Source organism: Streptomyces asoensis (genome assembly GCF_016860545.1).
Taxonomy (GTDB): Bacteria; Actinomycetota; Actinomycetes; order Streptomycetales; family Streptomycetaceae; genus Streptomyces; species Streptomyces asoensis.
The window spans coordinates 1,833,084-1,890,754 of record NZ_BNEB01000002.1; the positions used below are offsets into that span (position 1 = coordinate 1,833,084).

At 72.4% G+C, this 57,671-nt stretch carries 42 protein-coding genes (2 of these 42 cut by a window edge); 25 read left to right on the forward strand and 17 right to left on the reverse strand.

Going from position 1 to position 57,671, the window contains the following annotated elements:
- From Saso_RS11090 to Saso_RS11125, 8 genes are all read left to right on the forward strand, one after another.
- Nucleotides 1–734, forward strand: partial view of an acyltransferase gene (locus tag Saso_RS11090; protein ID WP_189919026.1) — the end only. It extends 1,114 nt beyond the left edge of the window; 734 of the gene's 1,848 nt are visible here — the last part of the coding sequence; its start codon lies beyond the left edge, outside the window; the stop codon is at nucleotides 732–734.
- A gap of 489 nt (nucleotides 735–1,223) precedes the next feature.
- Complete coding sequence (locus tag Saso_RS11095) at nucleotides 1,224–2,687, forward strand: MFS transporter (RefSeq protein WP_229901120.1); 1,464 nt, start codon at nucleotides 1,224–1,226, stop codon at nucleotides 2,685–2,687.
- Nucleotides 2,688–3,014: 327 nt separating this feature from the next.
- Complete coding sequence (locus Saso_RS11100; RefSeq protein WP_189919027.1) at nucleotides 3,015–4,049, forward strand: LacI family DNA-binding transcriptional regulator; 1,035 nt, start codon at nucleotides 3,015–3,017, stop codon at nucleotides 4,047–4,049.
- Between the two features lie 795 nt (nucleotides 4,050–4,844).
- A complete protein-coding gene (locus Saso_RS11105) occupies nucleotides 4,845–5,939 on the forward strand; it encodes an ABC transporter substrate-binding protein (protein ID WP_189919028.1) in 1,095 nt (364 codons plus the stop codon).
- 79 nt (nucleotides 5,940–6,018) lie between these two features.
- Complete coding sequence (locus Saso_RS11110) at nucleotides 6,019–7,578, forward strand: sugar ABC transporter ATP-binding protein (protein WP_189919029.1); 1,560 nt, start codon at nucleotides 6,019–6,021, stop codon at nucleotides 7,576–7,578.
- The gene (locus tag Saso_RS11115) at nucleotides 7,571–8,533 is read left to right on the forward strand and encodes an ABC transporter permease (RefSeq protein ID WP_189919030.1); all 963 of its coding nucleotides are present in this window, start codon (nucleotides 7,571–7,573) and stop codon (nucleotides 8,531–8,533) included. The genes Saso_RS11110 and Saso_RS11115 overlap by 8 nt, the downstream gene beginning before the upstream one ends.
- A gap of 23 nt (nucleotides 8,534–8,556) precedes the next feature.
- Nucleotides 8,557–9,564 carry an ABC transporter permease gene (locus Saso_RS11120; RefSeq protein WP_229901154.1) on the forward strand — a complete coding sequence of 336 codons (1,008 nt, stop codon included), beginning with the start codon at nucleotides 8,557–8,559 and terminating at the stop codon, nucleotides 9,562–9,564.
- A gap of 136 nt (nucleotides 9,565–9,700) precedes the next feature.
- Complete coding sequence (locus Saso_RS11125) at nucleotides 9,701–12,064, forward strand: AbfB domain-containing protein (RefSeq protein WP_189919032.1); 2,364 nt, start codon at nucleotides 9,701–9,703, stop codon at nucleotides 12,062–12,064.
- A gap of 72 nt (nucleotides 12,065–12,136) precedes the next feature.
- Here Saso_RS11125 and Saso_RS11130 read toward each other — a convergent pair whose 3' ends face one another.
- The 7 genes from Saso_RS11130 to Saso_RS11160 all read right to left on the reverse strand — a co-directional run bounded on the left by Saso_RS11130 (nucleotide 12,137) and on the right by Saso_RS11160 (nucleotide 19,020).
- On the reverse strand, nucleotides 12,137–12,889 hold the full coding sequence (locus Saso_RS11130; protein WP_189919033.1) for an SDR family NAD(P)-dependent oxidoreductase: 753 nt from the start codon (nucleotides 12,887–12,889) through the stop codon (nucleotides 12,137–12,139).
- The gene (locus Saso_RS11135) at nucleotides 12,886–13,857 is read right to left on the reverse strand and encodes a fumarylacetoacetate hydrolase family protein (RefSeq protein WP_189919034.1); all 972 of its coding nucleotides are present in this window, start codon (nucleotides 13,855–13,857) and stop codon (nucleotides 12,886–12,888) included. Before Saso_RS11135 ends, Saso_RS11130 begins: the two co-directional genes overlap by 4 nt.
- A gap of 82 nt (nucleotides 13,858–13,939) precedes the next feature.
- Nucleotides 13,940–14,878: a VOC family protein gene (locus Saso_RS11140; RefSeq protein WP_189919036.1), complete on the reverse strand. Its 939-nt coding sequence runs from the start codon at nucleotides 14,876–14,878 to the stop codon at nucleotides 13,940–13,942.
- 13 nt (nucleotides 14,879–14,891) lie between these two features.
- Nucleotides 14,892–15,893 carry an amidohydrolase family protein gene (locus Saso_RS11145; protein WP_189919038.1) on the reverse strand — a complete coding sequence of 334 codons (1,002 nt, stop codon included), beginning with the start codon at nucleotides 15,891–15,893 and terminating at the stop codon, nucleotides 14,892–14,894.
- Nucleotides 15,890–17,023: an FAD-dependent oxidoreductase gene (locus tag Saso_RS11150; protein WP_189919040.1), complete on the reverse strand. Its 1,134-nt coding sequence runs from the start codon at nucleotides 17,021–17,023 to the stop codon at nucleotides 15,890–15,892. Before Saso_RS11150 ends, Saso_RS11145 begins: the two co-directional genes overlap by 4 nt.
- A 39-nt stretch (nucleotides 17,024–17,062) precedes the next feature.
- Entirely contained in the window at nucleotides 17,063–18,025 is a 963-nt protein-coding gene (locus Saso_RS11155) for a cyclase family protein (protein WP_189919042.1), read from the reverse strand.
- Nucleotides 18,022–19,020, reverse strand: coding sequence for a fumarylacetoacetate hydrolase family protein (locus Saso_RS11160; protein ID WP_189919044.1), 999 nt, complete (start codon nucleotides 19,018–19,020; stop codon nucleotides 18,022–18,024). The genes Saso_RS11155 and Saso_RS11160 overlap by 4 nt, the downstream gene beginning before the upstream one ends.
- Before the next feature lie 138 nt (nucleotides 19,021–19,158).
- Here Saso_RS11160 and Saso_RS11165 point away from each other — a divergent pair, with 138 nt between their 5' ends.
- From Saso_RS11165 to Saso_RS38920, 4 genes are all read left to right on the forward strand, one after another.
- On the forward strand, nucleotides 19,159–20,070 hold the full coding sequence (locus Saso_RS11165) for a LysR family transcriptional regulator (RefSeq protein ID WP_189919046.1): 912 nt from the start codon (nucleotides 19,159–19,161) through the stop codon (nucleotides 20,068–20,070).
- A 239-nt stretch (nucleotides 20,071–20,309) separates the two neighbouring features.
- A complete protein-coding gene (locus tag Saso_RS11170) occupies nucleotides 20,310–21,539 on the forward strand; it encodes an MFS transporter (RefSeq protein ID WP_189919047.1) in 1,230 nt (409 codons plus the stop codon).
- A gap of 127 nt (nucleotides 21,540–21,666) precedes the next feature.
- The gene (locus tag Saso_RS11175) at nucleotides 21,667–21,984 is read left to right on the forward strand and encodes a PadR family transcriptional regulator (RefSeq protein WP_189919049.1); all 318 of its coding nucleotides are present in this window, start codon (nucleotides 21,667–21,669) and stop codon (nucleotides 21,982–21,984) included.
- Entirely contained in the window at nucleotides 21,981–22,721 is a 741-nt protein-coding gene (locus Saso_RS38920) for a hypothetical protein (RefSeq protein WP_189919051.1), read from the forward strand. Before Saso_RS11175 ends, Saso_RS38920 begins: the two co-directional genes overlap by 4 nt.
- Nucleotides 22,722–22,772: 51 nt before the next feature.
- Here Saso_RS38920 and Saso_RS11185 read toward each other — a convergent pair whose 3' ends face one another.
- Entirely contained in the window at nucleotides 22,773–23,708 is a 936-nt protein-coding gene (locus Saso_RS11185) for an alpha/beta fold hydrolase (protein WP_189919053.1), read from the reverse strand.
- 108 nt (nucleotides 23,709–23,816) lie between these two features.
- Between Saso_RS11185 and Saso_RS11190 the strand changes: the two genes are divergently transcribed.
- Nucleotides 23,817–24,419: a TetR/AcrR family transcriptional regulator gene (locus Saso_RS11190; protein WP_189919054.1), complete on the forward strand. Its 603-nt coding sequence runs from the start codon at nucleotides 23,817–23,819 to the stop codon at nucleotides 24,417–24,419.
- 84 nt (nucleotides 24,420–24,503) lie between these two features.
- On the opposite strand, the gene Saso_RS11195 is transcribed toward Saso_RS11190, so the two are convergent.
- Nucleotides 24,504–27,797 carry a LamG-like jellyroll fold domain-containing protein gene (locus Saso_RS11195; protein ID WP_189919055.1) on the reverse strand — a complete coding sequence of 1,098 codons (3,294 nt, stop codon included), beginning with the start codon at nucleotides 27,795–27,797 and terminating at the stop codon, nucleotides 24,504–24,506.
- Nucleotides 27,798–28,383: 586 nt separating this feature from the next.
- Between Saso_RS11195 and Saso_RS11200 the strand changes: the two genes are divergently transcribed.
- Both Saso_RS11200 and Saso_RS11205 read left to right on the forward strand, forming a co-directional pair.
- Complete coding sequence (locus tag Saso_RS11200; RefSeq protein ID WP_189919056.1) at nucleotides 28,384–29,217, forward strand: class I SAM-dependent methyltransferase; 834 nt, start codon at nucleotides 28,384–28,386, stop codon at nucleotides 29,215–29,217.
- 228 nt (nucleotides 29,218–29,445) lie between these two features.
- Complete coding sequence (locus tag Saso_RS11205; RefSeq protein ID WP_189919057.1) at nucleotides 29,446–30,045, forward strand: DUF6058 family natural product biosynthesis protein; 600 nt, start codon at nucleotides 29,446–29,448, stop codon at nucleotides 30,043–30,045.
- 58 nt (nucleotides 30,046–30,103) lie between these two features.
- On the opposite strand, the gene Saso_RS11210 is transcribed toward Saso_RS11205, so the two are convergent.
- Complete coding sequence (locus Saso_RS11210; protein WP_189919058.1) at nucleotides 30,104–33,538, reverse strand: CARDB domain-containing protein; 3,435 nt, start codon at nucleotides 33,536–33,538, stop codon at nucleotides 30,104–30,106.
- Nucleotides 33,539–34,124: 586 nt separating this feature from the next.
- On the opposite strand from Saso_RS11210, the gene Saso_RS11215 reads away from it, so the two are divergent.
- The 6 genes from Saso_RS11215 to Saso_RS11240 all read left to right on the forward strand — a co-directional run bounded on the left by Saso_RS11215 (nucleotide 34,125) and on the right by Saso_RS11240 (nucleotide 42,295).
- A complete protein-coding gene (locus tag Saso_RS11215; protein WP_189919059.1) occupies nucleotides 34,125–35,564 on the forward strand; it encodes a discoidin domain-containing protein in 1,440 nt (479 codons plus the stop codon).
- A gap of 99 nt (nucleotides 35,565–35,663) precedes the next feature.
- The gene (locus Saso_RS11220) at nucleotides 35,664–36,674 is read left to right on the forward strand and encodes a LacI family DNA-binding transcriptional regulator (protein WP_189919060.1); all 1,011 of its coding nucleotides are present in this window, start codon (nucleotides 35,664–35,666) and stop codon (nucleotides 36,672–36,674) included.
- A 391-nt stretch (nucleotides 36,675–37,065) separates the two neighbouring features.
- Nucleotides 37,066–38,481 carry an ABC transporter substrate-binding protein gene (locus tag Saso_RS11225; protein ID WP_189919062.1) on the forward strand — a complete coding sequence of 472 codons (1,416 nt, stop codon included), beginning with the start codon at nucleotides 37,066–37,068 and terminating at the stop codon, nucleotides 38,479–38,481.
- A 150-nt stretch (nucleotides 38,482–38,631) separates the two neighbouring features.
- Nucleotides 38,632–39,594, forward strand: coding sequence for a carbohydrate ABC transporter permease (locus Saso_RS11230; protein ID WP_189919064.1), 963 nt, complete (start codon nucleotides 38,632–38,634; stop codon nucleotides 39,592–39,594).
- 19 nt (nucleotides 39,595–39,613) lie between these two features.
- Nucleotides 39,614–40,489, forward strand: a complete 876-nt coding sequence (locus Saso_RS11235) for a carbohydrate ABC transporter permease (RefSeq protein WP_189919066.1) — start codon at nucleotides 39,614–39,616, stop codon at nucleotides 40,487–40,489.
- A gap of 189 nt (nucleotides 40,490–40,678) precedes the next feature.
- On the forward strand, nucleotides 40,679–42,295 hold the full coding sequence (locus Saso_RS11240) for a glycoside hydrolase family 13 protein (protein WP_189919068.1): 1,617 nt from the start codon (nucleotides 40,679–40,681) through the stop codon (nucleotides 42,293–42,295).
- Between the two features lie 83 nt (nucleotides 42,296–42,378).
- Here Saso_RS11240 and Saso_RS11245 read toward each other — a convergent pair whose 3' ends face one another.
- Entirely contained in the window at nucleotides 42,379–43,887 is a 1,509-nt protein-coding gene (locus Saso_RS11245; protein ID WP_189919070.1) for an MFS transporter, read from the reverse strand.
- A 549-nt stretch (nucleotides 43,888–44,436) separates the two neighbouring features.
- Between Saso_RS11245 and Saso_RS11250 the strand changes: the two genes are divergently transcribed.
- Nucleotides 44,437–46,233, forward strand: a complete 1,797-nt coding sequence (locus Saso_RS11250; protein WP_189919072.1) for a chitinase — start codon at nucleotides 44,437–44,439, stop codon at nucleotides 46,231–46,233.
- A 55-nt stretch (nucleotides 46,234–46,288) separates the two neighbouring features.
- Here the strand turns inward: Saso_RS11250 and Saso_RS11255 are convergent, their stop codons facing one another.
- The 5 genes from Saso_RS11255 to Saso_RS11270 all read right to left on the reverse strand — a co-directional run bounded on the left by Saso_RS11255 (nucleotide 46,289) and on the right by Saso_RS11270 (nucleotide 52,515).
- Nucleotides 46,289–46,948 (reverse strand): DUF5825 family protein, encoded by a 660-nt coding sequence (locus tag Saso_RS11255; RefSeq protein WP_189919073.1) that lies wholly within the window; start codon nucleotides 46,946–46,948, stop codon nucleotides 46,289–46,291.
- Nucleotides 46,949–47,004: 56 nt separating this feature from the next.
- Complete coding sequence (locus tag Saso_RS11260) at nucleotides 47,005–48,993, reverse strand: RiPP maturation radical SAM C-methyltransferase (RefSeq protein WP_189919074.1); 1,989 nt, start codon at nucleotides 48,991–48,993, stop codon at nucleotides 47,005–47,007.
- Between the two features lie 105 nt (nucleotides 48,994–49,098).
- Entirely contained in the window at nucleotides 49,099–49,221 is a 123-nt protein-coding gene (locus Saso_RS38745) for a hypothetical protein (protein WP_267928680.1), read from the reverse strand.
- A 77-nt stretch (nucleotides 49,222–49,298) separates the two neighbouring features.
- Entirely contained in the window at nucleotides 49,299–51,110 is a 1,812-nt protein-coding gene (locus Saso_RS11265; RefSeq protein ID WP_229901121.1) for an alpha/beta hydrolase family protein, read from the reverse strand.
- A complete protein-coding gene (locus Saso_RS11270) occupies nucleotides 51,103–52,515 on the reverse strand; it encodes an MFS transporter (protein WP_229901122.1) in 1,413 nt (470 codons plus the stop codon). The genes Saso_RS11265 and Saso_RS11270 overlap by 8 nt, the downstream gene beginning before the upstream one ends.
- A 798-nt stretch (nucleotides 52,516–53,313) precedes the next feature.
- On the opposite strand from Saso_RS11270, the gene Saso_RS11275 reads away from it, so the two are divergent.
- On the forward strand, nucleotides 53,314–54,135 hold the full coding sequence (locus Saso_RS11275) for an MHYT domain-containing protein (RefSeq protein WP_189919075.1): 822 nt from the start codon (nucleotides 53,314–53,316) through the stop codon (nucleotides 54,133–54,135).
- A gap of 81 nt (nucleotides 54,136–54,216) precedes the next feature.
- Here Saso_RS11275 and Saso_RS11280 read toward each other — a convergent pair whose 3' ends face one another.
- The gene (locus tag Saso_RS11280; protein WP_189919076.1) at nucleotides 54,217–55,038 is read right to left on the reverse strand and encodes an IclR family transcriptional regulator domain-containing protein; all 822 of its coding nucleotides are present in this window, start codon (nucleotides 55,036–55,038) and stop codon (nucleotides 54,217–54,219) included.
- 579 nt (nucleotides 55,039–55,617) lie between these two features.
- Here Saso_RS11280 and Saso_RS11285 point away from each other — a divergent pair.
- Together Saso_RS11285 and Saso_RS11290 are read left to right on the forward strand one after the other, a co-directional pair.
- A complete protein-coding gene (locus Saso_RS11285; protein WP_189919077.1) occupies nucleotides 55,618–56,703 on the forward strand; it encodes a homoserine dehydrogenase in 1,086 nt (361 codons plus the stop codon).
- Nucleotides 56,696–57,671, forward strand: partial view of an aldehyde dehydrogenase family protein gene (locus Saso_RS11290; protein WP_229901123.1) — the 5' portion only. 509 nt of this gene lie beyond the right edge of the window; the window shows 976 of its 1,485 coding nt (coding positions 1–976); its start codon is at nucleotides 56,696–56,698; its stop codon lies off the right edge, out of view. The genes Saso_RS11285 and Saso_RS11290 overlap by 8 nt, the downstream gene beginning before the upstream one ends.

Here is a 57,671-nt window from a genome sequence, read left to right on the forward strand (position 1 = left end):
ATGCCGTGGATCGCATGACGGCCGGTCAGCTGGTGGCGCGGCTGGACGCACTGCCGTGGGGGACCAGGGCGTGGACGGCGGGCGCGTGGGTCGACTGCTGGGCGACCGGCGCGTATCGCAACCGCGAGCTGAAGAAGGGGACTTCCGGCGGGTCCGGCGCGCTCGAGGCGCTGTTCGGCTGGCTCGGTACGCGGGTGGACCCGTGGACGGGGATGTGGGGCACGGCGTCCGCCCCGTCCGAGGGGCGGCTCCAGCTCGTCAACGGCTACTACCGGCTCACCCGGGGTTCCTTCGCGCAGTTCGGGCTTCCCGTGCCCTGGCCGGACCGGGTGGTGGACACCGTGCTGGCGCACGCGCGCGACCCGCGCTGGTTCGCGGAGGGCCGTCAGAACGCGTGCAACGTCCTGGACGTGGCCCACCCCCTGTGGCTGGCCGGACGTCAGACCCGTCATCGTGAGGACGAGGTGCGGGCGTGGGCGGGGGAGCAACTGGTCTCGGTACTGCGGAAGTGGCACGACCTGGCGGGCTTCGGCTTCGGCCCGGCGGGGGAGGGCGGCTCGGGTCCGGGCCGGGAACCGGGGCTCCAGGGTACCGAGATGTGGCTCGCCGTCGTCTGGCTGCTGGCCGACCTGGTCGGGACGGCGGACCGGCTGGGATACCGGCCGAGGGGGGTGCACCGTCCGGAGCCGGGCGGCTCGCCGGCGTTTTCGAGGCCCGGACAGCGCCCGTCCTGAACGTCCGCGGCACGCGCGCGTGCCGAACCGGCGCCGGGGAGACATCGCCGACGCCTGCCGGGGGCGGGGCCCCGACGTCGTGCCGGGGGCCCGACGCCCTGCGCCATCCCCTCGCCTGTCTCGCGGGCCGCTCGCGTGAACCGCGTACCGCTCACTTGCGTCGCGGAAGGATGCGGGCGCACCGCCGGTCGTACGGCCGTCCCGGAGCCTGCGGCATGCCGCTGTTCCGCCGCTCGGGCTCGCCGCGCAAGGGCGTCCCCCAGGGCCGGTCGCCCGGGCGCAACGCGAGATGGGTCACAGCGTGACCTGTGAAAACGTCCCGCGCGAGGACCCGTCCGGCCTGCCCACGCCGCATTTACGTGCTACATGCATCGAAGTGTGTACAGCCCGTTATCGGCGCATGTCCCCCTATCGTCGTTCCCTGGCCTGCCGCCGGCGCCGTCGAGCAGCCCGAGTCCCTGTCCCCGATGAAAGGAGGCGGGCGAAGCGTTGCCGACTGCCGCAGTCGCACCTCCCCGTACGTCCCTGCCGACCGCTCCGGAGAACGCCACCGTCACCGACCCCGCACTCGTGAAGCGCGCCGTGAAGGCCGCCGCGCTGGGCAACGCGATGGAATGGTTCGACTTCGGCGTCTACAGCTACATCGCGGTCACGCTGGGCAAGGTCTTCTTCTCGTCCGGGAACCCGACCACCCAGCTGCTCTCCACCTTCGGCGCCTTCGCCGCGGCCTTCCTGGTCCGCCCGCTCGGCGGCATGGTCTTCGGGCCGCTCGGCGACCGGGTCGGGCGTCAGAAGGTCCTGGCCCTCACCATGATCCTGATGGCCGCCGGTACCTTCGCCATCGGCCTCATCCCGTCGTACGCCTCGATCGGGATGGGAGCCCCGCTGCTTCTGCTCGCCGCGCGTCTGGTGCAGGGCTTCTCCACCGGCGGCGAGTACGCCGGGGCCTCCACCTTCATCGCCGAGTACGCCCCCGACAAACGGCGCGGCTTCCTCGGCAGCTGGCTCGAGTTCGGCACGCTCGCCGGGTACATCGGCGGCGCCGGCCTGGTCACGCTGATGACGGCCCTGCTGTCCACCGAGGACCTGCTCAGCTGGGGCTGGCGGATCCCGTTCCTGATCGCGGGCCCGATGGGCATCGTCGGCCTCTACCTGCGGATGCGGCTGGAGGAGACCCCGGTGTTCGCGGCCGAGATCGCGAAGGCCGAGTCGAGCCGCCCGAAGGTGCCGCTGCGGCAGATGATCGTGGGTCAGTGGCGTGCGCTGCTGCTCTGCGTCGGCCTGGTGCTGGTCTTCAACGTCACCGACTACATGCTGCTGTCGTACATGCCGAGCTACCTGACCAGCGAACTCCACTACGACGACACGCACGGCCTGCTCGTCGTGCTGGGCGTGATGGCCGTGATGATGATCGTCCAGCCCTTCGCGGGCGCCCTGACCGACCGTGTCGGGCGGCGTCCGGTGATCGCCGCGGGCTGCGCGGGCTTCCTGCTGCTGTCCGTGCCCGCCCTGCTGCTCATCCGTCAGGGCAGCCTGCTCGCGGTCGCCCTCGGCATGGGCGCCCTCGGCATGCTGCTGGTCTGCTTCACGGCGGCGATGCCGGCCGCGCTGCCGGCCCTGTTCCCGACGAAGGTCCGCTACGGATCGCTGTCCATCGGCTTCAACGTCTCGGTCTCGGTCTTCGGCGGCACGACCCCGCTGGTCGTGACCGCGCTGATCGGCCTGACCGGGAACATGATGATGCCCGCCTACTACATGATGGCCGCCGCCGTGATCGGCGGGGTGGCCGTGTGGTTCATGGCCGAGTCGGCGGGACGTCCGCTGCCCGGTTCGGCGCCCGCGCTGGAGCCCGGCGACGTCCGCACCCGTCCCGGTACCCCCCGGCCGGGGCAGCGGGCGCGCGCCGCCGCAGTCGGCCCGGCCGCGAGCCGCCAGGGCGCGATGCACCCCTGACAGCCGGCATGTCCGCCTCCGTCCGGGACGCCACCGCGTCCCGGACGGAGGCGTTCGTGGATCTCCTGACCGGCGTGGCGGTGGACCGGCGGGCCGCGCACGGACGACACTTCTCCCGGTCCCGCCGAGGTGTGCGGATGCCCGGCCCTGCCCCGGCCGGACCGTCAGGACCCGTGCCCCGGGCGGGCGTCCCCCGCCTTGTCAGTACGGCGACGGCGCCTGTATAACGTTGTAAAATTCATGTATGGGGGTTCGGCGCTCGTCCAGGTGGCGACCCCGTGGCCGCACCGGCCGTCATCCGGCCGGGACGCTGCGAAAGGGAATGCCGTGCGGGTCAGCCTCAAGGACGTCGCCGCGCACGCGGGGGTCTCCATCAAGACCGTCTCCAACGTGGTGAACAACTACCAGCACGTCACGCCCGCCATGCGCGAACGCGTCCAGCGGTCGATCGACGTGCTCGGATACCGGCCCAACCTGGCCGCCCGGCACCTGCGCAAAGGGCGTACCGGCATCATCGCGCTGGCCCTGCCCGAACTCGGCAACCCCTACTTCGCCGAACTGGCGGCCGCCGTCATCGACGCCGCGGCCGCGCACGACTACATCGTGCTGCTGGACCACACCGGGGGCCATCGCGAGCAGGAGATCCTTGTCAGCCAGGGGTTCCGGGCGCGGGTCATCGACGGCCTCATCCTCAGCCCCATCGAGCTGGAGACCGAGGACCTCCGCGACCGCGCGGAGAACGTGCCGCTGGTGCTCCTCGGGGAACGTGACTACGACCTGCCGTACGACCACATCGCCATCGACAACGTGGCCGCCGCCCGCTGCGCAGTCCGGCATCTGCTCGGGCTGGGCCGGCGGGAGGTCGCCTTCATCGGCGCACGGCGGGGGCGCAGCGAACCCGCGCAACTACGCGTGCGCGGCTGGCGCGAGGAGCTCACCGAGGCCGGACTCCCGGCCGACGACGGGCTCGTGGCCGCCACCGACGGGTGGGGACACGCGGACGGGGCGGCCGCGATGAACCGCATCCTGGACTCCGGACGGCGCCCCGACGCGGTGTTCGCCTACAACGACCCGATGGCCATCGGGGCGATGCGCGTCCTGCACGAGAGGGGACTGCGCGTACCCGAGGACATCGCCGTCGTCGGTTTCGACGACGTGGTCGAAGGGCGGTTCGGCGCGGTGACGCTGACCTCCGTGTCGCCGGACAAGGAGGCCATCGGCCGGCTCGCGGTCGAATCGGTCCTGGCGCGGCTCGGCGGCGACGAGGGACCGCAGCCGCGCCGTGTCCGGGCGGACCATCGCCTCGTGGAGCGCGAGAGCACCCTCGGACGGGCTGCGACGGGCGGCACCGGCCGCGGATGACGACCGGGGGGGGAGAGAGAGAGGCGCCGGTAGCCTCGTCCACCGGACGCGTGCGGCTGTGCGTCACCTTCGCCGCCGCGCCGCTGGTCCGGAGGGAATCACCCCTGCCGTCGAAGCGGTGCGCAGGTGTCCGACCTCGGTCGGCCGAGCGGTGCGGGGGCGACATGCCCACGTCGGCGAAGCGGTGCGGCTGTGAATTGCCTCGGTGCCGATGATGTGCGGGTGCGCAGCACCGCGCGCTCGGCCCGCCGCACGGCCGGGGATGGATCCGTTCGGCGCCAAGTACCCACGCAGGCAGGCCACTTCGACGGCCATGGGTGATCCGCAGAGCGCCTTCCGGGCGCGCGACGCGTCCGGTCGCGTGCCGACTCCCGCTCGGCTCGGCGGCGTTGCTCTTTGCGGTTGCGGTGCCGCGCGGAGACGAGTCGGGCGCGGCGTCCGCGCGAGCCTGCCGCCGGTGCGGGGCCGCCGCCGGTGACGGCGCCCTCGCCGCGCGCGACGTGTTCGCCACGACCCTCGGTGTGACCGCAGAGGCGGCTGATGTCCGCCGACCGGGTTCCGCCCGGCCCCGCACAGTGCGTGCACAGGGGGTTTACAGCGCTCTTCCAACGATGTAAAAACCTCTGTGCGGCGGGTCGAACGACGTTTCCCGCCAGGGGAGCAGCTCGTTTTCTCGGCACGGCCCACGCTCGGCACCTGCTCGGCACCTGCTCGAACACGGCACGACCTGGCTCCACTTCAGCTCTGTCACCACCTCCCCAGTGTTCTTTCCGCGTCGCCCGGATCGGGGTCACCATGCAGCGCACCACTCACCGTCGTCGTCTTCTCGCCCGTCCCGTGGTCGTCTCCCTGGCCGCCGCAGTGGCGTTGACCGCCGGCTCCTGCGCCAAGTCGGAGGACGACACCGCGAGCGACGGCACGTCCTCCGCCGCCGCCGACGCCGCGCAGAAGGTCGCCTCGCCCGCCCCGGGCGGCAAGACCTGCACCGTCGACGCGTACGGCGGTGCGAAGTCGGATCTCAAGACCGCGACCGTCGGCTTCTCCCAGTCGGAGAAGGAGGCCAACCCGTTCCGCATCGCCGAGACGCAGTCCATCGAGGACGAGGCGGAGAAGCGGGGCGTCCGCCTGCTGACGGCCAACGCCCAGTCACAGTTCTCCAAGCAGATCAGCGACGTGCAGGACCTGCTGGCCAAGGGGGCCGACCTGCTGGTCATCGCGCCCCTCAACTCCGACGGCTGGGACCCCGTGCTCCAGGCCGCCGCGGCGAAGAAGGTCCCCATCGTCACGATCGACCGCAAGATCAACGCCACGGCCTGCAAGGACTATGTCTCCTTCATCGCCTCCGACTTCGTCGAGCAGGGCCGGCGCGCCGCCGACCAGATGATCGAGGCGACCGGCGGCAAGGGCGAGGCGGCGATCCTTCTCGGCTCGGCGGGCAACAATGTCACCACCGAGCGCACCAAGGGCTTCAAGGACCGGATCGCCGCGAAGGCGCCCGGGCTCGAGGTCGTGTTCGAGCAGACCGGCGACTTCGCCCGCGAGAAGGGCCAGCAGGTCACCGAGCAGCTCATCCAGTCGAAGCCCGGGATCAAGGGGATCTACGCCGAGAACGACGAGATGGGTCTGGGTGCGGTGGCCGCGCTGAAGGGCGCCGGCAAGAAGGCGGGAGACGTCGAGATCGTCACTGTCGACGGCACCCGTAACGCCGTGCAGGGCATCGTGGACGGCTGGATCAGCGGTGTGGTCGAGTCCAACCCGCGCTTCGGACCGCTGGCCTTCCAGACCCTGGACAGCTTCACCAAGGGCGAGAGCGTCGCGCAGGACATCGTCATCGAGGACAGCGCCTACACCGCGGCCAACGCCAAGGCGGGCATCGGCAGGGCCTACTGACGACACGTCAGGGGTCCGCTCCGCCGGGCGGCCCCCTCCCGCTCCCCGCCCTTTCCCGCACCGCACCCTGGAGGCACAGGTGGCACCTCCCGCCGAAGTGCTCGCCGTCCGCGGACTGAGCAAGACCTTCCCCGGCGTCCGTGCCCTGGACGACGTGGACCTGACCCTGCACGCCGGTGAGGTCCACGCCCTGATCGGCGAGAACGGCGCCGGCAAGTCGACCCTCATCAAACTGCTCACCGGCGTGTACCGGCCCGATGCCGGCGAGATCGTGTTCCAGGGCCGCCCGGTCGCCTTCGCCACGCCGCTTGAGGCACAGAAGGCAGGGATCTCGACCATCTACCAAGAGGTCAACCTGATCCCGCTGCTCAGCGTGGCCCGCAACCTGTTCCTCGGCCGCGAACCGCGCAACCGGTTCGGCGTCCTGGACGTGGGCCGCATGAACCGCGAGGCCGAGCGGACGCTGAGCACCTACGGCGTGCGGGTGGACGTGCGCAGGCCGCTGCGCACCCTGGGGGTCGGCGCGCAGCAGATGGTCGCCCTGGCCCGCGCCGTCGCCACCGAGGCGAGGGTCGTCGTCATGGACGAGCCGACCTCCTCCCTCGAACCGCGCGAGGTCGAGACCCTGTTCTCGGTGATCCGCGGTCTGCGGGACGCCGGTATCGCGGTCGTCTACGTCAGCCACCGCCTGGACGAGCTGTACGCCGTGTGCACCACCGTCACCGTGCTGCGCGACGGCCGGCGGGTCCACCGGGGCCGGCTCGCCGGCCTCGACCGGCTCTCCCTGGTGTCCACGATGCTCGGCAGGGACCTGGGCGAGGTCCGCGAGGAGGGACTCACCAAGTTCACCGGGGACCACGGCGCGGCCGCCGCCGAACCGGTGCTCGCCGCCACGGACCTGACCGTCCCGCACAAGCTGCACGGCGTGTCGCTGAGCATCCGCCCCGGCGAGGTCGTGGGCCTCGGCGGTCTGCTCGGCTCGGGACGCACCGAGACCGCGAAGGCCATGGCGGGCGCGTTGCCGACCCGCTCGGGCGGTGTCACGGTCGCCGGACTGCCGTTGCGGACCGGCTCGACCCCGGCGGCCATCCGGGCCGGCGTCAGCCTGCTGCCCGAGGACCGCAAGAGCGAGGGCATCGTCCCCGGCCTGTCGGTACGCGAGAACATCGCCCTGGCCGTGCTGCCGCGCCTGTCCCGCTTCGGGCTGGTCTCCGAGGCCCGCGTCGACGGCGTCGTCGCCACGTTCATCGAGCGGCTGCGCATCAAGGCCTCGTCGCCGCACCAGAAGGTGGGCGAACTCTCCGGCGGGAACCAGCAGAAGGTGCTGCTGGCCCGGTGGCTCGCGATGAACCCCAAGGTGCTGCTGCTCGACGAACCCACCCGGGGCATCGACGTCGGCGCCAAGGCCGAGGTGCAGAAACTCGTCGACGAACTGGCCGCCGACGGTCTGGGCGTCCTGCTGATCTCCTCCGACCTGGAGGAACTCGTCGAAGGGTCCGACCGCGTGGTCGTGCTCAAGGACGGCGCCGTCGTCGGCGAGCTGACCGGCGACGACGTCACGGAGGACACACTCATGCGCACCATCGCCGGGCACCGGCCCGCGCCGGGCAAGGGCGGGGAGGCGACCGCCGATGACTGACGTCACCCTGGGCCCCGCCGCCCTGGACAAGGCCCGCCTCCTCTCCTGGCTACAGACCTACGGCGTCTACGCGGGCGTGGCGGTGCTGCTCGTCGTCAACGCCGTCATCACCCCGCACTTCCTGACCGTGGAGAACTTCCGCACCCAGGCCGTCCAGGTCGCCCCCGTCATCATCGTCGCCCTGGGCATGGCCCTGGTCATCGGCACCGAGGGCGTGGACCTGTCCGTGGGCGCCGTCATGGCGCTGGCGGCCTCCGTGACCGCCCTCTACCTCGGCTACGGCCTGCTGCCCGCCCTGCTGGTGGTCGCGCTGTTCGCCGCCGTGGTCGGACTGGCCAACGGCGTGCTCGTCGCGTTCGTCGGCGTGCAGCCGATCGTCGCCACCCTGGCCCTCATGGTCGGCGGCCGCGGACTCGCCCTGGTGCTGCTGCCGCAGCTCAAGGACCTGCGCAACCCCGCGCTGGCCTCCCTGGGCTCCGGCGACGTCCTCGGCGTCCCGTACCTCATCCTCATCGCGACGGGCCTGGCGCTGCTGGTGGCCTTCGTGGTCCGCCGCACCACCTTCGGACGCCGGCTCCTCGCCATCGGCGACAGCCGCCCCGCGGCCCAGCTCGCCGGTCTGCCGGTGCGCCGCGTACTGATCGTCGTGTACGTCGTCTGCGCACTCCTCGCGGCCGTCGCGGGGGTGCTGGCCACCGCCCGCCTCCAGGCCGGCGACCCCACCTCGCTGGGCAACCTGATGGAACTGTCCGCCATCACCGCGGTCGTCGTCGGCGGCACCCCGCTGACCGGCGGCCGGGTGAGCATCGGCGGCACCGTGGGCGGAGCCGTCCTCATCCAGCTCCTCACCGCCACCCTCATCAAGCACGACCTGCCGCCCTCCTGGACCCAGATCGCCCAGGCCATCGTGATCGTCGCCGCGGTCTACGCGGCGCGGGGACGGGGGAAGCGTTGACCACCACGAACCCGGACGCACCCGTGACCCACGCCACGACCGGACCGCCCGAGGAGACCCGCCCGGTGGGCTCCGCCCGCTCCGACCGGCTGAGCGCCCTCGTCCAGCAGCACGGCGCGCTCGCCGTCCTCCTGCTCGTGTCGCTGGTGGCGTCGTTCTCCTTCGACTCCTTCGCCACCGGCGACAACATCGGCAACATGGCGACCGGTTCGGCCTTCCTGGCCATCGTCGCCCTCGGCATGACCTTCGTCATCGTCACGGGCGGGATCGACCTGTCCGTCGGCTCGCTGTTCGCCCTCGGCGGCGTCCTGGCGGCCTGGGGCTCACGGCACGGCACCCTCGTCGCCCTGCTGCTGCCGCTCTCGGTCTGCGCACTGATCGGCCTCGTCAACGGTCTGCTGATCGCCCGCTCCCGCCTCGCGCCCTTCATCGTCACCCTCGCCGCCATGCTCGGGGCGCGCGGACTGATGCTGGCGCTCACCGACGAGGGCGCCGACACCTACCTCGTCGGCAAGGACTCCTTCCTCGCCGAACTCGGGCAGGGCAGCACCCTCGGCCTCGCCAACCCCGTGTGGATCACCCTGGCGCTGTTCGTCGCCGGGGCCGTCGTCCTGCGCCGTACCCGCTTCGGACAGCACGTCTACGCGGTCGGCGGCAACGAGGACGCCGCTGCCCTGATGGGCGCCCCGGTGGCCCGCACCAAGATCCTCGTCTACGTCCTGTCGGGACTGCTCGCCGGACTCGCGGGGGCCCTGAACGCCGCCTGGCTCGCCTCGGGCGTGACCATCCTCGGCAACGGCATGGAACTGGAGGCCATCTCCGCCGTGGTCATCGGCGGCACCCTGCTGACCGGCGGGCTCGGCCACGTCAGCGGCTCACTGGTCGGCGTCCTGCTGCTCAAGGTGATCCAGAACGTCATCAACCAGATCGGCTCGCTCGACTCCTCCTACCAGCAGGTCGTCAGCGGCGCCTTCCTGGCGGTGGTCGTCGTCGCCCAGACCTGGCTGGGCCGCCGCCGGCACCTCATGTGACGGGGCCCCGCACCGGCCCCGGACGGCGGCGGAGCCCGTCCGGGCCCGCCGCACCGTCCGGACCCGGGCGGCCGGAGCTCCCCCCGGCCGCCCCCGCACGCGCACGTCTCCCCACCCCGCGAGTCAAGGAGGCACGATGCGTCGAACACCCGCAGACCGAGGGCCGTTCGCCCGGCTGAGACGGCGAGCGCGACGGGCCACCACCGCGCTCACCGTCCTCGTCCTGGCCGGCGCCGCGGCCCTCACGGCCACCGGTACCGCGACCGCCGCCGCCCGGGCCTGGACACCCGAGCCGGCGCCGATGACCACCCCGTGGACGAACCAGGTCCCCACCGACACCCCGCTCCCCGAGTACCCCCGCCCCCAGCTGACCCGCCCGGACTGGGCCAACCTCAACGGCATCTGGGACTTCGCGGTCACCCCGGCGGACGCCGCCCGGCCCGCCTCGTTCCCCGAACAGATCCGGGTCCCGTTCGCAGCCGAGTCCGCCCTCTCCGGGATCCAGCGCAAGATCACCCAGAACGACCGGCTCTGGTACAAGCGCACCTTCACCGTCCCCGTCGGCTGGAACGGCCGCCGCGTCCAGCTCCACTTCGGCGCCAGTGACTGGCGCACCACCGTCCAGGTCAACGGACAGCAGGCCGGCGCCGTCCACAGCGGCGGCTACGACGCCTTCTCCTACGACATCACCGGCCTGCTGAACGGCGGCACCAACACCCTGGTGGTCTCGGTCTGGGACCCCACCGAGACCGGCGGCCAGGCCATCGGCAAACAGCGCATCCGTGACGTCGCCCCGCACCCGGGCGGCGGCATCTTCTACACCGCCGCGTCCGGCATCTGGCAGACCGTGTGGCTGGAGCCGACCTCGGCGGCGTACGTCAGCCGCCTCGACCTGGTCCCGGATCCGGCGGGCGGCCGCCTCAAGGTGACCGTCCGCGGCACCGGGACCGACGGCCACCGGGCCCGCGTCACGGTCTCCACCGGCGGAACCGCCGTGGGCACGGCCACCGGAGCCGTCGGCACCGAGTTCACCGTGCCCGTCCCGAACCCCCACCTGTGGAACCCCGACGACCCGTTCCTCTACGACGTCCGGGCCGACCTGCTCTCCGGTACGACGACCGTCGACTCGGTGGGCAGCTACACCGGCATGCGCACCATCGGCCTGGGCAGTGTCGGCGGGATGCAACGCCCGCTCCTGAACGGGAAGTTCGTCTTCCAGACCGGCACTCTCGACCAGGGCTACTGGCCGGACGGCATCTACACCGCGCCCACCGACGCCGCCCTGAGGTACGACCTCCAGAAGCACAAGGACCTGGGCTTCAACATGGTCCGCAAGCACATCAAGGTCGAACCGCAGCGCTGGTTCTACTGGGCCGACCGGCTCGGACTGCTGGTCTGGCAGGACATGCCGGCCATGGATCTGCGCACCCCCGACACGGCGGCCCGCTCCCAGTGGGAGGCCGAGTACGACCGCATCATCGACCAGCACCGCAGCTCGCCGTCGCTGGTGATGTGGGTCGACCAGAACGAGGGCTGGGGCCAGTACGACCAGGCCCGGATCGCCGACGAGGTCAAGGCGTACGACCCGACACGTCTCGTGAACAACATGAGCGGCGTCAACTGCTGCGGTTCGGTCGACGGCGGCAACGGTGACGTCGTCGACCACCACGTCTACGTGGGCCCCGGCACCACCGTGCCCGGCGCCGTGCGGGCCGCCGTGCTCGGCGAGTTCGGCGGACTCGGATCCAGGGTCGCCGGACACGAGTGGTATCCCGGCGGCGGATTCAGCTACGAGGACCAGCCCGACCCCGCGCACCTGGACAACCGGTTCGTGGGCCTGCTGGACGCGATCCGCGAGGTGCGGATGCCGCGCGGCCTGTCGGCGTCGGTCTACACCGAGATCACGGACGTCGAGAACGAGGTCAACGGCCTGCTCACCTACGACCGTCAGGTGGTCAAGGTCGACGAGGCCCGGGTGCGGGCCGCCAACCGCGCGCTGATCGACGCCTCCCGGGCCCCGGCCGCGCCGGTCACCCTCCCGGCCGGCCAGTACCGGTCCCTGCGGGTGACGACCCCCGGTTACACCGACCGGTACCTGCGCCACCGGGACGGCGCGGCCTTCACCGACGTCGTCACTTCCGGCAGCGACGCGCTGCTGAGGAACGACGCCACCTGGAAGATCGTCCCCGGGCTGGCGAACGGCACCTGCTACAGCCTCGAGTCGCGCAATTATCCCGGTCAGTACCTCAGGCACCGCGACTACCGCGTCTACAAGGAGTCGGGCAGCACCGACCTGTTCCGGGCCGACGCCACCTTCTGCCCCGTCCGGGGCGCGAACGGCGCCGTGCGGCTGTCCGCGTACGACTTCCCCGAACAGTACCTGCGCCACTACAACGCCGAACTGTGGCTGGCCACCCCGGGCGGTACCCACACCTGGGACAACCCGGCACTCTTCACCGAGGACACGACATGGTCCGTGGAGGCTCCCTGGGCGCCCTGACGACGAACCGACCCCCGCGGGGACGCTCCGGCCCCGGGCACCGAAGTGGTCCGGAGCGGGCCCCGGCCGGTCTCATGCCGGGGGTTCCTGCAAGGCGTCGGAGACGGACTTCGCGCCTCCGTGGGCCGTCAGGCCGCCGTCGACGGGGATGTCGGCCCCGGTGAGGAACGACGACTCGTCCGAGAGGAGGAAGACGATCAGCGGGGTGACGTCGTCGACGGTCCCGGTGCGGCCCAGCGGGGTCTCCCGGACATTGGCCGCGCGGAACGCGGGGGCCGCGGAGGCCGTCATCCCGGTCTCGATGTAGCCGGGATGCACCGTGTTGACGCGGATGCCGCGCGGGCCGAGTTCCAGGGCGGCTACGCGCGACAGGCCCCGCAGGGCCCATTTGCTGGTGGTGTAGGCGACGGGGTAGTGGGCCGTCAGCGCCGCCGAGGAGCCGACGTTGACGATCGAGGCGCCCGGGGGCATGAGCGGCGCGAGATGCTGGATGCCGAGCAGCGGACCGGTGACGTTGACGGCGTGCACGCGCGCCATGTCCCGCGGGCCGACGTCGGCGAGGCGGGCCCGCCAGGTGACCCCCGCGTTGTTGACCAGGCCGTGGATGTGCCCGTACGTCCCGCGGAGTTCGGCGGCGAGGGCGGACCACTCCCGTTCGTCGGTGACGTCCAGACGCCCGCAGTGCTCGCCGGGTTCGAGGTCGACGGCGACGACACGAGCGCCGTGCCGTCTGAGCGCCTCCGCTTCGGCGGCCCCCTGGCCACGGGCCGCACCGGTGACCACGACGACCTTGCCCCGGAGTCTCCCGGGCGGCGGGCCGTTCATCGCGGCCGCTCCGGTGAGCGGCGCCGTCCCGTGGGGAGGGGGACGGGCTGTGCGCCCGGGACCACGGTGTTGGACACGGAGCCGATGCCCTCGACGGTGAGGGTGACGGTGTCGCCCGGGCGCAGGGCCGGCGGGGTGCGTTCGCCGCGCACACCCCACAGCTCCGCCAGACAGCCGCCGTTGCCGCAGGTGCCCGAACCGAGCACGTCGCCCGGGCGTACCCGGGTCCCGCGGGAGGCGTAGGCGGTCATCTCCTCGAAGGTCCAGGCCATGTGGGACAGCAGGTCCCTGCCGACGACCTCCTGGTTGACCTCGGCCGTCAACTCCAGCCGCAGGAAGCCCTCTTCGTCGCGGTAGGGCTCCAGTTCGTCCGCCGTGACGAGAAAGGGGCCGAGCGTCGTCGCGGTGTCCTTGCCCTTGCAGGGGCCGAGACCCACCGTCATCTCCGCGGACTGGAGGTCGCGGGCCGACCAGTCGTTGAGGACCGTGTAGCCGACGATGTGGTCACGGGCCTGTTCCGGGGTGAGGTCGCCGCCCTCGCGGCCGATGACCGCGGCCACTTCCAGTTCGAAGTCGAGCACCCGGGAGCCCGGCGGGACGGGGACGTCGTCATGGGCGCCGATGACGGCGGCCGGATTGCCGAAGTAGAAGGTGGGGGCGGCGTACCATTGCGGCGGCACTCCCGCGGCGCCGTCGACGGAACGGCGCACGCCGGCCACGTGCTCCTCGAAGGTGACGAAGTCCCTGAGGGAGACCGGCTCCACGGGCGGCAGCAGCCGCACCTCGCCGACGCGTGGCCCGGGAGGACCGTCGAGCGCGGCGGCGCCGAGGTCGAGCAGGGCGGCCAGGCTCCCCGCCGAGGCGATGAGCCCGGTGAGCGAGGAGGCTTCGGGTACCGGACGCAGCACGTCGTCGTCGACGACCGCGACACGGGTGCGGTGCTGGTGTTCGTAGGTGGCGAATCGCACGGGAACTCCTGGAGGGGCGGGCCGGGGGCGCGGGGCGCCGTGCGGTCCCGGCACGGCCGGACGCGCCCCCGGCGGGCGGGGATCAGACCGGCGGGGCGACGAACACGCCGCGGTCCACGTCGTTGAAGGACTCCTTGGCGACGAGTTCGTTCATGGCATTGGCGGTGCCCCACTGGTCGGTGACCTCGGGCCGGGAAAAGTCGTAGACGTGCGGGTGCCAGGTGTCCTCGTCGAGGCACTCCAACTCGGTCGTGTACTCGACGGTGTTGCCGTGCGGGTCCAGGAAGTAGGTGAAGGTGTTGTCGCCCGCCATGTGCCGGCCGGGGCCCCAGACCTTCTTGAAGCCGGCCCGCAGGACGCGTCCGGAGCCGCGCATGTACTCGTCGATGCCGCGCATCTCGAAGGACACGTGGTGCAGGGAGGTGTGCGGGCCCTTCGCGATGGCCATGGAGTGGTGCTGGTTGCTGATCCGCATGAAGTGCATGACCTCGCCCAGGTGCGGGGAGCTCAGGGTGTCGGAGAGCCGGAACCCGAGGTGCCGCTCGTACCAGGCCCGTGTGCGGTCCAGGTCCGGTGAGTTGAGCACGACGTGCGACAGCTTGACGGGGATGGCCTCCTTCGCCTCGATCTTGCGGTGGCGGCGCACCGCGACGTCGGCGGAGACCTCGACGGTGCGTCCGTCGACGTCGAAGAACCGGAAGGCGTAACCGCCCCCGGGCGTCGCGACCTCGTCCGGCCGGGAGATCAGCTGCACGCCCCCGGCGAGGAGTCGTTCGGCGAGGGTGTCGACGTCGGCGCGGGAGGCGGCTCCGTAGGAGACGAGGTCCAGACGCTTCTCGTCGGCCTTGCGCAGCCGGACCACGTACTGCTCGGGCGAGCCCTCGGCGGCCAGGAAGGAGATCCCGGAGTCCTCGGCGACCCGGGTCAGCCCCCAGACCCCGGCGTAGAAGTCGAGTTGCTTGTCGTAGTCGGGCACGGCGAGGTCGACGTGCCGCAGGTGGGTGAGCAGGCGGTCGCTCATGGTGGATGTCTCCTCAGGCGAGGTCGAGCAGGGCGGTGGCGTTGGCGCCGCGCACGGCGTGGAAGTCGGCGTCGGCGAGGCCGGCGGAGCGCAGCGTGCCGAGCGGGTCGTCGCTGCCCATGTCGAAGGGGAAGTCGGAGCCGAGCAGCACGCGGTCGGCGCCGGCGACGCGGACCAGTTCGCGCAGCACGTGCGGGTCGTGGACGAGGGAGTCGAACCACAGACGTCGCAGGTAGCTGCTGGGCGGGTGGGCGCAGTCGGCGCCCGCGTCGGGGCGGACGGACCAGGCGTGGTCGGAGCGTCCGATGTGGGTGGGCAGATAGCCGCCGCCGTGCGCGGCGAGGATCCTCAGTTCCGGGTGGCGGTCGAGCACGCCGGAGAAGATCAGATGCGAGAGCGCGACCGCGTTCTCCGTGGGCTGGCCCACGGTGTTGGACAGGTACCAGCGGTCCAGGCGCTCGTCCAGGGTGCAGCCGAAGGGGTGCAGGAAGACGAGGGCGCCGCTGTCCTCGGCGCGCGACCAGAAGGGCTCGTAGGCCGGGTCGGAGAGTTCCCGGCCGGGAGCATGGCTGGAGATCTCGACGCCCAGCAGGCCCTGCCCGAGCGCGTGGTCGAGGGCGGTGACGGCGAGGTCCGGATGCTGGAGCGGCGCCAGGCCGAGTCCTCGCAGCCGGTGCGGTGCGCCCGCGCAGTGCGCCGCCGTGGCCTCGTTGGCCAGCCGGTACACCTTCTCCGCGGTGTCCCGGGGCGCCCAGGAGTGGTAGTGCGACGGGGAGGGGCTCACCAGCTGGACGTCGACGCCCTGGGCGTCCATCGCGGCGATCCGGGCGGGGACGTCCGTCATCCTCGGTGCGCGGTCGCGGACCATCCGCCCGCTGACCGCGAGGGCCGCGGCGCCGTTGCGGCGGGCGTCCAGCGCCCTTGCCGCCGTCAGGCCGGGCCGGCCCGCGACCAGCGCCTCCACCTCGGGCAGCAGGACATGGGCGTGGACGTCGACGGTGGGGGCGGCGGTCACGGCAGCTCCCGCAGCCCGGTCATGACGCGGCCCATCAGGCCGGGTACGTCCGCGTCGCGGGCGCCCTCCAGCTGCCAGCGGCCGATCTGCACCGACGCCTCCACTACGGGCCGTACCCGGGCGATCCGTCGTTCGTAGTACGCCTGGAGGAGTGCGTCGTCCCACACGTCGGCGCCGGCCAGCAGCCCGGCGAGCACCCAGGAGTCCTCCAGCGACAGCGCGGCGCCCTGGGCGAGGGTGGGCGGGCAGCAGTGTGCGGCGTCACCGGCCAGGACGACCCGGCCGCGGTGCCAGGAGCCCTCGACCAGCATCCGGTCGAACCACGTGTAGTTGACCGCGGCCGGGTCGGTGATGTGGGAGGTGATCTCCGGCCAGAAGCCGCCGTAGGCGCAGGTCAGCCTGCGCATCTCGTCGGCGAAGTCGGCGGCGGGGATGGAGGCCCGGTCCCGGTTGGCTTCGACGACGTACGCGTAGATGGTGTTCTCGCCGGTCGGGCAGTAACCGGCGATGTACGCGGGGCCGCCGTAGGCGAGGTCGGTGCGGGTGAGGCCGTCGGGGCGGGGCGCCGCGACCCGCCAGATGGCCATGCCCGTCGGCTCGGGGCGGGCGGCGATGCCGAGGGCGGCGCGGGTGGCGGAGCCGACGCCGTCGGCCGCGATCACCAGGTCGTAGCGGCCTTCGGTGCCGTCGGTGAAGCGGACGTCGACTCCGTCGCCGTCCTGGTCGAAGGACGACGGCCGGGTGCCGAGGCGGACCCGGGCGCCGCCGGCGCGCACGGCGTCGACGAGGATCCGTTGCAGCACCGGGCGTTGCATCCCGACGGTGGCGGGGAGGTCGTCGCCGCCGGTCCGGACGTCGTGGGCGACGTGCAGGACGGTGCCGTCGGGGGCGGTGATGCCCACGGAGTCGAAACCGTGGCCGGATGCGCGCACCTGTTCCCAGACCCCGAGTTCGCGCAGGACGCGCAGGGCGTTGCCCTGGAGCGTGATGCCGGAGCCGGCTGTGGCGTTCCAGTCGTGCCTGGCCTCGACGAGGTCCACGTCGATTCCTGCGCGGCGCAGCAGGATCGTCGCGGCGCTGCCGGCCGCGCCGCCGCCGATCACCAGGACGGTGCGGGATGAGCTGCTCATGGGGAACTCCTTCGTTCCTCTGTTCCTCGTGACGGACCGCTACTTGACGGCGATCGGATTGACGGGCGATCCGACGGCCCCGGTGATGGGCAGCGGGGCGGCGGTGAGCCAGAACGCGTACACGCCGTCGGCCGCGCAGTCGGCCGCGAGCGCGTCGGGGTCCCACATCTCGCCGATGAGCAGTCCGATGTGGGGGATGGCGACCTGGTGCAGGGGCTGGAAGGCGTGCTCGAACTCGTTGGGCCGGACCTCGAAGCCCCAGGTGTCGGTGGCGATCGCGGCGATCTCGGTGCGGTGCAGCCAGCCGGCCGTGGTGAACGACAGGCCGGGCGCGGGACCGCCCGCGTAGTCGCCCCAGCCCTCCCGCCGGGCCCGGGTGAGCTGCCCGGTGCGGACGAGGACGAGGTCGCCGCGCCCCACCGCCACGCCGTGGGCCTCGGCGGTCGCGACGAGGTGCTCCTCGGTGACGGCGAAGCCGTCGGGGAGCTCTCCCGCGGTGCCCAGCACCCGCCCGACATCGAGGAGGACGCCCCGTCCGGCGACGAACGGCGCCATGTGCTCGATGCCGGTGACGAGGTCGCCCTCGGAGGTGACGACCTCGTCGGCACGGCGCCCGTTCCACGCCCTGCCGTGGTCGAAGATGTGGCCGAGGCCGTCCCACTGGGTGGAGCACTGGAGGGGCATCGCGATCACGTCGTCGGCGCCCCCGATCCCGTGCGGGAAGCCCTGGTTGCCGAGGGCGGCGTCGGTACCGGTGTCCAGCATGGTGTGCACGGGATTGGTGCGGCGCCGCCAGCCCTTCTGGGGGCCGTTCATGTCGAAGGACTGCGAGAGCGAGAAGCTGACGCCCCGCCGGACGAGCGCGGCGCCCTCCCGGCGTTTGGCCTCGTCGAGGAAGTTCAGGGTGCCCAGACGGTCGTCGTCGCCCCAGCGTCCCCAGTTGGAGCATGCCGTCGAGGCGCGGGCTATGGCGCCCGCGGGGTCGGCGCGGTCGAGACTCATTTCGCCTCCGCGACGCAGCGGGTGCGCTGGGCGCCGAGCCCGGTGATCGAGCCGTCCATGACGTCGCCCCCGCGCAGCAGCCGGCCCCAGTGCATGCCGTTGCCCGCGGGGCTTCCGGTCAGGACCAGATCGCCCGGCAGCAGCCGCGCCGTGTGGGAGACGTACGAGACCAGGCGGGCGACGCCGAAGAGCATGTCCTCCGTGGACTCGTCCTGCATGGTCTCGCCGTTCAGCTTCAGGGTGACCCGCAGGGCGCCCGGGTCGGCGATCGACGAGGCCGGCACGATCCAGGGGCCGAGGGGGGTGAAGCCGGGCGCGTTCTTGCTGCGCAGCCAGTCCGTGCCGATGGCCTTCATGTCCCGGCGGAAGACCGTGGCGCGGTCGGTGAGGTCGTTGGCGATGGTGTACCCGGCGACGTGCGCCAGGGCTTCGTGGACGGACACCCGGTGGGCGGGCCGGCCGATGACGGCCGCCAGTTCCAGTTCCCAGTCGGGCTGTTCGGCCCAGGAGGGCAGGACGACGTCGTCGTCGGGGCCGGTGATCGAGCTCGGCAGGCCGATGAAGACGTAGGGCTGGTCCTCGGCCGCCCGCCGGTCCATGATCCGTGCCGCTTCCGCGCGGCGGACGTCGTCGGAGCGGTCGTCGTCCGCGGCGCGGTGGGCGACGTGCAGGTCGATGACGTGCTGCCGGTAGTTGGCGCCCGACTGGAACACCTGCCGGGGCGTGACGGGAGCGTGCCGGCGCAGTCCGGCGAGCGGTGTGCGGGCCGCGTCCGGGTCGGCCGCCAGCGCACGCAGTCGCGGCAGGAAGGCCTCCCAGTCGTCCAGCACACCCAGCACGGTCAGCCGGTCGTCACCGAGGGCGGCGCGGAGATCGAGGGCCCGGCCGTCGGGTGTGACGAGGGCCGGAAAAGCGTCCCCGGGCGGGGCGGAGAGAGTGGCGAGGGCGAACGGTCCGGCGAAGAGGGCGGACGCGGGTTCAGGTTTCACGGACATGTCCTCCTGATGGCGGTGTGACTAATCTGGACCGCGCACCCGTGATCCTGGAAATCGATTCTTTGGATGCCTTTCATCCATCAAGCTGATGGATGCGCGCTTATGCTTTCTGTGCCGCCGCACCGCAAAGGGAAGACCGTGAACCTCGCCCGCCTGGATTTGAACCTCGTCGTCGCCCTGCGCGTCCTGCTGGAGGAGCGCAACGTCACCAGGGCCGGCCGGCGCATCGGGCTGAGCCAGCCGGCCATGAGCGCAGCACTCGCCCGCCTGCGACGGCACTTCGACGACGACCTGCTCTCCCGCGTCGGCGGCCACTACGAACTCACCGCCCTCGGCCAGGTACTCCTCGACCGGACCGCCACCGCCTACGACGTCCTCGAACGCCTCTTCGCCAGTCAGGCGGACTTCGAACCCGCCACGGAGAGCCGTGAGTTCAGGCTCGTCGCCTCCGACTACGCCGTCGCGGTCTTCGGCGTGGAGCTGGCCCGCGTGGTGCACGCGGAGGCCCCCGGCATCCGGCTGCGCTTCACCCAGACCCCGGCGACCGTCGTCGAGGACACCGCCCCCCTGCTGAGCGCCACGGACGGCCTGTTCATGCCGCACGGCGTCATCAGCGGCTTCCCCGCCACCGATCTCCACGACGACCGCTGGGTGTTCCTCGTCGCCGACGACCACCCGAGCGTCGGCGACCGGCTCACCCGGCGCGACGTGGCCCGCCTGCCCTGGGTGACCTACCAGCGCACCTACGACGCGCCCGCGGTGCGCCAACTCGGCATGCTCGGCATCGAACCGCAGGTCGAGGTGTCCGTGGACAGCTTCCACCTGCTGCCCCTGCTGGTGGCCGGCACCCGCCGGATCGCCCTGATCCAGGCACGCCTGGCGCGGATGCTGGCGCCCGTCGCCGCCGTGCGCGTGATGGACCCGCCCTACGAGGCCGTCCCGCTGCGCGAAGCGCTGTGGTGGCATCCGGTCCACACCCACGACGCCGCCCACATCTGGCTGCGGGAGACGGCCGCCCGCGTGGGAGCGAAACTGCTCCGGGCGCCTTGACCGCCGCGGTCGGCCCGCACCACGCCCGGGCCCGGGACGGGAGCCCGCCTCCGGCGGTCCCCGCACCATCCACCCACCTGATCACCGCCATCGGCACATCGGATCACGCGGGGACTGGGCAGGCCGACCCGCGCACCGCATAGTCGTGGCACACCGCCGAGCCGCGCCACGACGGCCGCCCCTGCGCAGGCCGGACTCGCGATGCGGTGCCCGCATCCCGCCGCGCCAGGAGTGTCGCCATGCCCGCTTCTTCCGCCCCGCCCGCCTACGGCCCCGAAGGACAGGCGTCCGTCACCGGCCGGCTGCCCGCGGCGCTGCTGATGGCGGGCAGCTGTCTGCCGGTCCTCGGCGCCGTCCTGATCGCCCCCGTTCTGCCCCGGATGCAGGACCACTTCGCCGGCACCGCCCACAGCGCGGCCCTGGTCCCCCTGGTCCTGGCCGTGCCCGCCCTGTCCCTCGCGCTGCTCGCCCCGTTCGCCGGGGTCCTCGTCGACCGCCTCGGTCGCAAGCGGCTGCTGGTCGCCGCCACGGCGCTGTACGCCCTGTTCGGCACCGCGCCGCTGTGGCTGACCACCCTCCACGCCATCGTGATCAGCCGCGTCCTGGTCGGGGTCGCCGAGGCGGCCGTCATGACCTGCTGCACGACGTTGATCGGCGACTATTACACCGGCCGGGTCCGCGAACGCCTTCTCGCACTCCAGACCATGTGCGCGTCGGCCTCCGCCACCCTCTTCCTCGTCCTCGGCGGAGCCCTGGGATCGGCCGGCTGGCGGGCCCCCTTCTGGCTGTACGCGGTCGGCCTGCTGCTCGCTCCGGCCATGGCCCGCACCCTTCCGGTGCCCCGCGCGGTGCCCCGTGAACAGGCGCCGGACGACCCCCGGCCGTTCCCCGTACGGCAATTGGCGGGCGTCTGCGCGCTGACCGTCTTCGGCGCGGTCGTCTTCTACACCGTGCCCGTGGAGATGGCCTACCTCCTGGACGATCTGGACGTCACGTCGACGGCCGCGGTCGGCGCGGTCACCGCCCTGGCCAGCGCGGCCACCGTCGCCGGATCGGTGCTCTTCGCACGGCTGAGGCCCGGCCCGCGCCGACGCCTGCCCGCCACCTTCGTGCTGTGCGCCGCCGGGTTCCTGCTGATGGCCTCCACCGACCACGTCGTGCTGCTCGCGGCGGGAGCGGTCCTGAACTGCGTGGGGACCGGGATCCTGCTGCCGACCCTGCTGACGTCGGCGCTGGCCCGGCTCGACTTCGCGGACCGGGGCCGTGGGACCGGCCTGTGGACCGCCGCGTTCTTCCTCGGCGAGTTCCTCTGCCCGCTCGTCCTGCTGGCGGCCAGGAACGCCCTCGGCTCCATGGCGGCCGCCGTCGGACTGCTCGGCCTGCTGACCGCGCTGCTCGCGGCCCTGCTCCTGCCCCTGACCCGCCGCGGCACCGAGCCGGTGGGCCCGGGCGTGCCCGAGAGGACGTGACGGACGTGCCCCACGGCTTCGGCGAACGCCCGGCCGGCACGCGGGCGTCAGAGCCGTGGTGCCCGCGGGTCAGGGCGACGCGATTGTCGTACTCGACACATGGTCCGTGCGCTGCTTCACTTGTGACATGGCATCAATTCGACTCACCAGGACGACACTTGAGGTGATCAAGGTCCTGCTGGCGTCCACTGCCGACGATCCCGCGTGGGGCCTGAAGATCTGCGAGGAAGCCGACCTCGGATCCGGAACCGTCTACCCCATCCTCGAGCGACTGGTCGACGCGGGCTGGGCCACCCGGTACGAGGAGACGGGTGAACACCCCGGGCGGCCGAAGCGGTACTACTACGAACTCACCGCCACCGGCCGGTGCGCGGCCCGCGAGGCCCGGGAGCGCAAACCCCGCCTCTTCGGACTGCGGGCAGCGGACGAAGGGAGCACGGCGTGAGCTCCGAACGTCCTGACGAACACGCGGACGCCGGCGCGTTCGCCGTCGCCGCCGTGCTGGGGCCGGTGCTGGCCGGCACGGCGACCGCGATCTTCCTGGTCGTCGGCTACCCGTTGAAGATGATCGACTCCCGGTCCGCCTTCACCCAGCCTCTCCTCGATGCCGGTTACGTCTTCGGCGCGATCACGGCGGCCATGATCCTGGCCTCCGCCGCAGGCCTCCTGGTCAGGGCCCTGCGGTCCTCCCGCCGGACGACCCCCGGGGAACCCGGGGCCCCCACCGGTGAGGCCCCTGTCCGCAGGGCGGGTCTGCGCACCCTGGACCTCGCCTCCTTCGTCGCCGGGGAACGCAGGGCGCATCTGCGGGAGGAGTGGGCCGCGATCCTGGCGGGCGACCCCGGCAACGGCGTCGTCCTCTCGTCGCGCCGCAGGCTGCGCTACGCCGTCGGCTTCCTCCTGGCGGCGCTCCGCATGCGCCTGAGGGACCTCGCCGCTCCCCTGTGGATGCCCGTGGACTGGCTGCTCTCGGCGGAGTCCCGCACACGCGGGTGCATCGCGTCGGTCGTCGGCGCGCAGATCCTCTACATCCAGCACGAGGACGGACTGCACGCCCTGGTCACCGAGGGCTGGGGGTGGTGCGGCGGGTGCGCGATCGCGCTCCGGCTGTTCGCCGGCTGGCTCCGCAGGCTGCGCGGCATCGAACTCGCCCCGGCGGGCGGCGAATCCGCGGACGAGTAGCGGGGATCCGGGAGCGGCGTTCCGGTACCGCCCGTGACCTGCCGGACGGTCTCAGCGTGCCGTCGGCAGGCCGAGATCGGCGGCGTCCATGAAGTCGAGCACCTTCCGGTTGATCTGCTCCGCGTGGTCGATCTGCGGGCCGTGGCCGGTCCGCGCGACGATCTCGGCCCGCGCGCCGGGGATCAGCCGGGGTACGCGCTCGACCTGCCGGCGAGGATGGACCAGGAGGCTGCGCTCGCCCAGAACCAGGTACAACGGCGTGCGGACGGTGCCCAGTTCGGCTTCGGTGAGCGGCTGCGGCGCCGGCCGGCGGATGCGGTGGGCGCGGACGCCGGTCCGGATCATGGCGCGCAGCTCCGGCACGACGAGGACGGGCTGTGCCAGCCAGGACGCGAGCCGTGGCCGCAGCGACCGGGGGGCGAAGGTCGCGAACAGGCTGACGAAGATCCACACGAAGAAGCGCAGTCCCACCTTCTCCAGGCCCCCGGGATCGAGCAGCGTGACCGAGGCGAGGCGGTCCGGCGCGCGGTGCGCCTGGTTCAGGACGAGCCAGCCGCCGTACGACGAGCCGAGCAGGTGCACCCGGTCGAGCCCGAGGCCCGCGAGCGTCTCGTCCAGCCACCGCGCGGCGTGCTCGGGCTCGTGGAGGGGCGCGCGCTGCACGCTGCGGCCCGGGTCGCCCGGGGTGTCGACGGCGTAGACGGGCCGTTCGGCGCTGAGGGCCCGTGTGTTCGGGTACCACATGGCGGAGCAGGAGCCGGCTCCGTGGACGAGGACGAGCGGGGTGCGTTCGCGGGCGGCCGGGTCCAGCGGGTCGTAGCGGTAGACGTGCGTGGTCCCGTAGGAGGTCTCCACGTCCTCCTCCCGGGACGCGGGCGCGCCGAGCGCGTAGACAGCGTCGCAGGCCGTGAAATAGCGCTCGCGCCAGGCCTCGCTGACGAAGCGTCCGACGTCGGGCTGGGAACGGGCTTGCGCGGACTCGGGCACGGCCACCTCCGGGGGCAGTCGGTCTTGGCGATACGAACGTACCACGAACGTGATACGGCTGTATCATAAAAATCCGGTGGTGCAGTCGAAGGAGCGGAGAACCGAACGATGCCGAGGCGCGTGGATCACGCAGAGCGGCGTACCGAGATCGCGCAGGCCCTGGTCCGGGCCGCGGGGAGGGTCGGCCTGCACGCGGTGGGCATGCGCGACGTGGCGGCCGAGGCGGGCGTCTCCCTGCGGCTGGTGCAGTACTACTTCGAGTCGAAGGAGAAGCTCCTCCTCTTCGGACTCCGGCATCTGGCCGCCGGGTTCGGGGAACGGGTGATCGCGCGGGTCCGCGCCGCGGGCGACGATCCCGGGCCGCGGGCGGTGATCGAGGCGCTGCTGACGGCGGCCCTGCCGGTCGACGAGGAGAGCCGCCTGTTCCACCACCTCTACACCTCGTACGCCGTGCTGTCGGTGACCGACGAGGCCCTCGCGGCCCAGCCCTTCATCAAGGACCCGGACGCCGCCGAGTCCACCCTCACCGGGCTGCTGCGGCAGGCGGCGGATGCCGGACTGCTCCGCGCCGGTACGGACCCCCACGCCGAAGCGGTCGGCCTGCTGGCCATGTCCGCCGGGCTCGGCACCGGCGTCCTGGTGGGCCAGCGCGACGCCCGGTCCGCCACGGTCGTGCTCCGCTACCACCTGGACCGGATCTTCCTGGACTGAGGAACTCCGGGCACGGGCGTGGCCGAGCCGGGCGGAAGGGGCGTGCCGGGGATCCGCCCGGCACGCCCCTTCTCGGTGGGCCGCTCAGCGCCTCACCTCCGTGTAGAGGGCGCTCACCTCCTCGGGGCCGAGCGCCCGGTCGACGGCGTGGACCTCGTCGACCGCGCCGTTCCAGAAGTCGACGTCCGCGCCGCCCCAGTGGGCGCGTCCCAGGGTCAGCGGACCCGTGCTCGGGAGGGCGGCGCCGCCCGTGGCCGTCGCGGCGAGCTTCCCGTCGACGTACAGACGGATCTGGTCGCCGGTGGCGTCGCGTACGCCGACCAGGTGGTACCAGCGGCCCGTCTCCGCGGCGACGGCGACCTGGGCGCGGTGCTCGCCGGGCGTGCTGAAGGCGAACGTGCCGTGTCCGTACTGGAGGTAGAAGGAGTTGGCGGTGGCGCGCGAGTCCTGGCTGACGGCGGTGGCGTAGTTGCCGGGGAGCGCGTCGAGTCGCACCCAGGCGGACACCGAGTAGCTGCCGCCGGTGTCCAGCACGGGCCCGGCGGTCTCGGCGTACTGCTTCTGGCCGTCGAACTTCAGGGCGCTTCCGCTGATGCCCGGGGTCCATGAGGCACCCTCGCGCAGGGTGAGGGTCCTGGCGGCCGGGCCCCGGTCCTTCGCGGTGGTACCGCTGCCCTCGTCCAGGTTCCAGCTCCCGCCGTTCCTGAGCGGTCCCGCACGGCCCGCGGCGGCACCGGCGGCGATCACCTCGCGGTTGACCCGGCGCACCTGGACGGGATCGACCTTGATCACGCGCCGGTCGTAGGTGTACAGGCCGTTGAGCTCGTTCTCCAGGTCGGTGATCTGTGTGTACACCGAGCCCGACAGCTCGGCGCCGGCCTGCTCGACGTAGAACTGCCGGGTGTTCTCGACGTACTTGCGGGTCAGCTCCTCCTTGGTGTCGACGCCGCTGTAGATCACCGTCGGGGCGCCCGGCCACATGTGGCCCGGGGTGCGCAGGACGAACCCGCCGTGCTCGCCGTCCATCGCGGCCCGCATCTCGTCGGGGAAGGCGGGGTCGGTGTTGTTGTAGTCGTGGTGGTCGATGATGTCGCCCTTGCCCGAATCGCCCTTGGAGTTGCAGCAGTTGACACCGCTGTGGGCGTTGACGACACGGGACGGGTCGGCGGCCCGGACGGACTCGGCGATGCGGCCGGTCTCCTCGCGGCTCCACTCGCCCCAGCCCTCGTTGAAGACGATCCAGCCGACGACCGAGGGCGCGTTGTGGTGCTGGCGCACGCTCTCCATGCCCTGGTCGACGAACGCCTTCTGGCCCGTGCCGCCGGTGATGTCGCCCGAGACGAAGTCCTGCCAGACCAGCAGACCGAGCCGGTCGGCGTGGTAGAACCACCGCTGCGGTTCGACCTTGATGTGCTTGCGCACGGCGTTGAAGCCGAGCTTCTTGTGCGCTTCGAGGTCGAAGGCGAGGGCCTCGTCGCTGGGCGCGGTGTACAGGCCGTCGGGCCAGAACCCCTGGTCGAGCGTGGCGAGGGAGAAAATCGGCTTGCCGTTGAGGACGAGTTTGCGGAAGCCGCCCACCTTCTCGACGCCGATCTCGCGCATCCCGAAGTAGCTGCCGACCTTGTCGGTCGAGCCGGCGTCGGTGAGCGTGACGTCCAGGTCGTAGAGGTAGGGGTCGTCGGGGCTCCACAGGTGCCGACCGGCGATCGGCAGCCGCAGTTCCTCACCGGCGGGGCCGGTGACCTTTCCGACGACCCTGCCGTGGGTGTCGCGTGCGACGGCCCGCACCCGGGCGCCGGGGGAGGCGTGCGCCGCCTCGACCTTCACCGCGAGTGTGCCGGTGTCGATGTCGGGCGTGGTGACGACGGCGTCGATCGAGGCGGGTGCGACGGGTTCCATCCACACCGTCTGCCAGATGCCGGACGTCTGCGTGTAGAAGATGCCGCCCGGGTTGCGGGACTGCTTGCCCATGGGCTGGTCGGCGCCGCCGGTGTCGGTGACGGCGACGATGATCTCCTGCGGGCCGCCGGCCTTCAGCGCGTCGGTGATGTCGACGCCGAACGCGTTGTAGCCGCCGGTGTGTTCGGCGACCATCGTGCCGTTGACGTAGACGGTCGCGCGGTAGTCGACTGCGCCGAAGTTCAGCCTGAGCCGGTCGGCCTTCCCGCTGCCGCCGACCTTCCAGCTCCGGGGGACGTCGACCAGCCTGCGGTAGAACATGTGGTCCTCGTGCCGCTCCAAGCCGGACAGCTGCGACTCGACCGGGAACGGTACGACGATCTTCTCGCCGAGGTTCCTGCCGAAGACCGGCTGCTCTCCCGCCTTCGCCGCGCCGAACTGCCAAGGGCCGTTCAGGTTCAGCCACTTCGACCGCACCAGCTGCGGCCTCGGGTACTCCGGCAACGGGTGCTTCTCGTCGAGCCGGTCGCCCCACTCGGTGGTGAGACGGTGGGTGGAGGCGTTGTCGGCGTAGCGGATGAGTTTCGGCACGCTCGCGCCGCCGGCCGTCAGGCCGCCTTCACCGTCGTAGGAGACCCGGACCAGCTGGTTGCGCTGGACCGGTTGCGCGAGGTCGATGGAGAGCGACGAGGGGTCGCCGGGCACGGCCTTCACCGACCTGACCGGCAGGGCGGTGGTGTCCGCCTCGACCTTCAGATGGTCCGTGAGCCCCTGGAGCCGGCCCACGCCGCCCTCGAACCGGGCGCGCAGCCGCCGTCCGCTCTCGGCGACGGACAGCTCCACCGGGAAGACCTCGAAGCCGTCCGGCGGGGTGAAGGCCGACATCGGCACGATCTGCTTGGCCAGCGCCGGCGTGGACCAGCGCAGGAACATGTTGGCGCCGCCGGTGTCCTGGAACAGTTCGAGGCGGAAGTCGTGCTGCTCGCCCGCGGTCAGCCGGACGGCGGCGCCGGTCTGCTCCCGGTCCCAGTCGCCCACCCAGTGGTCGATGACGGGCCGCCCGTCGATGAACAGCCGGAAACCGTTGTCACCGATGGCGTAGAACGTGTAGTCGCCGGTGGCCGGAGCCGCGATCCGGCCGGTCCAGCGCGCGGTGGTGTGCTCGGTCCTGCCGGTCAGCTCCTGGAAGGTGCCGGTCAGCCCGGAGAAGTTGATCTGCGGGTCGAGCAGCGTTCCGCCGAGCCGGTCGAAGTCCCGGGCGCCGGGAGCGGACATGCTGAAGTACTCGCCCTTCAGGCCGTGCGTCTCGACGGCCGCCGGTCCGGCGGTGGGGGAGGACGCGCTGCTCGTCCCCCCGGCGGTGGAGGCGGAGGCGGAGGCGGTGGGAAGCAGTCCGCTCGGGGGCAGGAGCAGGGCCGCGGCTGCGAGCAGCGCCCACACTCGGGCTCTGACTCGGGGGCGGGTGGCGTGTCGTGTCATCGAACCCTTCCTCGTGCTCAGACCATGACCGGGCCCGCGGTCGGCGGGCGGCGGCGACGCGGGGAGGGCTGCTGAGCCGCAGCCCCTGAAGGACGGCCGCAGACGGGACCGCGTGATTCGGTCGGGCGGTCTTTTCAACGTTGGAAATCCTGTGACAGCGGTATGACAGCACGCTCACAGAGGAGTGTCCAGACCTCACGCAGCACTCGGCCCGTCCGCCGCCACGGCAGACCGCCGCCACTCCAGGCCGTCACAAGGGCCCCTCCTGGGGCGGCACTTGGTGCAGAAGGGTGCGCCGGGGCGGCAGGGGCGACCGGTGCCTCCGGCGCCTCGCGAGGTTCGGGCTCAGGTGCTTGCGCCCCTCCTCACCAGGCACGTCGTGGCACGGTGGAGCCCTGCCGCCGACGCCCGGCGGCACGGTCCGTGAGCGAGCGGAGTACGACCGCCGCCGAGACCCTGCCCGGCGGGTCGAACCGTGAGACAGTCGTATGAGGCGCCGGAGTCGGCGTGGCTCCGGAGCAGCGGTCCGGGGCGGTGGCCCCCGCCCGGAACGCACGGATACGGTGCCGCAGCGGAGGGATCCGTCATGTCCGAGGCGAGTGAGGCGACGCAGGCCGACCGGGCGCTGAAGGCCAAGCATCGTGCCATGTGGGCGCTGGGCGACTACCCCCTCGTGGCCACCGATGTCATCCCGGACCTCGGTCCGGAACTCGTGCGGGAGAGCGGCGTCCGGCCGGGCACACGCGTGCTCGACGTCGCGGCCGGTTCGGGGAACGCCGCCATCCCCGCGGCCCTCACCGGAGCCGATGTCGTGGCCGTCGACCTGACCCCGGAGCTGCTGGAAGCCGGCCGGCAGCTCGCCGGCGAACGCGACGCCAAGCTGGCGTGGCAGGAGGGCGACGCCGAGCAACTGCCCTTCGAAGACGCGGAGTTCGACATCGTACTGTCCTGTGTCGGTGTCATGTTCGCCCCGCACCACCAGCAGGCGGCCGACGAACTGGTCCGGGTGTGCCGGCCCGGCGGGCGGATCGCCCTCGTGAACTGGACCCCGGAAGGGTTCGTCGGGCAGATGTTCGCCGCGATGCGCCCGTACGCGCCCCCGCCGCCGCCCGGTGCGCAGCCGCCCCCGCTGTGGGGCGACGAGAGCCATGTGCGGTCGCTGCTCGGCGACCGCGTGAGCGGCGTCGACGCCCGCCGCCGGTCGCTGCGCGTCGAGGCGTTCTCCGGCCCGGAGGAGTTCCGGGAGTTCTTCAAGCGCTGCTACGGCCCCACCGTCGCCGTGTACGCCGCCATCGCAGACGACCCCGGGAAGGTCGCCGCCCTCGACACGGCCCTCGCGGACCTGGCCGCCGGACAGCTGGCGGACGGGGTCATGGAGTGGGAGTACCTGCTGTTCACGGCCGACAGGTCCTCGCGCTGAAGGGTGCGCGCGCACCCTTCAGCGCGAGGAGCCGGACGGGGCGGGCGTCGACCCGGACGGGGCGGTGACGGGCGCAGAGCGGGCGTGGGGAGGGCTTGGGGTGAGGGGCCCGGGGGCCGGCGTGACCTGCGGCGACGGTTCGGCGGGTACCGAAGCGTCCGGCCGGTAGCGTGCCCGGTTCCGCGCGGGGAACACCCGTGCCGCCGAGCACCCCCGGAGGGGAAACCGATGCCGAAGACAGACCTCGAGCGACAGCTCGCCGAGAGATTCCGCGAAGTCAACGGCGTCCACCCCATGACCGAGGACGACGACGCCTACGTCAGCTCGCAGTTCGTCCCCCTGGAGGAGGTGTGCGCACGGCACGGCCGTGATCCCGAAGCGGTCCGCCGGCTGATGCTGGAACAACGCCTGCCGCTTCCCGGGTATCTGCGCTCCGACGGGGCCGAGATGGTCCCGGCCGACCTGTTCGCACTCGCCGACGAGGCCGGAGGTGTGGAACGGCTCGAAGCGTGGTTCACCGCGCACTGGGACGACCCCGCCACGGGGAGCGAGGAGTGGGACGCGTATCTCAGCGGGCGGTACGTCTGCCTGCACTCGGTCACCCCCGCCACCATCCGGCGCAAGGACGACCTGACGAGCGCGATCAGCGCCGCGACGGACGAACCGGACACCGGTTCGGCGCGCTGGTCGGAGCGGCTGCACGCGCTGGTCGACGAACTCGACGCGCTGGAACCGGCGTTCACCGCCTACGACCGTCTCCGGTTCGGCGGCCCCACGTCCCGGGACATCTGTATCGACGCCCCGCGCGACCGCTTCCCGCGCCCCTGACCGAGGGTGGAACGAGCGGGCGGTGGGCCCCCGTTCGCGGGAGCCCACCGCCGGGTGCTCAGTGGGTGTCGCGTCGCACCGCCGCTCCGTTCGGGGTGCCGGTGATGGTGAACTGTGAACCCGGTTCGATCAGGACGTCGCCCTGGGCCGAGCCGGTGATCGTCACGCCGGACAGGGTGGCGCTGCCCCGGGCGCCGCTCATGGCGAGGATGCCGGAGCCGTTGACGGACCGGTCGATGCGTACGTTCGTGATCTTCACGCCCGGCATCGCACCGCCGCCGGTCTTGAACTGGATGCCGTCGTAGGTCGAGTCGTGGATCTCGGTGTCCCGGACGGTGACGCCCGGGATGTCCTGACCCTGCGCGAACAGGGTGATCGCGCCGAACTCCTGGTCCTCGTTCCAGAACGCGCCGCCGGTGCGGTAGAGGGCGTTGCCCGCGATCAGGGTCTCACCCGTGAAGGGCAGCGGGTCGTGATCGGTGGCCAGCATGATCCCCGGGTAGTTCATCGTGTCGGAGACGACGTTGTTCTCGATGGTATTGCCGTGACCGCCGTACACCGCGATGCCGTTGGCCCGCCAGGGCAGCTGGACCGTGTTGTTGCGGAAGTGGTTGTCGTGGCCGACGTCCACGGAGGTGTCCTTCACGTACTTGCTGGCCCACACCGCGAGCGCGTCGTCGCCGGTGTTGCGGAAGGAGGAGTTGTAGACGGTGGAGTTGCGGGTGCCGTTGGCGAAGTTGATGCCGTCGGCGTAGGTGTCGCGGACGCGGACGCCGGAGAACTCCAGTCCGTCGCCGGGGCCCCACAGCTCGGGGATGTTGGAATAGTCGCGGCCCACCCAGACGCCGACGTTGGCGTGCTCGATCCACACGTCGGTGATCTTCGTGCCCTTGCCGAAGCGGCCGTTGAGACCGACGCCGCCCTCGGCGTTGCCGTCGCCGCCGCGGATGGTGCCCGAACCGAAGATCGCGATGCCGGAGATCTGGGTGTTGGAGTCGATGTCGAAGCCGAAGTTGCCCTCGTGGGGGTGGTTGATGCCGCCCGCGTCCTGCGGCGGGGTCAGGGTGTACAGCTGGGAGTACCACATGCCCGCGCCGCGGACGGTGACGTCCCGGATGCCCACCTGGTTGTACTGGCCCCGGTTCAGCGGGTCGTCGGTGAGGATCTTCTGCTCCTGGCGCCACTGCCCGGCCGGGATCCACACGCAGGAGATCTGGCCGTTCTGGTCGGCGGTGACGGCCCGCTGGAGGGCGTCGGTGTCGTCGAGGCCGTCGTTGGGCACGGCGCCGTACTCGGTGATCGACGTGCACCCGTCCGGCCTGGACGCGGCAGGGGCCACCTGCTCGAGGTCGACCAGGTCGATCACCTGGAAGGCGGCGGAGTCGCCCGCGTCGCGCTGGATCCGGAACACGGTGCCCGCGGGGTAGCTCCTGGCGAGCAGCGCGTGGGATTCGTCGAAGAGGCGACGCGCGTCACCGCCGGGCCGGTTGGTGAGCCCCTCCGGGTCGTCCGTGGTGCCGTACAGCCAGCTGTGCTTGGACGACAGGGTCAGCTTCTGCACGAAGGCGCCGTCCGCGTACAGGCTGACGGTGGCGTCCGCGCCGCCGCCCGACGCCGCGTCGGGGACGGAGTTGCGCACCACGACGGAGTTGGCCGCGCCGGTGGAGGTGAACTCCACGTACTGGCCGGTCGAGGTGAGCCGGACCGACTTGCGTCCGGAGGACTCGGTGGCGAAATCGGTGTGCCCGAAGGTCCGCTTCGCGTCGGCGGTGAGGAGCGTTCCGGTGTATCGCCCGTCCTCCGCCTCGTACTCGGTGTAGGGCAGGGCCGCGCCGCGTCCGACGACCAGGGACCTGGTGAGGACGTTGTTGTTCTCGTTCGTCTCGACGACGGTGCCGGTGGCGTCGGCGGTCGCGGTGAGGGTCGCCCCGCCCGCGGTGGCCGTCCAGGTCCCGCCGACGGCCACGTTCACCGTCGCGTCGGGGGCCACCTGGCCGGTGGTGCCGTTCAGGGTGGTCGAGCCGGCCTGGAGCCGGGTCACCGAACCGGCCGGGGCGGTGCTGGTCCCGCGGTTGTGCACGGCGACGGTGAAGGAGACCGCCTGGCCGACGGCCGGGTTCGGCGGGCTCGTGGTGATCGACCCGATCTCCAGATCCGGGCCCGGCGCCTGTGTGACGACCAGTCTGTTCGTGGCGGTGCGGCTGTTGTTGGAGTCGTCCAGCTCGGGTACGGTGCCGCGGGGGTCGACCACGGCCGACACGCCGTAACTGCCCGCGGGCCGGGTGCCGGTGGCGACGTCGACTGTCGCCGAGGCGCCCGGGTCCAGTGCCGGGACGGCGGCGCTGCCCGCGACCGTGCCCTCCACGCTGACCTCGACGGTGGTGGCGGCGGAGCGGGCGGTGCCCGCGTTGCGCACGGCGGCCCTGACGGTGACCGCGTCCCGTTCGCTCGGGGCTGCCGGTGTCCAGTCGAGGGTGGTGACGCTCAGGTCGGGGGCGGGCGCGGCGGTGCCCAGGACCTGGAACTCGGCGACCTGACCGCCCGGGGCGCCGGAGTTGGCGGTGAAGTGCAGCCGTACGTCGGACCAGCGGCCGCTGACCGGCACCGTCACCGTGTTGCCGCCGGCCGGGGCGAAGGAGTACGACTTGGCGGCGGCCAGGGAGGTGAAGGCGCTGCCCGAGCGCTCCTTGCCGAGCACCTGGAAGGTCTGGGTGCGGGCCGCCCACACCGGGGCCGGGTCGAGCTTGACGACCACGCCGCTCAGGTCGGCGTCGGCGCCCAGCGCGACGGTCAGGTCGGAGGGGTGACCGGCCGCCTCCCAGTAGGTGGAGACGGAGTCGTCGGTGGCGTTGGCGGCCACGTAGTTCTGCGTGGAGGACGTCGCCTCGGCGGGTTTGTTGCGGGCCAGGTTGGTGCCGGCCGGGGGCGGATCGCCCGGGTCGGTGCCGCCGTCCTCGCCGTAGACCTCCAGCTCCGAGAGCTGCGCGGCGTTCCAGCCGGTGTTGCCGGAGACGTCGACGCGGAGGTACCGCACGTCCGCCGGGGCGGCGAGGTCGACCGAGACCGTGTTGGCCCGGTCGGGGTCGAACGACCGGGCCGCCGAGGCCGCGACGGTGCGGAAGGCGGTGCCGTCGCCGCTGCCGAGCAGCGAGAGGGTCTCGTTGCGGCTGCCCCAGCCGGTGGGGAGCTTGAGCACCACCCGGTTCACCTCGCGGGCGGCCCCGAGGTCGACCTGCGCCCACTGCGGGAACGAACCGGCGGGGCCCTCCCAGTAGGAGGCCTGGACGCCGTCGGTGAGGTTGCGTGCGGGGTACTCGGCGTGCGCGCCGCCCGCCGTCGCGGGGCGGCCCAGGGCGAGGTTGACGTCGGCCGCGGCCACGGACGGCGCCGAGTGGGCGGGGGAGGCGAGGGCCAGCGGAAGCAGGCCGGTCGACAGGAGCCCGGCGACGACCGCGCCGGTGACGGGCCGACGGCCCGGTGGTCTCCAACTCATGAAGTCCTCTGTTCGGTCGGTGAGCACGGGGATGGGGGGCACGGTCGGTCGGCCCCGCAGGGCCCGGTCGGCCTCGTACGACCGGTGGACGCGAGGAGGCGCGGGACGGTGCTGCGAGGAAGTGCGGGGAGGGGGGATTGCGTGGGGCGCGGGAACGACCGGGAGAAGCGGGCCGAGGTGGGGGAGGCCGACTGTGCCTGTAAATTGAGTTGAACCGTCGATTCTTTGCGGAAAGTACGCCCACAGGCTTCTAGGGCGTCTCCGGTTTGTCAACGGTCCCGGCAGTACCGGCAGTTGGCGACGCAAGCGACTTGCGTGCGGTGCGGATCCGCTTGCGTCCAGGTGAAAGCCCGTACGAAAGCCGCTGACCCGCGGCTCTGCGGCGTCGACGGGAAGGCGGCGCAGGGGCAGCGCTCTCTGTCGCGACGGTGGACGAACGGCGGGCGTTCTGCAACTCTCTGATCGATTCGCGCAAAAGCGGTGTTCTGGCCCGCACATCGATGCGCGTCCGGTCACCGCCGAGCCACCCGTGCACCAACCGCGTCCCCCCGCGCACCGCGACGGCCGGGACGGAGATCGGGGAGAGATGAGAGCGAGACGCAGGGGACGGCGGGCCATGGCCGCCGTCCTCACGACCACCCTGCTGATGCTGGGCGTGTCGTCACTGACCGCCGACGCCTCGGCGGCCGGCGGCCCCGACCTGGCCGCCGGCCGGCCCGCGACGGCGAGCAGCGCCCACGTCGAGTACGCGGCCCGCAACATCACCGACGGCGACCAGGGCACCTACTGGCAGAGCGCGGGCGGCGGTCTGCCGCAGTGGGTGCAGGCCGACCTCGGCGCCACCGCTCGCGTGGACGAGGTCGTCCTGAAACTGCCCGCGTCCTGGGAGAGCCGGAGCCAGACCCTGTCCGTCCAGGGCAGCGCCGACGGCACCGCCTTCAGCACGCTGAAGGCGTCCGCCGCCTACACCTTCGCTCCCGGCTCGGCCAACACCGTCACGGTCGCCTTCCCGGCCGGACAGGCCCGCTTCGTACGCGTCGAGATCACCGCCAACACCGGCTGGCAGGCCGCCCAGCTCTCGGAACTCCAGGTGCACGCCGCGGGCGAGTCCTCCACCGACCTCGCCCATGGCCGCCCCTTCACCGCGAGCAGCCACACCGAGACGTACGTACCGGCCGACGCGGCGGACGGCGACAAGGCCAGCCACTGGGAGAGCCGCAACAACGAGCACATGGTGTGCCTGTACTGGGGCGCCGACACCGACCGGATCACCCTCAGCAACGCCCGGATCCGCGACACGTTCGCCGACGGCGTCAACATGACCAACGGGTCGACGGACAACCACGTCGTGAACAACGAGTCCCGGTCCACCGGCGACGACAGCTTCGCGCTGTTCTCGGCGATCGACGCGTGCGGCGCCGACATGAAGGACAACCTCTACGAGAACCTGACCTCGCTGCTGACCTGGCGGGCCGCGGGCATCGCCGTGTACGGCGGCCACGACAACACCTTCCGCAACATCCACATCGCCGACACCCTGGTCTACTCTGGCATCACCATCAGCTCGCTGGACTTCGGCTACCCGATGAACGGTTTCGGCACCGCCCCGACGACGGTGCAGAACGTCTCCGTGGTCCGGTCCGGCGGGCATTTCTGGGGCGCGCAGACCTTCCCCGGCATCTGGCTGTTCTCCGCGTCCAAGGTGTTCCAGGGCATCCGGGTCGACGACGTCGACATCGTCGACCCGACCTACTCCGGGATCATGTTCCAGACGCAGTACGTGGACGGGCGGCCGGTGAACCCGATCAAGGACACCGTCCTCACCGACATCTCGGTCACCGGCGCCCGAAGGAGCGGGGACGCGTTCGACGCCAGGTCGGGCTTCGGGCTGTGGGCCAACGAGCTGCCCGAGCCCGGCCAGGGGCCGGCGGTCGGCGAGGTCACCTTCAACGGGCTGCGGCTGAACGGCAACGCCGTGGACATCCGGAACACCACCTCCACCTTCAAGATCAACATCAATCCCTGACCGACGGCCCGCAAGAGAGCCATCGATCCTGACGGAAACCGAACATCGGAGCCCTGGTGGGCGCAAGCCGTTTGCGCGGCTTGCGCTAGCCTTGCGCCCATGACGCGACGACTTGCTCAGGTTGCCAAGAAGGTAGGGGTCAGCGAGGCCACGGTCAGCCGGGTCCTCAACGGCAAGCCGGGGGTCTCCGAGACCACCCGTCAGTCGGTGCTGACCGCCCTCGACGTGCTCGGCTACGAGCGCCCCACCCAGCTGCGCGGCGAACGCGCCCGCCTGGTGGGACTCGTCCTGCCGGAGCTCCAGAACCCGATCTTCCCGCTGCTCGCCGAGGTCATCGGCGGCGCGCTGGCCCAGCAGGGGCTGACCCCCGTGCTGTGCACCCAGACCAAGGGCGGCGTCTCCGAGGCCGACTACGTCGATCTCCTCCTCCAGCAGCACGTGTCCGGCGTGGTCTTCGCCGGAGGGCTCTTCGCGCAGGCCGACGCCCCGCACGACCACTACCGGCAGCTCGCCGAACGCAGCATCCCGGTGGTCCTGATCAACGCGCCGGTGGAGGACCTGGACTTCCCGTGTGTCTCCTGCGACGACGCCGTCGCCGTGGAACAGGCCTGGCGTCACCTCTCCCTGCTGGGCCACGAGCGCATCGGGCTGGTCCTCGGCCCCCGGGACCACATGCCCTCGCGGCGCAAGCTCGCCGCCGCCCGGGCGGCGGCCGAGGCGGCCGGCGCCGCGCTGCCCGACGAGCGGGTGGAGCGCTCGATGTTCTCCCTGGAAGGGGGCCAGGCCGCCACCTCGCGCCTGCTGGAACGCGGGGTCACCGGCATCATCTGCGCCAGCGACCCGCTCGCCCTCGGGGCCATCAGGGCCGCCCGGCGGCGCGGCCTGGCGGTGCCCGAGCAGGTGTCCGTAGTCGGCTTCGACGACTCCGCCTTCATGAACTGCACCGAGCCCCCGCTGTCCACCGTGCGCCAGCCCATCGAGGCCATGGGCCGCGCCGCCGTGGACCTGCTGTGCACCCAGATCCAGGGCGGCGAAGTGCCGCCCGGCGAGCTGCTGTTCGAGCCCGAGCTGGTCGTGCGCGGCTCCACCGCCCAGGCGCCGCGCGACTGACGCGGCACCCCTCCCCGCCGGGCAGGCTCCCGCCTGCCGCCTGCCGCCTGCCGCCTGCCGAACCCGTCGTCCCCCGGGGCCTTCCGCACCCCTCGCATCCGTCGCGTCATCGGCCGGTCCACGTCCCGCGTGGGCCGGCCGCGTCATGTCCGCCGCCCGTCCGGCGTGTCCAGGGAGTGCCGGGCGGGAAGCGGTACGCGATGTTCCGCGCCCGGCAGCGGCTTGCAGCGAATGCCGGACGGAGCCCGCGTCATCTACGTTTCTCTGTCAAACAATTACGAAATCAGCGCGCAATATTGCGTCGCCTTGTCGGCGGTGATTGAGTGTGCGGCGCCCCACCTCGTACCGGCGAGGGGGCGCCTTCCACGTTCATGCCCGAAGGGGACCACCCATGAGAAGAGCTCGGTTCCGCCGCACCCGCCGCGCCGGCGCGGTCACCCTCGTCTCCGCGCTCACACTGACGGCGCTCGCCGCCTGCGGCACGAGCAGCAGCGACGACGGCGACGACGGGGACGGGAACAGCGCGAACGCCAACCCCGCCGCACCGCTGGACCCCGGCACCAAGGTGACCATCACCATCGACTGCATGCCGCCGGCGGCCAAGAAGGCCGAGCTCAAGGAGTGGAACGAGGACGTCGAGGAGTTCAACAAGAAGTACCCGAACGTCACCGTCGAGGGCCGCTCCACCCCGGGCCAGTGCCTGGAGCCGCCGCGGTTCACCGCGATGCTCAAGGCCAAGTCCCAGCCCGACGTCTTCTACACCTACTTCACCGACCTCGACCAGGTCCTCGACAACGACGGCGCCCAGGACATCAGCGCCTACGTCAACGACAGGACCGTGCCGCTGCTCAAGGACATCGACCCCGACGTCCTCGGCTCGCTCAAGAAGGACGGCAAGCTCTACGGCCTGCCCACCAGCAACTACCGCATGGGCCTGCTCATCAACCGCACGCTCTTCGAGAAGGCGGGACTCGACCCCGACACCCCGCCCGCCACCTGGGAGGACGTCCGGGCCGCGGCCAAGAGGATCGCCGGACTCGGCGGCGGAGTCGCCGGCTTCGGCGAGTACAGCGCCGGCAACACCGGCGGCTGGCACTTCACCGCGCAGATGTACAGCCTCGGCGGTGAGGTCGTCGACGCCTCCGGTACCAAGGCCGCGTTCAACGACGCGACCGGCAGACAGGTCGCGCAGAACCTCCACGCCATGCGCTGGGAGGACGATGCCATGGGCAAGACCCAGCTGCTGAAGTGGGGCGACCTCCAGAAGCAGATCGCCACCGACAAGCTCGGCATGTTCCTCGCCGCGCCCGACGACATCGCCTACATGGTCCAGCAACTCGGCGCCAAGTACGAGAACTTCGGCATGGGCCCGATCCCGGGCGGCAAGAACACCCTGTCCGGAGGCAACAACTACATGATCAAGAAGGGGATCTCCTCCGACAAGATCAAGGCCGCGATCGCATGGCTCGACTTCAAGAACCTCAGCGTCGGCAAGGGCCAGTTCGACTGGGAGCGCACCAAGGCCGACGGTCTGCCGGTCGGTGTCCCGCAGCCCAACTTCTGGCTGAACGACAGCAAGAGCAAGGACGACGCCGCACGCACCCGGTACGCCACCATGCCGGTGCAGAACTTCAAGGCCTTCATGGACAACCCCGTCCCCGGCAAGGCCGAGCCCCCGAAGGCGCAGGAGATCTACAAGGTCCTCGACAACGTCATGTCGGGCATCCTCACCGACAAGGACGCCGACATCGACAAGCTGCTGTCGACAGCCGAGACCCAGGTCGACCAGGTCCTCGCCAACCGGTGACTCCCGCGGGGCCGGGCGGTCTCCCACCGCCCGGCCCGCGAGCGCGCCCCCGGACCTTGCCCTGTCCGGCGGACCCGGTGCGCGTCGACTTCCGTCACGCGCCCCGACCACTCCCGTCCGGCGACACCGCAGCCCGACCGAGGAGCACCCATGTCGGCCCCCACCCTCACCCACGACCCGGCGGCCGGGGAACGCCGTCCCCGCAGGCCGCGCACCCGCACCGTCCGGACCCCGTCCGCGGGCGCGGGCAAGGCGCTGCGCCGCAACGTCACCGCCCACGGATTCCTCATCGGCGCGGTGCTCTGCTTCGCCTTCTTCTCCTGGTACCCGATCGTCCGCGAGTTCCTGCTCGCCTTCCAGAAGACCGAGGACGGCCGGGTCGGCTGGACCGGCTGGGACAACTTCGTCACCATCTGGAACGACCCCGCCTTCGGCCAGGCCTGGCGCAACACCCTCTGGTTCACGGCCCTGGCCCTCGTCCTGGGCTTCGCGGTCCCCTTCGTCACGGCCCTCGTCATCAACGAGTTCCGGCACGGGCAGGGCTATCTGCGCCTCCTGGTCTACCTGCCCGTCATGCTGCCGCCCACCGCCTCGGTGCTGCTCTTCAAGTACCTCTACGACCCCGGGTACGGCATGTTCAACGAGGTGCTGGACGTCTTCGGCATCCCCGCCCGGCAGTGGCTCCAGGACCCCGACACCGCCATGCTCTCCGTCGTCGTCGCCTCCACCTGGATGAACATGGGCGGCGCGACCCTCATCTACCTGGCCGCGCTCCAGAGCGTCCCCGGCGAACTGTACGAGGCCGCCGAACTCGACGGGGCCGGCCTGCTGCGCAAGGTGTGGCACGTGACGATCCCGCAGACCCGGCTGATCCTCGCGCTGATGCTCCTCATGCAGATCATCGCCACCATGCAGGTCTTCATCGAGCCCTTCCTGCTGACCGGCGGCGCCGGACCCGAGGGTTCGACGACCACCGTCGTCTACCTGATCTACCAGTACGCCTTCAACTTCAACGACTACGGTGCCGCCGCGGCGCTCGGCCTGATGCTGCTCGTACTGCTGGCCGCCTTCTCGGCCGTGTACGCCAGGCTCAACCGCGCCACGGAAGCGTAGGACCGGGGGAGACACGGACATGTCCACACGCACGCTCATCTCGCCCGCGGCCCTCGCCCGCCCCCGCGGCCGGCTGCTCTACCGGCTGTGCTTCGCGGTCGTCGTCGTCCTGTTCACGCTGGCCTTCCTCGGCCCGCTGTACTGGATGGTGTCCGGCGGGCTCAAGACCACCCAGGAAGCCGTCCAGACGCCTCCCACGTGGGTGCCCGGCTCCGTCCACCCGCAGAACTACCAGCGGGCCTGGGAGGTGATGGATCTCGCCCGCCTGCTCCTCAACACCCTCTACTACGCGCTCGGCGCGCTCGCCTTCCAGCTGGTGCTCGACGTCGCCGCCGCATACTCCCTGTCCAAGCTGCGTCCCGTCCTGGGCAAGGCGATCCTCGGCATGATGCTCGTGACCCTGATGATCCCGGCGACCGTGCTCGTCGTCCCGCAGTACCTCACCGTGCTGGACATGCCGGTCATCGAGCGCAACCTCCTCGACTCGCCCTGGGCGATCTGGCTTCCGTCGGTCACCAACGCCTTCAACATCTTCCTGCTGAAGCGGTTCTTCGACTCCGTCCCGAAGGAACTCCTGGACGCGGCCTCCATGGACGGGGCCGGCCCGCTGCGCGTCCTGTGGTCCGTCGTCCTGCCGATCTCCCGCCCGGTCCTCGGGGTGGTGTCCATCTTCGCGGTCGTCGGCGTCTGGAAGGACTTCCTCTGGCCGATGCTGGTCCTGCCCGACCCGAACCGCCAGACCCTCGCGGTCGGCATCTACTCGCTCGCCACCAGCGTGCCCGAGAACGTGCTCATCGCCGCCCTCACCATCGCCTCCCTGCCGACCCTGCTGCTGTTCCTGCTCTTCCAGCGCAACATCATGGGCGGACTGACCGCGGGCGGCCTCAAGGGCTGAACCCGCCGTCGGGGACCGCGGCCACCTGCCTCGCCGCCCGTGTCACCGGCTGCTCCCCGCCGTGCGGCAGGCCCCGCGTCCATCCGGCCCGCCGGCACCCCTCCCGAACCTCCGCCGCCGCCCCGTCCTCGACGCCCCGCTGTCCGGGGCGGCGGCGGAGAACCACCCCTGCCCCGAAAGGACCGTCACGTGGCAGCCCCGCACCCCGACAAGACCTCCGCCCCCTCGGACGACTGGTGGCGTGGCGCTGCCATCTACCAGGTGTACCCCCGCAGTTTCGCCGACGGCGACGGCGACGGCGCCGGAGACCTCGCGGGCGTCCGGTCGAGACTGCCCTACCTCGCCGAACTCGGCGTCGACGCCGTCTGGTTCACCCCCTGGTACCTGTCCCCGCTCGCCGACGGCGGCTACGACGTCGCCGACTACCGCACCATCGACCCCGCCTTCGGCACTCTGGAGGAGGCCGAGAAACTCATCGACGAGGCCCGCGCCCTCGGCATCCGCACGATCGTCGACATCGTGCCCAACCACGTCTCCGACCAGCACCCCTGGTTCCGGGCCGCGCTCGCCGCCGGACCCGGCAGCCCCGAGCGCAAGCTGTTCCACTTCCGCCCCGGACGCGGCGAGCACGGCGAACTGCCGCCCAACGACTGGCCCTCGCAGTTCGCCGGCGAGACCTGGACCCGGGTCGAGGACGGCGAGTGGTACCTGCACCTGTTCACCCCCCAGCAGCCCGATCTCAACTGGGCCCACCCCGCCGTCCGCGAGGAGCACGAGGACGTCCTGCGCTTCTGGTTCGAGCGGGGCGTGGCCGGCGTCCGCATCGACTCGGCCGCCCTGCCCGCCAAGGACCCCGACCTGCCCGATTTCGTCGAGGGCCGCGACCCCCACCCGTACATCGACCGCGACGAACTCCACGAGATCTACCGCTCCTGGCGCGGTGTCGCCGACGCCTACGACGGTGTCTTCGTCGGCGAGGTGTGGCTGCCGGACGCCGAGCGCTTCGCCCGCTATCTGCGCCCCGACGAACTGCACACCGCCTTCAACTTCAACTTCCTCGCCTGCCCCTGGGACGCCGGCCGGCTGCGGGCGGCCGTCGACGACACCCTCGCCGAGCACGCCCCGGTCGGCGCACCCGCCACCTGGGTCCTGTGCAACCACGACGTCACCCGCACGGTCACCCGCTACGGCCGCGCGGACACCGCGTTCGACTTCGCGACCAAGGCCTACGACACGCCGACCGACCTGGCCCTCGGCACCCGCCGGGCCCGCGCCGCCGCCCTCCTCACCCTCGCGCTGCCCGGCTCCGTCTACCTCTACCAGGGCGAGGAGCTGGGCCTGCCCGAGGCCGACATCCCGCGCGAGCGGATCCAGGACCCGATGCACTTCCGCTCGGGCGGCACCGACCCCGGCCGCGACGGCTGCCGGGTGCCCCTGCCGTGGACCGCCGGCGCCCCGCACGCGGGGTTCGGCTCGCGCGCCGAGCCCTGGCTGCCCCAGCCCGTCGGCTGGTCCGGATACGCGGCCGATCTCCAGGCCGCCGACCCCGGCTCGATGCTGGTCCTCTACCGCACCGCGCTGCGGCTGCGACGCGGCGAGGCCGCCCTCGGTGACGGCGTGCTGGAATGGCTGCCCGCCCCCGCCGGCGTCCTCGCGTTCCGGCGGACACCCGGCCTGATCTGCGTGGTCAACCTGGCGGCCGAACCGGCCGTGCTGCCGGAACACGATCAGCTCCTGCTCGCCAGCGGACCCCTGGACTCCGCGGGCCGGCTGCCCCGCGACACGGCGGTGTGGCTGCGCGAGTGACCGGTCCGCACCTCACCGCACGGCCTGCTCCCCACCGATCGAGGGCCCTCGTCCGCCGCGCCCGGCGCGGAGGGTCCGCCCGATCACGACTGGCGGGAGTGCAACGGGTCATGGGCGACCTCGTCGGGACAGCGCTCGTGGGCCGGGACCGTCCGCCGGTCGCGCCGCCAGTCGGCGCCGGCGAGGACCAGCGACGCGCCCATGCCCGCCAGGGCCGCCGCCAGCGCGACGGTCAGGGCGCCGCGGTAGCCGGCGCCCGACCCGAGCGCCAGGTAGTACAGGCCGGGCAGCGCCGCCGTTCCGACGGCGGCGCCGAGACGCTGTCCGGTCTGGAGCGCGCCGCCGGCCGCGCCGGCCATCCGCACGGGTACGTCCCGCAGGGTCATGGTGATGTTCGGCGAGACCACGAAGCCGCCGCCGATCCCGCCGAGGAAGAGCAGCGGAGCGGCGGCCCAGGGGCCGGTACCGAGGGGCAGGAGACGAAGGAGCAGCACGGCTCCGCCCAGGCCGGCGATCACACCGGTGAGACCGCACACCGTGAGCAGCCGTCCGAACCGGTCGACCAGCCTGCCCGCGACGACGGCCGCGCTCGCCGATCCCAGGGCGAAGGGCGTCACGGCCAGGCCGGAGCGCAGCGGCGAGAAGCCGAGCCCGCGCTGGTAGAAGAGGGCGAAGACCAGCCAGACCCCGCTGAACCCGATGAAGTACAGGGTGCCGACCCCGGCCCCGACGGCGTAGCCGCGCACGGTGGTGAACAGACGGGGATCGAGCAGCGGCGGGGTGTCACGGGCGACCAGACGGCGCTGCCACCACACGAAGACGGCGAGCAGCGCGGCGGCGAGCGGGAAGAGCCACCACAGGCGGCGCAGCCCGCCGGAGTCCGCCTGGACCAGCGGATACATGAGCGCGAGGACCCCGAGGCCGAGCAGCACGACGCCGGGCACGTCCACGTGGGCCCGGCCGGACGGCCGGGTGCGGGGCAGCAGGCGACGGCCGAGCAGCACGGCCACCACGCCGATCGGGACGTTGACGTAGAAGATCCAGCGCCAGCCCTCGGAGCCGGAGGCCAGCGCGAGGATGGCGCCGCCGGTGAGCGGGCCGACGGCGGAGGAGATGCCGACCGTGGCGCCGAAGAAACCGAAGGCCCGTCCGCGCTCGGCGCCGCGGAACATCTGCTGGATGAGCGCGGAGTTCTGCGGGGCCATGAAACCGGCCGCCAGCCCCTGGGCGAGCCGGGCCACCACCAGCCAGGTGATGTCGGGGGCGGCGCCGCAGGCCGCGCTGAAGACGACGAAGCAGCTCAGGGCCAGCAGGAAGATCCGGCGCCGGTCCAGCGCGTCACCGAGCCGGCCGGCGGTCACCAGGGCCAGGGCGAAGGTGAGCGCGTAGCCGGAGACCACCCATTGCACCTCTGCCGCGGAGGCGTGCAGCTCACGCTGGACGGTGGGCAGGGCGACCGCCACGATCGTCACGTCCAGCAGGCTCATGAAACCGGCCACCAGAGTGACCCACAGGGCCCGCCACCGGTTCGGATCCTGCCCGGATCCGCTCTCCCGCGTGGACGGGCCCTCGTTCGTCGCCGACGCCGACACAAGGCCTCCTCTCGCCGGGCCGCCTCCGAGAAGCACGTGATCACGCGGTGGACGCGGGCCCGCTGTGCCCCAGTACCCACCCTGCCGCCGTCCGGCACACCGATCGCCCGCAGTCTCCCTGAGCGCATTCTCGACGGCATCACCCCCGCACCGCATGCCGAGGGGCCGCCGGCGCCGCGCCGGGGGTCAGGCCGAAACTCCGATGCCCCGTTCGCGGTGGCTCGGTAGGGTCGGGGCCGTGCAGGTGCGCAGGCACCGGACACTTCGCCTCTTCAGCGGGAAACGCGGGTTCGAATCCCGTCGCCGGCTCCGGCCGGTGTCGTCCAGCGGCCCAGGACACCTATGGTCCGTCGCCGACCTCGATCTCTGCACACCTCAGTGAACCCGGCAGGGCCACCGCCCCGCCGGGTTCCGTGCGTCGCGCCCGCACGGCGCTCGCTCCTGCTTCCCCTCCGGGCCTCCTCTCGAGGTCTTGACAAAAGAATTGGTCTGGACCAAGTTGGGCGCGCCCCGCCCCGCAGTCCGAACCCCCACTGTCCGGAGGCACTTGTGAACCGCTCCAGACCGGCCGTCGCCCTGCTCACGGCGGTGGCCCTCGCCGTACCCGCAATCACCGCACTGTCGTCGGCCGCAGAGGCCGCCGACGCCGAACTCGCCCGCAACGGCGGCTTCGAGGCGGGACTCGACGGCTGGACGTGCACCGCGGCCAGGTCCGTCACCAGCCCGGTGCGCAGCGGCAGTTCGGCCCTCGAGGCGACCCCCGCCGGCAACGACCACGCCCAGTGCTCCCAGACGGTCACCGTGCGGCCCGACTCCCAGTACACGCTGTCCGGTTACGTCCGTGGGGCGTACGTGTACCTCGGCGCGAGCGGCACGGGCACCACCGACGTCTCCACGTGGACCCAGTCCGCCCCCGACTGGCAGCGGCTCGGCACCACCTTCCGCACGGGCGCGTCCACGACCAGGGTGACGATCTACACGCACGGCTGGTACGGCACCGGCGCGTACCAGGCCGACGACATCTCGCTGCTCGGGCCGGGCGGCTCCACCGGTGTACCGCCCGCCACGCCGACCGGCCTGAAGGCCGGGGCCCCCTCGGCCACGAGCGTCGCCCTCTCCTGGTCGGCGGCGAGCGGCGCGACGAGCTACGCGCTCTACCGTGACGGCGTGAAAACACAGACGGTGAACGGTACTTCGGCCGTCGTGACCGGTCTGTCCGCCTCGATGGCCTACACCTTCCAGGTCGCCGGCGTGAACGACGCCGGAGAGTCCGCCAAGTCGGCCGCCGTGACGGTGACGACCGCCGCGTCCGGCGGCGGAGGCCCCTCCGACCTGCCCGCCCACGCCCTGGTCGGCTACCTGCACGCGAGCTTCGCGAACGGTGCCGGATACACCCGACTGGCCGATGTCCCCGACAGCTGGGACGTCATCGACCTGGCCTTCGGCGAACCCACGACCACCACCTCCGGCGACATCCGCTTCACGCGCTGCCCCGTGACCGAATGCCCGAACGTCGAGAGCGACGCCGACTTCAAGGCGGCGATCAAGGCCAAGCAGGCGGCCGGCAAGAAGGTGCTGATCTCGATCGGCGGGCAGAACGGTCAGGTCCAGCTCACCACGGCGGCGGCCCGCGACACCTTCGTCTCCTCCGTCTCCAAGATCATCGACACGTACGGCCTGGACGGCCTGGACGTCGACTTCGAAGGCCACTCCCTGTCGCTGAACGCCGACGACACGGACTTCAGGAACCCCAGGACACCCGTGATCGTGAACCTCATCTCGGCGCTCAGGACCCTCAAGGCCAGGTACGGCTCCGGGTTCGTGCTCACCATGGCGCCCGAGACGTTCTTCGTGCAGATGGGCCACCAGTTCTACGGCACGGGGAAGTGGGGCGGGCAGGACCCCCGGTGCGGCGCGTACCTGCCGGTGATCCACGCCCTGCGCGACGACCTGACCCTCCTGCACGTCCAGGACTACAACTCGGGCCCGATCATGGGCCTCGACAACCAGTACCACTCCATGGGCGGCGCCGACTTCCACACCGCCATGACCGACATGCTCCTGACCGGCTTCCCGGTGGCCGGCGACGCCGGCGCGGTCTTCCCGCCGCTGCGCCCCGACCAGGTCGCCATCGGCATGCCGGCCTCCACCAACGCGGGAAACGGCTACGTCCCCCCGGCCGAGGTGGTCAAGACGCTGTCGTGCCTGACCGAGCGGACCGGCTGCGGCTCGTACGCCCCCCACGGCACCTGGCCGGCCCTGCGCGGCCTCATGACGTGGTCGATCAACTGGGACCGCTTCGCCGGCGGGGAGTTCCAGCGGACGTTCGACGGCTACTTCGGATGACCCGGAGCCACGAGAACCCGGTGCGCCCACCGGACCGGTGGGCGCACCGGGGTGCTCAGACGGCCATGGCCTCCTGGAGCCAGCGGGACACCCGGTAGGGCAGCCACCACGCCAGTTCGCCGACGCTCAGGACCAGGTGCTCGGCGGTGAACTCCGCCAGCACGTCCGCGGGCACGTCGGCCCGGCCGGCACCCTGGTCGAGCCGCGCGATGGCCTCGCGGTACCCGGGTTCGTCCGCCGTGAAGCGGCGCAGGTCCCCCCAGCGGCGGTCGCGGATCTGGATGAAGCCCGGCCCCTGGCGCCAGACCAGCTTGCACAGGTAGTGCCGGGTCCGCCAGGCGTGCAGCGCCTCCTCGCCGTTCTCGAGGCCGGTGAGACTGCGGGGCGGCTGGAGGTGGGACAGCACCTTCCACTGGTGGGCCGCGTCCTGTGGTGACAGCCGCAGGTCCCAGTCGACGGAGACGGCCCGCGCGGTGAGGTCGCGGACCAGGCACAACCGGTCGACGACCCCGCGGTGGGCCGCGGGATCGCTCGTGGCGAGGTCGACGGCGGTGTCCAGTTCGGCGTGGCGCACGCCCAGGTCCCACAGCCGGTCGGCCTGCGGGGCCCCGGCCGTCACAGGGAGCGTCCCCAGCGACATGCCCGGCAGCCCGCGGGCCTGCGGGTCCAGATCACGCCAGGCCCTGATCGTGAAGTGCGGTGCGATGGTGGTCACGGTGCGGTCCTTCGTGGGTCGGGCAGCCGGTGGCCGCGGGATGAGGGGACCGGCGTTCAGGACGGCGCGGGCACGGCGCCGGCCTCGACGCCGACGGCGGCCCCGGCCCGGGCGTCGGCCTCGGGCCCGCTCCCGTCATCGGACGCCGTACGGCGGTGGAGATGGCGCATGTAGTCCAGGCGCAGCAGGTCCTGGTTCACGGCGGCGGGGGCGATGTGCACGTACTGGCCCGCGTCGGTGAAGACGATGCCCCGCGCGACCCACTCCTCCAGGAGGGCCTCCAGATCGTGCGGTGCGGGGCCCGCGCCGTCCGGGGTGTCGTCGGCCGACGTCAGTTTGCGGTGGAGCGCCACCACGGTGTGCGGCTGGTCCAGCAGCCGGAAGAGCGCCGTGTGCAACGGATCGGTGAGCTGCATGGTCCGCCAGGCGAACGAGGCCCGCCTGCTGACCAGCACGATCCGTTCACCGAGATCGGTGTGGGTGAGACGGGCGTCGGCGTGGTGCTTCTTCCAGGCGGCGATGCCGTCGTTGAGGAGGGTGACGGTCGGCTCGCCGATGCCGCGCTCCGGGGCCTGGAAGACATAGGCCAGGTCGTGCAGTTCGGACTCGGGCAGCGCGTAGGTGAACAGGTAGTGCTCCTCGGGGCGCAGTCCCGTGAAGCCCAGTTCGGGGCGCTTGAAGTAGGGACTGAACCGTTCGATGGCGATGCGTGCGGACAGGTCGACCGGCGGGTTGAGGTGTTCCAGGGCGGGCAGCTGGCGGATGACGGGTTCGTAGTCCTCCGCGGTCTCCCCGGGGAATCCGTGCAGGTAGTTCCAGGACACCGACAGGCCGGTCTCCGCCGCGTCGCGGAGCATGCGGACGTTCTGGCAGCCGCTGACCCCCTTGTCCATGAGGTCGAGGACGCGGCTGTTGAGGCTCTCGATGCCCGGCTGGACGTAGATGAGCCCGGCGTCCGCCAGGACCTGGAGCTGAGGGCGGCGCATGTTCGCCTTGATCTCGATGTGCATGCGCAGGTCGTAGCCGCTGTCGACGATGCGGGGCAGCACGGTGGACAGGTAGCGCATGTCCAGGATGTTGTCGACCACGTACATGTCGAGCACCTGGTGGCGTTCCGCCAGCTCCATGATCTCCCGGTAGAACGTGTCGGGGCTCTTGCTGCGGAACTCCATGAAGGAGCCGTTCAGTCCGCAGAACGTGCAGTGGTGCTTCTCTCCCCACCAGCAGCCGCGTGCGCCCTCGACCACCAGTTTCGGCTCCACCCAGCCGCGCGCCACGGACGCGGCGAGCCGCTCGAAGTAGCCGCTGTAGTCGGGAGGCAGGATCGCCGCCGGCGGCAGCGGCCCGCTCGGCATCGGGTTGGCGGTGTGCGCCGACCCGGCCGCGCGGTGGCACAGCCCCGGGATCGAGGCGGCGGCCGCCGGGTCCCCGTCGCGCAGCGCGGTCAGCAGCCGGGGAAAGGCGTCCTCGCCCTCGCCGCGCACCACGTAGTCCACGAAGGGGAAGTTGCGGTGGACCGCCGCGCCCTGCTCCGCGTCGCAGTTGGCCCCGCCCATGACGGTCACGACGTGCGGTGCCAGGCGCTTGATCTGGCGGGCCGCGGCCAGCGCGGCGGTGTTCTGCTGGAAGGTCGAGGTGAACCCGACCACGTCGGGCCGCAGTTCCACCACCTTGCGGGCCACTTCGGCGACGAACTCCGGTACCACACGGTGCAGTTCGCGCGTCATGCGCATCCGGGCGCGCCGCAGTTTGGACGACATCACCTCGACGAACTCCGGTTCCCTCCACTCGGGGTCGTCGTAGAGCGCGGAGGAGAACACCCAGTCGCCGCAGCCGAGGAAGTAGGACGACAGGGCGTAGTACTCGTAGTCCTCGGCGGTGAACTCGGTGCGGCTGGTGATCCAGTCGGTGAACTCCAGATTGGCGTGCAGCACCTCGCACGTGGCGTCCTGGACGTGTTCGTCGACGCTGCGCTTGAGGATGCCGAGCGCCAGGGAGGGCAGGTCTATCGGGGACCAGGGCATGTTGACGAGAAGAACGCGCACGGTGGGCTCCTTGCGCACGGCGGCCTGCGGACGGGAAGTGCGGTACGGGAAGTGCGGGAGGGAGCCCGGCCGGCCCGTGTCGAGTCGGGCCGGCCGGGCCGTGGGTCACTCCTCGTCGTCGCTCTCGGCGGCGTTGCGGAACGGGATCGTGATGGTGATGCCGATGCCCGGCTTCCTGTTCTCCTCGTCGCCGGCGAGCGGATCGTTCTGGATGATGTCCTTCTGCACGGTGTTCCTCCTTCTCGGATTCATGACGTGTTCTTCGGGCGGGTGGTGCTGTGCGCTTCCCGGTCCCGCTGAGTCGGTCAGCGGGACCGGGGTCCTCCCGGACGTGCCGGGGGACGCGAGGGGGCGCCGGGCGCCGGGGCGGGCAGATGCGTACGCAGGAAGGTCAGGGCGCGGCGCAGCACGGCGACGTGGGCCGCGCCGTCGTAGCCGTCGTGGCCGGTGTCCAGCCACATCCGCTCGTGGGGCACGCCCGCGCGGGTCAGGGCGTCCAGGTAGCTGCGGATCTGCTCGGGCGGGCACTTCGCGTCCTTGTCGGCGCCGACCACGAGCAGCGGTGCTCGCACGTCGGCCGCGAAGGTCAGGGGCGAACTACGGGCGTAACGTTCCGGCACCTCGTCGGGAGTGCCTCCGAACCAGCGGACGTCCAAGGCGCGCAGTGCGGGCGTGGTCGTGCGGTGGGCGGTCACCCAGTCGGCGACGGGTTTCACGGCGACCCCGGCCTGCCACAGGTCGGGCCGGGTCCCGAGGGCGAGCAGGACCAGGTACGCGCCCCACGAGACCCCCCACAGGGCCGTCGCGCGGGCGTCGGCGAGTCCGCGGCGCACGAGGTCGGCCCGGACGGCGGCGAGGTCGTCCACCTGGGGGTGGCCGACCCCGGCCTCCAGGGCCCGCCGCCAGCGGGGGCCGTAGCCCGTCGAGCCGCGGTAGTTGACGCGTGCGACGGCATAGCCGGAGGCGACGAGCGAGTGCACCGTGGCGTCGTAGGCGTCCCGGTCGTGGTCGGCCGGGCCGCCGTGGACGGCGAACACGGTCGGCGGCGCGGCGGCCCCTCGGGGCCCGTCGTCGGCGGGGTCCGGCAGGCTCAGCAGGGTGTGGACCGGTCCGTGGGGCGTCGGGGTCCACAGCTCCGTGTGCCGTCCGGGGACACGCGGCAGGAGTCCGGGCGTCGGCAGGGCGGTTCCGTCGGTGGTGCGGGGCACCGGTGGATGCGCGGTGTCCGTCCACAGGTAGTGCAGTGCCCCGCCCGCACGCGGGGCCGCGTCGAGCAGGGTCCCCGGGGGAGTGGGGACGACGGTCCGGGTACGGGCGCGCAGGGACACCCGGTGCAGCAGGGAACGGCCGTGGCGTTCCTGGCGTACCAGGACGTCGTCGCCGTCGGGGTACCAGCCCGCGGTGATCTCCGTGTCGAAGGCGCACCACGCGTGGGTGACGAGGCCGCGCCGCGGGGTCCACGTGGCCAGCCGGTAGCCGTCCTCCAACTCGTGCACCAGCAGCAGTTCCCGCCGTCCGGGCCGTGGCGAGAAGTCCCGGCACCAGAGCCGGCCCGCCGGGTCGTCGTTCCCGGGCAGCCGGGCGGCGACCCGGCCCGTGGACGTGACGACGGTGACGGCCGCGTCCGCGCCGGCCGCGGTCGCGAGGGCCACCAGGTCACCCTCCGGGGTGATGCCGGCCAGCCGGCCCTCGCCGGGGACGCGCAGGATCTCGCGCGGTACCCGGCCGCGTCGTCCGACGAGCAGCCGCGTGCCGCCGTGCGGGGGTGCCAGTGCCGCGGCGACCGTGCCGCAGGCGGTGACCGCCAGGCCGCGTTGCAGCCCGGCGGGGGCGCCCGGCAGGCCGGGCAGCCGGCAGCCGCCGTCGAACGGCTGGAACCACCAGTGCCCGCGGCCGTGCGGGTCCTCGTCGAACCACCACACGTACGCGTCGGCGTCGACGGCGCAGTGCACCGTGCCCTGTGGCCGGTCGGTGACCTGCCGGGTGGTCCGGGTGGCCGCGTTCCACGTGAACACCTCGCAGCGGCCGTCGGCGTCGGCCGTCAGCACCATGCGACGCGGGTCGCCCGGGCAGACGTGCGGCAGCGCGCTGAGGAAGACCTTGAACGTGTCAGCCACGGCCGTCCACCCTTCCGGCGGCGGCCGCGCGCAGGGCCGCGGGCGCCTTGAACTGTGTGTACGCGGCCAGCACGACGAACAGCACGGTGCACAGCAGCGCGGGCGTGCGCAGGTTCCAGGCGGTGACCAGGAGGGCCGCGAGCGCCGGAGCGCCCGCCGCGGCCAGCGCCGAGACCGAGCCGAGCACGCTCGCGGTACGCGACTGGAGTGCCGCCGGTGTGCACGCGACGGCGGCACTGGACAGCACCACGGTGATCAGCGGCACCAGCAGGGACAGCCCGGCGAACGCCACTCCCCAGGCCGTCGCACCGTCCGCCCACAGCAGGGAGCCGCACGGCAGCGGCAGCAGCCACGCGGCCGTGGTCAGCAGGCGGCGGGCGCCCAACCGCCGTACCAGGGGCGCCGCGACCAATGAGCCCGCCAGCCCCGCCGCTCCCGCCGCGGCCAGGACCAGGCCCGTCGCGGCGCCACGCCCGTCGCCGCCGAGCCGGAACAGGGCCGTGTAGAACAGCAGGGTCAGGGCGCCGCCGGCCGCCGACGTCCAGACCAGGACGAGACGCAGCACCGCAGACGCGGCCACCGTGACCACGCCCGCTCGCGCGGCGTCGAACCGCCGGGCCCACCTCCCGCGTCCTTCGGAGGCCTTGTCCGGCGGTGCGTCCGGGGGCGGGGCGGGGGTGTCGAGCGGGGTGCGGATGGCCCGTATTCCCACCGCGGCGGCGGTGTAGGAGAGCGCGTCGGCGAGGAACGGCACCGGCCGGGCGAGTTGGAACAGGGCTCCGCCGAGCGCGGGGCCCGCGATCAGCGCGACCTGGTCACCGACCTGCATCCCCGCGGTCGCCCGGGGCAGTTCGTCGGCGGCGGCCAGGTGGACGAGGGCGCCGCGCGACGCGGCCTCGTAGGTCACCGCGAACAGCCGTTCCGCCAGGGCGAGGGACACCACGAGCCATAACGCCGGGCGGCCCAGGCAGGTCAGCGCCAACACCCCTGTGGCCAGGGCCGCCAGGGCGGCCGAGCCGGTCATGATGCGCCGCCGCCGTCCCCGGTCGGCCGGTATCGCGACGAGCGGGCCGAGGACGACCCCGGTGAGCGCGGCGGCGCCGGCCAGCGATCCGGCGGTGCCGGGGCTGTGGCCCAGTTCCAGGAGCAGCAGCGGGAGGACCAGCCCGGAGGCCTGACTGCCGAGCCCGTCGACCGCGTTGACCCACCACAGGATCCTGAGGTCCCGGTCCGCCCGCCCGGACGGGCCGGCCGCCGGGTCCGGCCGCTTCGTGTGCCGCGGCCGCTCGGTGTCCTGCGGCCGTCCGGCGGTCGGGGAGTGCTCGTCGTGCGCTGGATCGGGCCCGCCGGGAGGCCGGCGGATCGGTGACGCGTCGACGTTCCCCACCCCTCCCAGTACGAGCACGGGAGGCCACGGCGCGGGGCCGTCTCTCCTGTGTCGAAAGTGTGTGAGCCGTGAAAGTGAGCGGGAGCCTAACCATGGCGGAACGTCAGCGACAAGTGCCGTTCAGTGCGCAATCGTCACCTGATACGCGGACATATGGCCGACGGCCGACTGGTCACGAAACGTCGGCCCGTGCAGCCGGAAGGTGCCGGTCGGCGGACGCGGCCCACCGCCGGCGGGAGTGGTTCCGCTTCGCATCCGCATATCGGCGGCGTTGCATTCCGGGCTCGCCGACGGGGCGTGCGAACCGTGTCCACGACACCGCACGCGTTCCCGTGTGCCGTGCTCCCGCCTGCGGTCCGGCCCGTGTTGCCGGCCCCGGAACCGGTTGCGCTGCCGAACGCGGACTCCGCCGGGCGGCGCCCACGACGCGGCTCGGGGGTCTCCGTCGCGTCGCGGGTACCGCGCGGGGACCCTCGCGCGTCCGTGGCGTCCGAGCGGCGCATTGGCCGACAATCCGCTCTCCCCGCCCTCGTCGCCGAGGACGGGCGGGGGCTCCGCGGGGTGCTTTGGAGCGAAGCGTGGCGATGTATCGATTCGGCGAACGAATGTGCGCAATGTGAAGGCGCAGTGCGAATGGCGTGATTGAATCGTGCACAACTTGGTCAGTTGGCTTGATCTGGTCGTTCGGCACCCCTTGGCCTGCCCGTTCGCCGGGACCGCGGGGCGTCGTACCGCCTGCGCCCGGCGGCGCGCGGACGCGTGCGCCGGACCGCTTCGGCTGAGCCGTCGGCCGTCACCCACCCCGAAGGAGCGTCGATGACCGCCACCGTCTCCAACTTCTACTACGGGGCCGCGACGCCGATCGCGGCCTACCTGATGGCCTGTCTCGGCGCGGCGCTCGGACTGCGCTGCACGACACGCTCCCTGCGCCGCCCGCACCGCAGAGCCAGATGGCTGGCCCTGGGCGCGGTGTCCATCGGCTGCGGCATCTGGACCATGCACTTCATCGCCATGATCGGCTTCAGCGTCCAGGGCGCACTGGTCGAGTACGACGCGACGAAGACCGTCCTCAGCCTCGTCGTCGCCATCGTCGTCGTCGCCATCGGCGTCTTCCTGGTGGGCTACCGGGGCGGCTCGGCCTCCAACCTCGCCGTCGCGGGCACGATCACCGGACTCGGGGTCGCGGCCATGCACTACCTCGGCATGGCCGCCATCCACACCAACGGCGGCCTGCACTACGACACGCCGACCGTGGCGCTCTCCGTCGCCATCGCCGTAGCGGCCGCCACGGCGGCGCTGTGGGCGGCGGTCTCCATCCGCGGTCTGTGGTCCAGCCTGGGAGCGAGCCTGGTCATGGGCGTGGCCGTGACCGGTATGCACTACACCGGCATGGCCGCGGTCTCCGTGCACCTCACCGGCGGTTCCGCCGTCTCGCAGTCCTCCACCGGTCTGCTGTCGTTCCTCCTGCTGATGCTGGCCGGACCGCTCGTGGTCCTCCTGGTCGCCGCCGTCATCGTCATGTTCGACCCCGACATGATGCTCGGCGACGACGAGCCGGCGGCGGTGGCGTACGGCGCCGGAACCGGCGTTCCCGCCCGGCGGACGGCCGAGTCCTCGCAGCCCTACAACTCCTGGTGACAGCCCCGCGACGGCACGGCGGGCCGGCGTCCTCGGACGGGCCGGGCGCCCACCGCGACGCCTACCGAGCCGCGACGGGCCTCACGGGGCCGTGCCGTTGCCGTCCCCGTCGCCGCCCAGGGTGTCCCTGAGCGCGGCGGCGGCAGCGGCGAGGTCCGTGCGGATCGCCCGCTCCTGCGGGGACAGGTCCTGTGTCCTGCCGACGACCGACACGGCGGCCCTGATGCGCCCCTCGGGGTCGCGCACCGGCACCGCGTACTCGGTGACCCCGTGCTCGAACTCCCCGTGCGCCGCGACGACCCCGCGCAGTCGGTCGTGGTCGTTGGCCGCGACGAGTTCGGCCGGGGTGCGGGCCGCGTCGGGGCCGCCCACACCGATCAGTTCGTAGTCGTCGAGCAGGGCGGCGATCTCCCCGGCGGTGTGGTCGAGCAGCAGCGCGCGGCCGGCGCCGGTGCACCAGCACGGGGTGACGAGACTCGCCCGGCCCTGCCACTCCTGGGCGAAGCCCGCCGCGGACTCGGCCCGCAGCAGCCGGACCTGGACGCCGTCCCGGACGGAGAGCCGCGCGCCGGCGCCGTACGCCACGGCCATGCGGCGCAGCAGCGGACGGCTGCGGCGGGGCAGGCCCGGGTGCAGCGACGCGGCCGTGGTGAAGAACGCCTCACCGGCGCGCAGCGTCGAGTCGTCGAGACGTTCGAGGAAGCCCTTGTCGCACAGGTCCTGGGTGGTGCGTGAGGCCTTGCTGCGCTCGATGCCGACCTCGCCCGCGAGCCTGCTGACGTTGAAGCCGGTCCGGCCGGAGGCCTCGCGGTCCAGGACGGAGTTGACCACCCGCAGGGCCATCCGCAGCGAGGAGGCCGTACCCGGGCCCGTCTGTCCGGGGGCGGGTCCGTTCGTCGTCACGTCCGCACTATATGCGAGCCGGTGAACGGTGGGCCGCCCCGGCGAGCCAGGGCGACGACCCCACGGCCGGGCCCCGGCACGACGGCCTGGCACTGTGTCCTGGCGTGGCGGCCCGACGCGATGGCTGGGGGCGACGGCCGGGGGCGACGGCCGGGCACAGTGGCCCGGCGCTGCGGGTCCGGGCCGGGGACGGGGGACGTGGGTCGGGCGCGCGGCTCGTGGGCGGTGAGCAGGGGTGACGTCCGCCCAGGCCGTCGGCATCCTCCGGGCCGCCGTCCCGCGCCGCGTTTCGTGGCCGCTCCGGGGGCACCGGTCCGCTTCCGTACCGGGCCGGTGCCCGCCGCCGCGGGAGCGGCCCCGCGGCGCGGGCCGCGCCGGGGCGCACGGCGCGAGCGGCGTCCGGGGTTCCGGGCGGCCGACGGCCGGCCCGGGGCCGGGGACAGGACGAACGGCACGCGTCGGTGCGGATCGGCAGTGCTCCCGGACGTTTCGGCATGGCCGTACTGACGGCCCGGGGCGTGACGCTGTGGGGGTCGCGCCGCCAGGGGGGTGGCGCCGTCACGGAAGGAGGAGGTCCGGATGACCCGATACGACCTCGCGCTCATCGGATTCGGCGGGGTGAACCGTGCGCTCGCCGAGCTGATCGCCGAACGCGGCGACACCCTGGAGGCCGAACTGGGCTTCGCGTTGCGGGTGGTGGCCATCACCGACCTGCGGGCCGGATCGCTGGTGCGCACGGACGGCGCGGGCATCGACCTGGCACCGCTGCTCGCCGTCGAGCCCGGTGAGCTCGACTTCTCGATGCTCGCGGGCGGCAGCCCGGACCCCCGCAACGAGTGGATCATCCGCGAGGTGCCCGCCGACATCGTGGCCGAGGCCACCTTCACCAACCCCGTGGACGGCGAACCGGCGCTGTCCCACGTGCGGTGGGCCGTCGAGGCCGGAAAGCACGTCTGCACCACCAACAAGGGGCCGGTCGCCCTGCACGGCGGCGCCCTGAAGGAACTGGCGCGACGGCACGGCGTGCGCTTCGAGTTCGAGGGAACCGTGATGTCCGGGACCCCGGTCCTGCGCACCGCGCGCCGCATGTTCGGCGGCCTGGCCGTGCACGGCTTCGAGGGTGTCATGAACGGCACCTCCAACTACGTCCTCGGCCGCGTGGAGTCCGGCCTGTCCTTCGCGGACGCCGTCGCCGAGGCCCAGGCGCTCGGGTACGCGGAGGCCGACCCGACGGCCGACATCGAGGGCCACGACGTCCAGCTCAAGGTCATGATCCTCGCCGGTGAGGTGCTCGGAGCCGACCTCTCCCGCGCGGACGTGCCCTGCACCGGGCTGTCCGCCCTCACCGCCGACGACGTCCGCCGCGCCGCGGCCGAGGGCCTGCGCTGGAAGCTGGTCGGCTCCGCCTCCCGGCGCCCGGACGGCACCGTCGAGGCCCGCGTCGCGCCGGTCGCCCTGCCCACCGAGCACGCGCTCGCCGGTGTCTCCGGGCCCGTCAACGCCGTCGCCTTCCACACCGACCTGCTGGGCACCGTCACGGTCGCCGGGCCCGGCGCCGGACGCGTCGAGACGGCCTACGCCCTGCTGTCGGACGTCATCGGCATCCACGAGCACACCACCTCGCCCGCGTCCGTCGACACCCTCCTGGAGGCCGGCCGTGCCTGACACCGCCCTGGGCATCACCCCGCCGGCCGCCGCCGCGGACCTCGCGTCCGACGCCGGGACGGGCCCCGGCCTGACCGGTCACGACCAGGTCGGCGACGGCATGGCCGTCGTGCGCAACCCCTACAGCGGCGAGGCCATCGGCTCGGTGTGCCTCACCCCGGCCGCCTCGGTGGACGACGTCATGCGGCGGGCCCGCGAGGGCCGGACCGAGGCGCGCGGTCTCTCCCGCGCCGCTCGTGCGGCCGTGCTCGACGGCGCGGCACGCCTGGTCGAGGAGCGCGCCGAGTCCTTCGCCCGCCTGATCGTCGCCGAGGCGGGCAAGACCCTGGTCCAGGCCCGCAAGGAGACCTCCCGGGCCGTCAACACCCTGCGCCTGTCGGCCGCCGAGGCGCGCCGCAACGCGGGCGAGGTGGTGCCGTTCGACGCCTACGCGGGATCGGAGGGGCGGCTCGGCTGGTTCACGCGCGAGCCGCTGGGGGTCGTCGCGGCGGTCACGCCGTACAACGACCCGCTCAACCTGGTCGCCCACAAGCTCGGACCCGCGATCGCCGGCGGCAACGCCGTCGTGCTGAAACCCTCCCTGCTCACGCCGCTGTCCGCGCTGCGGTTGGTCGACACGCTGGTGGAGGCCGGGCTGCCGGAGGAGGTGGTGACGGTGGTCAACGGCGGTGCCGACCTGGGAGCCGCCGTGGTGTCCGCGCCCGAGGTGCGCATGGTGTCCTTCACCGGCGGCTTCCGCGCGGGCGAGGCGGTCGCCCGCTCGGCCGGGCTGCGCAAGCTCGCCATGGACCTCGGCGGCAACGCCCCGGTCGTGGTGCTGGCCGACGCGGACCTGGACGCGGCGGTCGAGGCCTGTGTGTCCGGCGCGTTCTGGGCGGCCGGGCAGAACTGCATCGGCACCCAGCGGATCCTCGTCGAACGCGAGGTGTACCCGGCGTTCCGGGACGCCTTCGTCGCACGGACCCGGC

What these genes read in the sequence shown, in the direction of transcription:
- Saso_RS11130 (WP_189919033.1), bottom strand. Translation starts at nt 12,889, where the DNA reads ATGAACGGCCCGCCGCCCGGGAGACTCCGGGGCAAGGTCGTCGTGGTC.
- Saso_RS11285 (WP_189919077.1), top strand. Translation starts at nt 55,618, where the DNA reads ATGACCCGATACGACCTCGCGCTCATCGGATTCGGCGGGGTGAACCGT.
- Saso_RS11115 (WP_189919030.1), top strand. Translation starts at nt 7,571, where the DNA reads ATGACTGACGTCACCCTGGGCCCCGCCGCCCTGGACAAGGCCCGCCTC.
- Saso_RS11220 (WP_189919060.1), top strand. Translation starts at nt 35,664, where the DNA reads ATGACGCGACGACTTGCTCAGGTTGCCAAGAAGGTAGGGGTCAGCGAG.
- Saso_RS11200 (WP_189919056.1), top strand. Translation starts at nt 28,384, where the DNA reads ATGTCCGAGGCGAGTGAGGCGACGCAGGCCGACCGGGCGCTGAAGGCC.
- Saso_RS11215 (WP_189919059.1), top strand. Translation starts at nt 34,125, where the DNA reads ATGAGAGCGAGACGCAGGGGACGGCGGGCCATGGCCGCCGTCCTCACG.
- Saso_RS11225 (WP_189919062.1), top strand. Translation starts at nt 37,066, where the DNA reads ATGAGAAGAGCTCGGTTCCGCCGCACCCGCCGCGCCGGCGCGGTCACC.
- Saso_RS11235 (WP_189919066.1), top strand. Translation starts at nt 39,614, where the DNA reads ATGTCCACACGCACGCTCATCTCGCCCGCGGCCCTCGCCCGCCCCCGC.
- Saso_RS11275 (WP_189919075.1), top strand. Translation starts at nt 53,314, where the DNA reads ATGACCGCCACCGTCTCCAACTTCTACTACGGGGCCGCGACGCCGATC.
- Saso_RS11105 (WP_189919028.1), top strand. Translation starts at nt 4,845, where the DNA reads ATGCAGCGCACCACTCACCGTCGTCGTCTTCTCGCCCGTCCCGTGGTC.
- Saso_RS11190 (WP_189919054.1), top strand. Translation starts at nt 23,817, where the DNA reads ATGCCGAGGCGCGTGGATCACGCAGAGCGGCGTACCGAGATCGCGCAG.
- Saso_RS11150 (WP_189919040.1), bottom strand. Translation starts at nt 17,023, where the DNA reads ATGAGCAGCTCATCCCGCACCGTCCTGGTGATCGGCGGCGGCGCGGCC.
- Saso_RS11160 (WP_189919044.1), bottom strand. Translation starts at nt 19,020, where the DNA reads ATGTCCGTGAAACCTGAACCCGCGTCCGCCCTCTTCGCCGGACCGTTC.
- Saso_RS11230 (WP_189919064.1), top strand. Translation starts at nt 38,632, where the DNA reads ATGTCGGCCCCCACCCTCACCCACGACCCGGCGGCCGGGGAACGCCGT.
- Saso_RS11195 (WP_189919055.1), bottom strand. Translation starts at nt 27,797, where the DNA reads ATGACACGACACGCCACCCGCCCCCGAGTCAGAGCCCGAGTGTGGGCG.
- Saso_RS11140 (WP_189919036.1), bottom strand. Translation starts at nt 14,878, where the DNA reads ATGAGCGACCGCCTGCTCACCCACCTGCGGCACGTCGACCTCGCCGTG.
- Saso_RS11125 (WP_189919032.1), top strand. Translation starts at nt 9,701, where the DNA reads ATGCGTCGAACACCCGCAGACCGAGGGCCGTTCGCCCGGCTGAGACGG.
- Saso_RS11175 (WP_189919049.1), top strand. Translation starts at nt 21,667, where the DNA reads ATGGCATCAATTCGACTCACCAGGACGACACTTGAGGTGATCAAGGTC.
- Saso_RS11210 (WP_189919058.1), bottom strand. Translation starts at nt 33,538, where the DNA reads ATGAGTTGGAGACCACCGGGCCGTCGGCCCGTCACCGGCGCGGTCGTC.
- Saso_RS11155 (WP_189919042.1), bottom strand. Translation starts at nt 18,025, where the DNA reads ATGAGTCTCGACCGCGCCGACCCCGCGGGCGCCATAGCCCGCGCCTCG.
- Saso_RS11205 (WP_189919057.1), top strand. Translation starts at nt 29,446, where the DNA reads ATGCCGAAGACAGACCTCGAGCGACAGCTCGCCGAGAGATTCCGCGAA.
- Saso_RS11170 (WP_189919047.1), top strand. Translation starts at nt 20,310, where the DNA reads ATGCCCGCTTCTTCCGCCCCGCCCGCCTACGGCCCCGAAGGACAGGCG.